Genomic DNA, 57671 nt, shown 5'->3' with positions numbered 1-57671 from the left:
CCGCCTTTTCGACGATCTGGTTGGTGATGCCGCCATAGACGCTGATCGGCGAAAAGCCGCCCGCCTGTGCACCATGAATAACCATCAATCCCATCATGACCGGATTGATGCGGTACTGGAACGCAAAACCCAGCGCCACCGGGGCCAGGATGGCGACCGCCGCAGGTCCCAGCGCACCGAAGCCGGTGATGACGGCCGCGACCAGGAACATGACCCAGGGAATCCACGCCACATGTCCGCGCACCAGTTTGACCGCGCCCTCGACCAGCCAATCGATAGTACCGTTGATCTGGGCGATGGCGAACAGGTAGGTAATGCCTACCAGTGTCAGGAAGAGGTCGCTCGGGAAGCCAGCAAATATTTCCGCCGGCTTCATAGCCATGACGAGCGAGCCGACCAGAAAGGCGCATGCGAAGGCGAGTGCGCCCATATTGATCGGCTGCATGGTGGCGATCACGAACATGCCGACCAGCAGCGCGATCGACAGAATCTGGATGTTCATAGCTTCCTCCCTCGGGAAACGCCTTCAGGCGCCCGTTCTCATTTCCATCGGTGGTAGATCAGCCTGCTTTGGTCTCGCTCCCAAGCACCAACGCAGGGTCGTCAGCGCCTCCTAGAGCCGGATGATTTCAGGTCAAGTCGACCTGAAATCTGAATCCGGTTCTAAATCAAACAGATAGAGCATGATGTCGTCCGAAAACCGCTTCACACTTTTCGGCATCATGCTCTAGGAGGCTGGCATGTAAAGGTTGCTGAACCGGTCGCGCAGAAGGTTCTTCTGCACCTTTCCCATGGTGTTGCGCGGAAGGTCCTCGGCGAAGATCACCCGTTTCGGCTGCTTGTAGCGCGCGAGGCGGTCGCGCAGCGCGTTGAGCACCGCCTTTTCGTCCATTGTGGCACCGGGCTTGAGCACCACGATGGCCGTCACCCCCTCGCCGAAATCCGGATGTGCAATGCCGATGACCGCACTCTCGGCGACGCCGTCGAGTTGATCGATCTCACCCTCGACTTCCTTCGGGTAGATGTTGTAGCCGCCGGAGATCACCAGGTCCTTGTCGCGGCCGACGATGTGGAGATAGCCCGCCTCATCGATCTTGCCGAGGTCGCCGCTGATGAAATAGCCGTCCTTGGTGAACTCCGCCGCCGTCTTTTCAGGCATCCGCCAATAACCCCGGAAAACGTTCGGGCCCTTGATCTCGATCATGCCGGTTTTGCCTGGTTCGAGCGTCTCGCCGGTGGCCGGATCGGTGACCCTCACCGACACGCCCGGGAGTGGGAAACCTACTGTCCCTGCCCTTCGCTCGCCGTCATAGGGGTTTGAGGTGTTCATGTTGGTTTCGGTCATGCCGTAGCGTTCGAGAATGGCGTGACCGGTGCGCTGCTTGAATGCGGCGTGCGTTTCAGCGAGCAACGGCGCCGAGCCGGAGATGAACAGCCTGATGTTGGCGACCGTCTCCCGGTTCAGGCCCTCATGCTGCAGCAACCGGACATAGAAGGTCGGCACGCCCATCATCAGCGTCGCCCGCGGCATCAGAGAAAGGATTTCCTCCGGATCGAACTTTGGCAGCAGAAACATCGAGGCGCCGGCGATGAGTGTGACATTGGTCGCCACGAAGAGCCCATGCGTGTGAAAAATCGGCAGCGCGTGGATCAGCCGGTCGGCTGCCGTCACCTGCCAGCATTCGCGCAGTGCTATTGCATTGGACAAAAGGTTGTCGTGCGTCAGCATTGCGCCCTTGGAACGGCCGGTGGTTCCAGATGTGTACAGGATCGCGGCGAGATCGTCAGGCGCGCGCGCCGCGTCGAGAAAATCGTCAGACTCGTCCCGGGCCAACTCCATCAGCGACCCGGCGCCGTCCGCATCGAGCGTTTCGACAATCGCGCCGTAGCCGTGCGCGATCGTCTCGACATCGGTTCGCGACTTCGAGGAGACGATGACGACCCGCGGTTCGGCGTCACCGATAAAATAGTCGAGTTCAGCCAGCGTATAGGCGGTATTCAGCGGCAGATAGATCGCCCCGCAGCGCACGCATGCGAGATAGAGCATCAGAGCCTGCGGGCTCTTGTCCACCTGGACCGCGACGCGGTCGCCCGGGCGAACGCCGAGCACATCAATTGCGCTGGCGATCTGTCCGGAGAGCCGCAGCGCATCTGCATAGGTCCAACGCTGACCATCAATGGTCTCGATGAAAATCGACTCGCCTGACTTGGCGGATGCTCGCATGGCGTCGAACAGATGATTGCTCATTGAACTCCTCCCAATCTGCTTATTAGGTTTTCTGCACTTCGGTGCGGCGTCGACGAACCGGGGCCGCGATATCGGTGTCGGTCGAAGCGGTTGCCGCCAGTTTTCTCACCTCCGGCGAAGCAGCGATCTCGCCATGCTGCGCCAAGGCTTCGTGGTTCGCCTCGATGTCGTCCAACTTGTAAAAGTAGTTGACCATCAAGCCGTGGGACTGCCGCATCGCCTTGGCGGAGCGATCGGCGAGGAAGTTCAGCCGTTCAAGGCGAGCGCCGTTGCCCAAATGAAAACGCGCCACAGGATCGACCGGCCGTCTGCCGGTGGCCCGTTCCCTAATGAAATAGCGTGCTGCGAGCGGGAGAAGCACCGCTTCAACGAGCCGTGCCTTCTGCGGATTGTCCGCCCAGTTCGGATCGTCCAGCAGCTCGAGCGTCTTGAGGGCCTGATCATCGAGGCTCGCATCGGCCGCCTTGCGCAGTCTTGCCAGCCAGCCAGCGAAACCCGGAACCGGCGACAGCGTCACGAAGGTCTTCAAGCCAGGCAGGTCGCGGCGCAAATCCTCCACCACCTGCTTGATCAGAAAATTCCCGAAAGAGATGCCACGCAGTCCGTCCTGGCAGTTGGAGATAGAATAGAAGACAGCGGTGGTGGCGTCCTGGTCCGTGATCGGCGAACGGTTTACATCGAGCACATCAGCGATGGCAGAGGGAATCGCCCTGGTCAGCGCAACCTCGACGAAGATCAGCGGATCGTCTGCGAGACGCGGGTGGAAGAACGCAAAGCATCTGCGGTCGGCTGGAGCCAGCCTCCGCCGCAGTTCCTCCCAGCCGGCGATTTCATGCACCGCCTCGTATCTGATGATCTTCTCCAGGATGTCGGCTGGCGTGGACCAGTCGATCGGACGCAGGGTCAGAAAACCGCGGTTGAACCATGAGCCGAACAGGTGGGCGAAGTCAGCATCGACAGCGCGAAACGGTTCCGTCGCATCCTTCATGGCTAACAGGCGCTCTCGCATCTCCACCAGCCTTGCCGTGCCTTTGGGGGCCAGGTTCAGTCTGCGCACCAGTTCCTGGCGACGCGGCTCGGCGGCCTGGTGCAGTTCGATGACGGCGTCCGAGCTCCTGTCGCTGCGGTAGCGCTCGATGGCTTTGTCAAGCTTGGCGATGTCTGGGCCGAACTGTTCGTGAAGCATACGCACGAAGTCTTGCTGACCGGCCGCGTCCAGTTGAGCCCAGCGCTGAAGGACCTCGGCGGCCAATGCCATGCCCGAGGCCTCGCCCCGGCTCGACAACAACATGTCGCAGAGTGTTTCGATATTCGTCACGGCTTGGACCGGTTCGCTGCGCGCCCCTGCCGCAACCAGCCTGCGGCCGCGATCGGTAATGCTTTGCACCATATCGCTAAAGAACGAGATGCCTGCCATGTCGGAGTCCCTCCTGGCAAAAATATCGAAATCGGCGCAAGCAGACCCGCCGCGCGTCCTCGACGCGTGCCGGTGCTCGGATGCGTCCACCCATTTGTGTGCGACTTGCCTTTTGTGGTATTGTTATTAGACGTCCTTGTACGCAAAGTCAACATTCTTGCATACAAGACTTATCATGCTGCATTGGAAGGCCCAAAAAATGTCGGAGAATGTCGTTCAGCGCCTACGTGACGAGATTGAAAACGGCATAATCTCGAACGACTTCGCCCCCGGTGCACGACTGGACGAGGTGCAATTGGCAACACGCTTCGGCGTCTCGAGAACGCCGGTGCGCGAGGCGCTGATGCAGTTGAACGCAATCGGGCTGGTGGAGATCCGGCCGCGCCGGGGTGCCGTGGTGATCGATCCGGGACCGCACCGCATTTTCGAAATGTTCGAGGTGATGGCGGAACTTGAAGGCTTGGCCGGTTCGTTGGCCGCGAGACGGTTCACCGATGCCGATCGCACAACGATCCTGGCCGCGCATGCAGATTGCGAGCGTTCGTCTTCGGCCGGCGACAGCGACGCCTATTATTACGATAACGAACGCTTTCACAAAGCTATCTACACTGCCAGCCACAGCGGTTTTCTGGCCGAGCAGTGCGTCGCGCTGCATCGCCGTCTGCAGCCCTACAGGCGTCTCCAACTGCGCGTGCGCAACCGCGTTGCCACGTCGTTCGCTGAGCATGGCGCAATCGTGGAAGCAATCCTCGCAGGCGACGCGGAGCAGGCGCGCACGCTCCTGCGCCAGCATGTCAGCATCCAGGGCGAGCGTTTCAGCGATCTTGTAGCGACGATGGCGAGCAGATAGTCCGTCGCAAGTCGAGCCTCTCGCCTTTCACCGCCGCCTCAATGAAGCCTAGCCGCATGCCGAGGCCAGCATGGCAGCGGGCGTGCATCTGAGCAAGCGGGCGTTCCGATTATCGGAAATCCCGTGTAGCAGCCGCCTGCTACCAGCAAAGCAAATTTTGGCGCTATCTTGATATGAATGGCGAACTTCGCCGAGGCGCTGTAGGGTTCACCGCAAAAGAAGAATTGAGCCGGTAGAAACGGCGACGCGAAGCGAATCTGGGAGGATTCATGGTCGAGATTATCTCCAAGCGTGATGGCCCGCGGCGCGAGGACGCACAAGTCAAAAGACTGATCGAGCAGAACCGCTCGACCATCGTCCGCCTTGCCGACCAGATCAGCGGTGGCGGCTATTCAGCTTCGCGAAAGCCACGCCAGCAACCCAAGGCGGAAGGCCTGATCATCTATGTCGGTGGCGGCGCGGCAGCGGTGGCCGAGGCCAAGCCGTCCATCCAAGTCACCATGAACGGCCGCGTCATTTCGAAGGATCGGAATACAGGCCGTCAACTTCATCACCTCGGCGATATCCGCGACCGCGGCGGCGACCAGGTCTTCGTGCTGGCAACAAAGCAGAATGGCTTCTTCTCGCCGGTTGACGAAATCGTTGCCGAGGCGCTTGCCGACATGGACGGATCCCGCCTCGCTGCCACCTATACCGAAGAACAGCTTGCCTTCGACATCGGCGCGAAACTCGGCATCAACTGATCAGGCTAACGCCTGGGCGTGCTTCTTCACGTCCAGCTCGCGGCAGCCTACGAACGCGACAGCATACAGAAATGGCATACCTCAAAGGTTCTGTGATGACTGAATGAAACGCGAGATAGCCCCCAATCAGATGAAGATCGATGCCCTTCCGGCGCGTAGGTCGCTGGCCACCGGCCAAATGGCTCTGAGCAACATCGACTATGACGAGCGTGCCACCATGCGCGCCTGGGAAAGTTTCCTGGCTGACGAGCCCAAATGCGCCGGCGATCCAGTCCACCCAAGCCACGTCCGCTCCCTCATTCACGATTCCTGGTATCGCAGTGCCACCGGCGGCATCAACGCTCAAGGCATTGAAGCGCCGCTGAGCAGTGATCGCGACGCAATCGAATATCTTACCCGGGCCAATGCAGAACTGCTTTCGGCGGCGCGGCGGTCGTTCGCCTCGCTTGGCCAGTTACTGGACGGGACCGGCGCGATGCTGGTTCTGGCCGACAGCGACGGCGTGCTGATCGACGCCATCGGCGACAAGAAGACGCTGCATGACGGCATGGATATCCACCTCGCCATCGGCGGCAAATGGAACGAGGATGCCGTCGGGACGAACGGCATCGGTACGGCGCTGTGGACCGGCGAGCCGACTTTCGTGCATGCGGCCGAGCATTTCTGCGCCGGCATCAAATCCTGGACCTGCGCCGGCGCGCCGATTCGCGACCCGCTGGACGGCAAGATCATCGGTGTGGTCGACCTGTCAGGCTATTCGCCGATCTTCAGGCCGCACAACACCGCGCTCGTCGCCGCGACAGCCCGGCAGATCGAAAAGGCATTGGCCGAACAGCAGCAGGAACAGCGCACGCGCCTGCTCGAAGCTTTCATTTCATCGGCTCCCGGCTACCGCCGAAAGGACGGGCTGGTAATCGTCGACCACCGCGGTCGTGCCATCTTCTGCAACAATGTGCCTGATGGCGAGGCCACTGAGATGATGGACGGCCCGATGGAGCCAGGCCGTGGCCGCTGGCTGATGAACCTTCCGTCCTCCGGCTCCGAAGCCGACCTTGCCAGGGCGCTGCCGGCCCATCTGCGATCCTGCCATATCACCCCGCTCAAGCTCGATGGCGACCTCCGCGGCGCGGCGCTGGTGTTCCCGTCCGTGCCGGCAGTCTCCAGCGCGGCGGTGGTCCACCGGGAAGTGAACAAGCATCTTCAGGATGCTGTCGCCATGATCGTCGGCGAAAGCGAAGCGCTGCATGCCGCCATCGACGTCGCCTGCCGCGTCGCCCGGTCGAGCAGCGTAACATCGCTGTTGGTCGAAGGTGAAACAGGGGTCGGGAAAGAGCTGTTTGCGCGGCTTGTCCATGCCGGCAGCCGGCGCACGGCGAACGATCCGTTCATCGCCATGAATTGCGGGGCGATCACCAGGGACCTGTTCGGCAGCGAGTTGTTCGGCCATGTCGCCGGCGCCTTTACCGGCGCCTCGCGTGAAGGCAAACCGGGGGTTTTCGAGCTCGCCCATGGCGGCGTCCTCAGTCTCGACGAGATCGGCGAATTGCCGCTCGAGATCCAGCCGTTTCTGCTGCGTGTCCTGGAAGAGCGCGTGGTCAACCGCATTGGCGACAGCCGGGGCCGCCCGGTGGATGTGCGCCTGGTCGCCTCGACCAATCGCGATCTCAAGCACGAGATTGCCGCAGGCCGATTCCGCCGCGATCTCTACTATCGAATTGGCGCGGTTTCGATCACTGTTCCACCGCTGCGCGAGCGCGGCGAGGATGTGCTACTGCTGGTCGAACATTTCAACAGGCACATCGCCACCGCAGCGGGCGAGGACGCGCTGGAATTCTCGCGCGAAGCACTCGATGCCCTGCTCGCCTACGGTTGGCCGGGCAATGTACGCGAACTGAAGAACCTCATCGGGCGGCTGCATGTCCTGGCGCGCGGCCGCGACATCGGACTTTACGACCTTCCCGAGGAGATCACCGCGTCCGGCTCTGGATCGGAAGCCTGGTCGGACAGCAGTGCATCCGCGCATGAATTGGGCGGCACGCTCGTCGATGCCGAACGCCAGGCAATGAAGAACGCCTTGGCGGCGGAAGGCGGCAACCTCAGCCGAGTCGCGCTACGGCTCGGCATCTCCCGGCCAACGCTCTACCGCAAGCTCGACCAATATGGCATCCGCCGCGGTTTCCTCTAGGATCAGAGCCACCGGCACGAAAAAGCCCGCGGCATTCGCGCCACGGGGTTGGGAAAAGTCAATCACTGAAGCGGTAGCGGGGGTTAGATCAGCTCTTCACGACAGCAGATGTCACTTTCTCGGAAACGTAGCCGAGACTGTTGCCAATGATCAGCGAAATCACCACAGCTGCCGCGACCTTGCTGATGCCGCTTGGACCCTCGCCATAGGCGGCAGCGCCAAGCAGAAAAAGTGCCGCGGTCGTTGCGTAGCCATAGACCGCTGATGGAATGGCACTCAGCAATGGCAGCTTGGCAGCGAGAATCAGCACTACGATTGAAACGCCGACGCAAATGCCGGCCGTGAGAGCCGTGACACCAATAGACGTCAGTGCTATCAATGCGCCGGCAGCGCAGATCGCTCCCCAAAGGTTTGCAAGCGCCGAATTCTTGAACCCGGCTTCCTTGCCGCCACAGTGATAGAAACTCCCCCAGCCCACAAATACCGCCCAGATCAGCAGATAGGGGTTGCCGATCGTGATCGCTGCCCACGTTGCAATGCCGCCCATAATGCCGATGACGACGGCCAATCCTGTAATAAGATCCATAATTGTCCTCCCATTTTTCCAAACCGCGAAGCAAAGAACTCGTTTCAGGACCACGCTTCGCTGACGTCCCGATACGGAAAAGCCATGGCATCAGCCGCGGCGCCCAAGAACGGGACCGGCAAGCGAACCAAACGTCAGGCCCGCTCCCGACCAGACGCTTCAGGGCACGATGACGCCGCGGCCGGTGAACCGACGGTTCTTGAAATCGTCGAGCGCGGTGTTGATGCTGGCGAGGTTGTATTCGGTGTAGTGCATCTTCACCTTGCCGTCGGCGTTGAGCTCCATCAGTTCGACAAGCTCGGTGAAATTGCCGACCAGGCTGCCGCCGATGTTGATCTCCTCGATGACGAGATGGGCGGTCGGCACATTGATATTGCCGCCATAGCCGACGACGAACAGTTGCCCGCCCTTGCGCACCATCTTCCAGCAGATGTTCTCGACACCGAGTTCACCGACGAAATCGATGACGACATGGGCGCCGCCGCCGGTGATCTGGCTGACCTCCTCGACGATGTTCGGCCCACCATCGAGGACGAAGTCGGCGCCGAGATCTTTGGCCAGCACCTGTGCTGCCGGCTCGCGATCGACGGCGATGATGCGGCAGCCCGAGATCGCGTGCAGCGATTGCAGCGCGATGTGGCCGAGCCCGCCTATGCCGAGCAGCACACAATAGCTCCCTGGTCGCAGCAGTTTGGCGGCGCGCTTGGCGGCGCGATAAGCGGTGATGCCGGCGTCGGCAAGCGGCGCCACCTCGATCGGCGTGACGTTGGTGTTCAGCTTGATCAACGAACGCTCGCTGGTGATGAAATACTCCGCGAAGCCGCCATTCATGCCGAGGCCCGGAAATTGGCCGCTATCGCAGTACATGTCCTCGCCGTGCCGGCAGTTGAGGCAGATCCCGCACGAGCGGAAGGGATGGCAGATCACGGCGTCGCCGCGCTTGACCGACTTGACGCCGCTGCCAACTTCCTCGACCCAGCCAGCATTTTCGTGACCCATGATGTAGGGCAACAGCGTGCCTTCGGGATCCATGGTCGGCTTCCACACACCCTCGATGATGTGCAGGTCGGTGCGGCAAAGGCCGGCAGCACCGACCCGCACGATCACTTCGTCGGGGGCGGTGATTGTCGGCGCCTTGACCTCTTCGATCCTGAGCTGGACATTCATTTGCGGATCGTATTCGTACAGTCTGGCAGCTTTCATCGTCGTATCCTTTCAACGTCGAGATTTATTCGGATCGCTTTCGGATTGCTTAGGCGCGGCCGAGCTTTTCAGAGCCGCCGCCGCGAGCCGGTCCGGCCGTCGGGTCCTCGTCCTCGGCGAGATGGCCAATCAGCGTTTCAGTGGTCAGGATCAGCGTGGCCACCGAAGCCGCATTGGCGAGTGCTGTGTAGGTGACACGGACCGGATCGATGATCCCTGCCTCGAACATGTTCTGGTAGCTGCCGGCAGACGCGTTGTAGCCGTAGCCGCCGTTGATGCGCGTGACTTCCGCCACGACCGCTTCGGGATCGGCGCCGGCATTGACGGCTATGCGCCAGAGCGGCCGCGACAGCACCGATCGCACCAGGCGCACGCCTTCGGCGACATCGCCGTCGACATCTGCCGCCACCTTGTCGAGCAGCGGCGCGATCTGGGCAAGCGCCGAGCCACCTCCGGCGACCACGCCCTCTTCGGATGCGGCGCGCACCGCATTCAGCGAATCCTCGATGAGCTGAATGGTTCGCTTCTGCTCGACCGGCGTGACACCGCCGGCATAGAGAATCGCGGTGCCGCCAGAAAGCTTGGCCAGGCGTTCGCGCAGCTTGTCCTGATCGATATTCGGCGGCGAAGCTTCATATTGCCGCTGCACCTGAGCGCGGCGCGATGCGATTGCCGCATGGTCGCCGCCGCCGCGGATGATCGAGGTATAGGACGAACTGGTCTTCACCCGGTCAGCCGTTCCGAGATCGTCGGCCGTGATGTCCTCCAGCCGGCCGCCGAGGTCGCGCGCGATCACTTTGCCGCCGGTGATGATCGCCAGATCCTCCATCATCGCCTTGCGCCAATGACCATATTCCGGCGGATGGACGACGAGGTATTTCCCAGGCCCCTGCTTGCCCAGCAGAGTGACCACAACTTCCGGCGACATTTCCTCGGACACGATCAGCAGCGGCCGACCGGCCTCGTCGGCAATGCGACGAGCCGCATCCAGCGCCTCAGGCTCCTTGATCTTGAGATCGGTCATCAGGATGCAGGGTCGTTCGAGGACCGCCTCCATCTTCTCCTGATCAGTCACCATATGGTGCGAGAGATAGCCGCGTTCGAAGGACATGCCCTCGACCACATCGAGCGTGGTCTCGGTGGTGACGCTGAAGTCCGTGGTGATGACGCCCTCGGCTCCCACCCGCTGGTGGGCTTCCGTCACCAGTGCGCCAAGCTTGGCATCGGTCGCCGCGATGTTGGCGACCGAGGCGAGAATGCCGTTGCCCTTAGCCGGCTTGGCCGAAGCCTTGAGCGCCGCCACCACCGCTGTCACGGCAAGGTCGATGCCCTTGCACAGATCGACGGATTTCACGCCGCGTTCATTCGCCTCCACACCGCCCTGGATGAGAGCGTTGGCGAGCACGATGGCAGTCGTGGTACCGTCGCCGGCGACCTCGTTGGTTTGCATCGACACTTCGCGAACGACCTGCGCGCCCATGTTTTCGAAACGGTCGTGCAATTCGATCTCGGAGGCGATGCTGACACCGTCACGGGTCACCATCGGCGTGCCGATCGGCCGGTCGATCATGGCGTTCATGCCTTTGGGGCCGAGCGTCGGCTCGACGGCAGCGGCCAGCCGAAAGACGCCACGGGCGAGAGCGCGGCGGGCGTCGGAATTGTGAAGCATTATTTTGGGCATGATTCCTCCTTCCGCCTTACGGGCGGGTTGTTGGTTAGGGGCCTCGTGCGAGGGAGGCCGTGTTTTCGGCTCTGCTTCAGGCGGTCGGCGCGGCTCGTGCCGGCACGCGATCCATGATGAAATCGACCAGTGTCGGTTCGCCGTCGACCACATCCAGTTCCTTGTATCTGGTCTGCTTGAGTCCGCGGCAAAGCGCGCCGCTGAACTCCATGTTGATACGCACACTGCGCAGCTCGGCGAGATGCGCACTGAGTGCATGGGCCGGTATCGATTGCCCTTCCCATGTCACGAAGACAGGCTCATCCGCCCGGCGGTCGGGAAAGCGTTCAAGCAGAGCCGACCTGTACCTCGGCTTCTGTTTGGCCGCTTCGCCGGGTTCGAACCGCGCGACGTCGTACGCCGGCAGGTCCATGCCGAGGGTTTCCCGATCTGTCAGACCGTGCTGCCGGAGGCCACGCAAGACTGCTTCCTGGCGTCGCTTGAACGCCTTCATCGCAAACGTTTCCCGCAGACCTGCGAGATCGAGGTCGCCAGCAAGTTCACCAAAGATCTCGCCGAATGCCTTGCCAGCCTCTATGCCGCGATTTACCTCCTCCGCGAACATATGGTCGTGCAGCTTCACCCGATAGGCAGGCGACCACGAAAGCTGGTCGAGCGCTTTGCAGACGCCGTCCAGCATAAGGAAAGCGAAGTTGGGCGAGCACCAGTAGGTCGGCAGGCGAAAGTCGACCTGCACGCCGCCGTCGTCGTCGACTGCGGCGAGCTCGACGAAGCCCATCTCGGTGATCGATTCGTCGAGTTCCGGATCGTTGACCTCACCAAGGCGTCGCCGGAGCTCATTCTCGCGGCTACCGGAAAAGGCGGTTGCCATCGCTCCTACTCCGCGGCGATGCTAAAAGGCGAGTTGGCAAATTCCGCCTTCCGGGCTTCGATGTCGATGTCGTAGAGGCGGGCAGCGTTGAGACCGAGAATCTTTTCCTTGATCTCGTCGGTCAGCTGCACGCCGCGCTCGGCGGCGATGTCCTCTGGAATCTGATAGGCCCAGAGCTTTTCGACCAGCCAACGCGGGGTCCAGATCGCGTAGTCGGAACCGAATAGGATCTTCTCCGGACCGATCCAGAACAGCAGCTCGGCGATCACCTCGCCGAAATAGCGCGGACGCGAATGAATAAAGGGCAGTGCCACCGCGAGCCCGGCATAGACATTGGTCTCCTGGGTCGCGATCCAGCAGAAATCATCGAGGCGCGGTAAGCCGCAATGCTCCACGATCCAGTTGAGGCCCTGGAAATCGGTAGCAGCATGATCCACGTCGTGTACGTCAAACGCATCCTTGCTGAGCGGGATTATCGTCGGACCCTTGTGGACGTGGATGTTCCTGATGCCGAGCTTGTCGCAGAGCTCGAAGCATTTGTAGGCCTCGGGGTCGTTCAGCCGCCAGCCTTTTGACGCGCCGTTCCACTCGGCGGTGTACATCTTCACGCCTTTAATGTCGTAGGTCTCTTTCATGAAATGGATGTATTCGAGCGCCTTTTCGCCATCGCGCGGATCGAACGCCCCATTCACAATGAAGCGGCCGGGATACTTCTTGGCGATCTCCGAGGTGCGCTTGATGCAGCCGAAGCCGGTCTTGTAGAAATCGCTTAGAGACGTGGTCTGGAAAATGGCGATGTCATCCGGTCCGTCGATGAACAGGTCGTTGTAGAGATTCTCGGCCGAGTACTTCTCGAACTTGCTCTTCTCCCAAAGCTGCTCCTTGGGGCTGAGCCCTGTATGATAGGCGTAGAAGCAATCGATGAACTGCTTGCCGTGAATATTCTTCTGGTTCTCCGGGCTGCCGTCCCAGAAATGGGTGTGGCCATCGACCACGAAAATATCCTTGCCTTCCGGTGTCTTAAACATTCCTACCTCCACAAAATGGGCGTTGATCGTTCGGCGCGCCGCAGCCAGGCGGCGCGCCCGATTTTCTTGGGCGCCTATTCGATGTATTCGAACATTTCGTCCATGTTGCCGAACAGGATCACGGTGTTGTCGTCGATGCGCACCATCCGCCCGTAGTGGGTGGAGCTGTTGACCTCGAAGGTTTCCGCCGTCATCTCGCGGCCGAGATATTCGCTGATCTCGTCCATCTTGAAGATCAGCTTGCCGGTGCCGTCGATCCGGATCATCGCCGGTTGGTAGGTTACGGTCACGTTCGGCTTAAGGCCCATGAATTCAGCGATGGCCCTGGCTTCCACCGAGTCGTTCATGGTGACGCCGCACTGATGCGAAATCGTCTGTTCGAAGGTGATGTCCTTCATCGCCCTGAAGATGTTGGATTGCGATGCGTCGCGTGCTGCAGTTGACATGACGGTTTCTCCCTGTGTCAGCGCTTGAGGCCAAGTTCGCGGAGTATCTGACCAATCCGTTCCTCGGATTTGGCACGGACATCCGCAAATGCGACCGGCTTGGAATGCGGCATCGACCAGATCGGCTGCAGGCCGGTGGCTGCCTTGTCGGCGAGCGCGCCGTGTTTCTCGACCCAGCCCTGGAAGAGCTTCTTGTTCGCCGCCCCGTGCTTCTCGTCGTTGGCGAGCATGTGCATGAGGTCGATCGTGTTGGCGAGGTTGCGTTCGTAGTCGGCCTCGGCTGCCGAGATCACCGCAGGCGTTATGAAGTCGTGGTTGGCGGCGGCGATCTGCATCAGGAAGCCTGAGCGGAATGCTTCCCCGACCAGCGGCTCGAAGACGATGTTGATGGCGAAATACTGTTCGAGATAGTCGGTCGCGCCCATGATGGTTTCGACCGCCTCGCGGGTACCTTGCCAGTTGTTGTCCTCGAGCCAGGCCTTCTTGCCAAGTTCGTCGTCCCAGCCGGGAAGGTCCATGCCGATCTCGGCAAGGTAGAGCGTGATGTCCTGGGCAAGCCGCAGCTTGTAGGACGAGTTGGTCAGCGTCGCGTTGTTGATCATCTGGGTGTAGCCGTAGCGCTGCGCCTGCATCAGCGAGGTGCCGAGCCCGAATTCGGAGTGCTTCCAGGCGCCGAGCTGCGTCTGCAGGATCTTGACCCAGGCCTTGTCAAAGGTCTTCGGCGCCCCCGACTTGCGGGCGTTGTTGATGACGCTCTGCACCATCGTCTCGATTTTCGACTGGCGCTGGTAGTGCGTGCGTTCCCACTCCTGATCGGGGGCGCGAAAGGCATGCCAGTTGGAGCTCTGCGCAGCAGTGTTCTGCTTGACATAAGCGCCCTTGCCGTCGGCAAATGAGATGATCCAGTCCTGGATCAAGTAACGCTCCGGGTCAGGCTGCACGTCGACCGTCATGTCTTCGTAGTGCGTGGCGCGCTGGCCCTTCGGGTCGAAATACCGGTACTTCCGGCTGTCGGAATCGGCAAAGATCGCCGCGCCGGCGGCTCCGGATCCGACTGAACTCGAGATAGCTGGCATAGTCTTCACTCCCTTGTTGCAGTTGTGGTTGCAGTTGCGTGGCCGTCCCCTCAGTGGGTCGGCGTAGCACCTGTCGATGTGGTGAACTTGTCGAAGAAGATCCGCTCAGTCTCGAACCCGTTCATGAATAGAACCGGCTGAAGCGCATCAATCATCGGTGGCGGGCCACAGGCATGGACATCGCCCTGCCCGTCGACCGCAAGTTGCTTGAGCTTGGCGTCGACACTCTGGTGTACGAAACCGCGTTCGCCTTCCCATTCGGCGTCATCAGCCGCGTGCGACAGCACGGGAATGAAAGTGACATCCGAATGCTGGCCGATCAGCTCGGCGATCCTGTCGAGATAGAACAGGTCGTTGCGGGTCCTGGCACCGTAGAAGAAATAGACCGGACGTTTCTCGCCGCTCTTCAGATGGTCGTTGAGGATCGACCAGATCGGCGACATGCCCGAGCCGGCGCCGACCAGGACTAGGGGTCCTTGCCGTTCTTCCCGACGGAAACAGGTTCCGTAGGGTCCGACGACGGTGACTTCGGCTCCAACCTTGATTCCTCCGGAATCGAGTTCTCCAGAGAACTTTCCCTCAGGGTATTTTTTGATGATGAAGCAGAGTTTTTCGGTTTGGTCCGGCGTATTTGCCATGGAGAACGAGCGCGTAATCGTCTCCCCTTTTTCCGTGGTAACCGTGATGTCGACATATTGCCCCGCCCAGAACTTTATCGGCGAGCCGAGTTCGATCTCGATGCCGCGAATGTCGTGGGTCAGGTGCTCGATCAGAGCAATCCGGCCGTTGAACGTCTTCACGGCGATCGCTTTCGCCAAAATCTCCTCGTCGTAGTTGAGAAGCTCGACTTCCAGATCGGAGTAGGCGATGCAGCGGCACAAAAGCACGTGGCCGCTCTCCTTCTCCATGTCGTTCAGCGCGAAAGTCGAGTATTTCAGCATGTCGACTTCGCCTTCGAGCAACACGCTCTTGCAGGCCGAGCATTGCCCTTCCTTGCAGCCGTGCGGCAGGGCGATGCCCTGGCGGAAAGCGGCGTTGAGTACCGTTTCGCCATTTTCGACATCAAATTCGACGCCGACCGGGCTGAGCCTGACCGTGTGGGTTTCCGACATACGGACCTCCAGTGAAAGGAAGGGGCGGGACGAACCCGCCCCCCCCTTTGGCCTGATCAGTTGCAGGGATTGATCGTGAAGCCGGCCCGGTATTCCGCCAGGTGCTTCTCACGATCCGCGGGTGACATGGCACGCAGCGCGTTGAGCGGCGACCCGAGCTTGTTGCCTCGCACGTCGTCCAGCGTCCACATCTCCTTGTCGGCGAAACGCATATGCGGCTGCGGGACCAGCGTCTTGCCGTCAGAGCGGACGAAGTTCAGGTCCTTGATGGCATCGGCCAGATCCCAGCCGTCATAGAGCGTCTCCCATTCGCGCTTGCCGCTGAAGCGGCCCATCGCGGGCGTCGGACGGCCCTGATATTCGTCGGCGAACGCCACGGTGGCAGTCCACTTGTCGAGCTCGTGGGCGAAGGTATGGAGCTGGCCGTCGATCTCGCCGACCACCATATCCTCGCGGATCAGGCAGGGAACAAGGCAGGACCAACAGCGATGCGGATAGACGTAGCCAACGTCGCTGTTGAACAGCAGCACCTTCTCGCCCTTGTGGCTGAGCTTGGCGTACCATTTCCAGAAGTCGCCGAATTCGGCGTACCAGCCTGGATATTTGTGCTCGAACCACTCGAAGTCCTTGTCGGTCTGAGCTTCGATGCGCCAGAAATTGACCGGCCAGCCGACCGCGAAGAACTGCCCGACCTTGTGGACGTAATTCTTCTTGGTGATGCGTTCCCAGGCCGCCTGGACGTCGTCGTGATGGACCTTGATGCCGTATTTCTCGAGCGGCAGCATGTAGGTGCGGTAGTAGTCTTCATAGATCCAGCGGTGCCACATTTCCGCGTAGGACTCTTTGTTCTTGTCGCGGTTGGTGGTGCCGTATTCGATGAAGGTGCCGATGGCCGCATCGACGATCGCGTGGTTCTGCCAGAAGGCATAGCGCAGGTCGCGCTCGAGCAGCAGATGATTTTCCGGCTCCTTGAGCGCCGCCATCAGCAGCGAATGGCCATTACCGATATGCCGGCTCTCGTCGGACTGCACCGACAGGAAGACGGTCGGCAGCGCATAGTCGCCGTTGCGGGCGGCTTCCGAAGGCATGGCGACAAAGAGCGTGTTGGTAAAGGCGGTTTCGGCCACCACGGTCAGGTACATGCAGGCGGCAGTCATGGTGTCGCCGGTGATGAAGCCTTCCGCGAACTGCCGGCCGATGGTCGTGGCGTAGCATTTGCCGAAGGCTTCCTCGGTGATGTCGAAGCCAGCCGGATCGATGTAGTTCTCCATGTACCATTTCTTCAGGTTCATCTGGATCGTCGAGTGCCGGAACTCGTCGATCATCTGCATGGTAAACCCGGTCCTGAGTTCCTCCCCGGGTGCTATACGGGCGACCATCGCCATCGAGCGGGCAGCGGAAATTTCCGGGAAGGGAATGATCGCCAGAAAGAGCTTCATCCACTCGACCCAGCGCGGCTCCACATTGCGGAACATGTCGCCGCGCAATGCCGCATCCAGCGCGCCGTAAACCCGGTTGTCCTTCTCTTCCTGCATCGGAAAGTACGACCGCAAAACCTGCTTCATCGGGTCGCGCGGCGTCTTGTTGATCTTGTAGTCCGTCGGAAACGTCATCGCTTCCTGGACGTAGGAAGGATTCCAGCCGAGATCGGCAATCTTCTTGGTTGCCTCGCCGACGGAAATTCCGCGTTGCGAGGTAATCTTGTTGAGCGTCAGAGACGTCATGGTTATAAGCCTCCACCAGGTTTGAGCCGCAGGTCCCTTGACCCCGGCATGGAGCGGCGCACAGCACCGCTAGTGAGAGTGCGAACGGCACGACAAAGGGTTGCGCGTTCAGGCGCGACTCATGGTCCGGCCATTCAAGTGGATCGCGGCAAAGGTGTTAGACTCCGACAGGGACCGCGGCGCCAACCGCATATGCGATGGGCGTATCGAAGCGGACGTGACCTGCTTCCTCCGTTCCTTCGTTCTTTTGGCACCGCGTCAAAAGCGCGATGGGCTTCTTATGGAAATGTACAAAGCAAGCACCGTGCCAATTTGAAAATGGCGCCCGTGCCTGACGCTAAAAACAAATCGCCGCCCTTTCGGCACACGAAGAGGACGGCAACTGTAACGTTCTTTTACAGTTGTAACGTACGCATGTAATATTTAATATCTATTCGCAATTGCGATATATCAAGTTAGCATTCGCAGCAAATTTGAAAAACACACATCATCGATTTTATTCTTCTCGTTTCTCTACTATTTGAGGGCGATGGCTCACGGACGGGCCTCGCATTGGAGAAAACCGTGGCGAACGACAAAGACAGCCGGAGGCAGCCCGAGCCAATGTCCAGCCAGGCTGATGGCGTCACCGTCGATCTTGTCAGGCTGATGCCCCGCGATCTGGTCTTTGTCATGCCCTTTATGGGCGAGAGCCAACACCGCCTCCAGAGCCACCTCCAGGACTTCATCCGGGCCGAACTTGCCGCCGGCGGCGTCACCACGGAAACGCATCCGATGATTCATCTGTTCATCGAGAACCATGCGATCCTGTTGCGCGACTTCGTGTTTTCCGGCGTTTCGCTGTCGCGGCAGTTCCGCGTCGAGGAGATCGAGCGCCTTACCAGCGATACGACATCGATGATCCGCGTCGACATCTGGGATCAACTCAAGAGCCACATCGAAACGGCCGAAAAACAGTTCCAGTCGCAGGCCGGCACATTGCCCAAATTGCTGTCGGCTTTCGAAAAACCACCCGGACCGACGGCTGGGACCGAAAAATGATGGAGGATCCGATGGGGCAAACTACCAGGCGTGACATGTTGCTCGCCCGCCGGCTCGATCTTGTCGCCAACGTCTCCGCGCTGACTGCCGAGGCGCTGCGGCTCGATCAGAAACGCGCCGGTATCGAGATGGAGGTGCTGCGCCTGGAACTTGATATCGGCAGGAGCGGCGCCAGCGCGCAACTGGTGCAGGATTTGCATGAGGCGGAGGAGAGAGCCGCGGCGGTCATGCGGGAAGGCGCGACGTGCGAGCAACGCATCGCCGCCGCGGAGGGTGAGGTCGAGGACATCGACCTCAGCCTCGCGGCGACGGTGGGTAACTGACGAAGGGAATGGTCATGAACCAGCACGCGATACAGAACCTGACCTTGTTCGACCTGCTGGCGCGAAGCTGGCGTCGCCCGTCGGCGATCGCCGACCTGCGCTTCAGCGCCGATGGCGCGGCTGTCGCATGCACCAGCGTGGACGGAACGGTCGCCATAGCCGCAGTCGCGGACCAGGAGCCGCCGGAATCGCGGATCAGGGTGAGCGGCGATCTCGGCCAGACGACGATCCGCCCGCGGGAGAAGCCACCGGCACCATTGATCGCCACCGCTGCGTTGGGGGATGGAGACGTCCCGCTCGCCAGCTACCTTTCCTTCGGCTTCCTCGTTGGAACGGCGGCTGGCGAAGCGGTGCATCTGGCCGCGGACGGCAATGTGATGGACACGCTGGTCAAGATCGACGGGCCGGTCGTCGCCGTCGACCACAACCCCCGGACGGCCATCACAGCCGTCAGCAACGGGCAGGATGTCTTCCTGGCACGCGGCCAAGGCGATGCAGTACGACTGCGACACGATGCGACACCGTCCACGGGTGCGCTTGCCTTTTCGCCAGGCGGAAGGCGCCTCGCCCATGGCCTAGGCGACGGATTGTTGATCTGGGCGGTCGACGGCGACGCTACCCCGATACGCGACGTGTCTTTTTCGGCGCGCCCGGTATCGATCCGCTGGAGTGGAGACGGCACATGGCTGGCCTGCGGGCTCGAAACAGGCGGCTTTGCCCTGGTCAGCATGACCGATGATCGCTACGGCATCGTCGAGGGATTTCCATCGCCGGTCCGGACCGTGTGCTGGAGTCTGCCGGAGAATGCGCTGTTTGCGTCGGGCGCCTTCCGGATCGCCGGCTGGTCGATGACCGCTCCGCCACTTGACGGCGACACCTCGGGCGCGCTGGAGACTGGCCGCGCCGGGCTGGTTCCGGTCGAGACAATGGCTGCGCACCCGGAGAAAAAACTGATTGCGGCCGGCTATGCCAACGGCCGTATCACCATCGCCCAGATCGGCGCGCGAGACGAACTCCTCGTCAGGCCGCTGGGCAGCGCGGTGACCGCGCTTGCCTGGTCCGGCGACGGACGCCACCTGGCGGTGGGCGCAGTCGACGGCACCGCCGCGATCATCACCTTTCCCGCACAGATGTTCAAATAGCAAAGGCAGGCCCGCATGCAAAAGGAGCACAAAATGCAAACCGAACCCACCCCCGAGGACGAGAGCAAGGACGAATTCTTCGAACGGCTCGCCAAGCTGTCTGAAGAAATGGTGGCCAAACACGGCAAGGATTTCAGTATGGGCGCATTGGTGCTTGCCGCCCGCTGGATTGCCGAAAACCGCGTCGGCCAGTTGAAGACCAACTAAACTCACGACCAGTCAATTGCGCTCGAAAGCCATAGCTCCGAAGGAGCTTTCAGGCGGATTCGCCGTACAGGTTTGCGCAGCGCTGGCCGTGCATGCCATTCCTTCAGATTGCGACTTTACTCTGGATCGATGGCCCATCCGGACGCGACTCAATCCAGCGATCGCAGATGCCGCACGGGACGCTGGCGATCGGCGGAGGTATCAGTTGCGCGGTAGTCATTTGATGGCAGTGTCCATCACGGTGCACGAGCCGGCTTGCTGGTCGGGCGCGGCGGTCGCCCCGTCAACAAGCTCACCTATGGCGGCAGCCGCTAATCGCCGGGCAGCCGTTACGCGCCCTCACCCAGCGGCGGACCGCCAAGAGGGCGGCGCTATCGGCCCAACGGCTGCCTTGATAGGGAAATCAGTTCTGTCTCGTCGGTCACGCCGGCCATGTAGTTGGCAATAATCCGAGACGCGAGCGCCTCACGCTGACCAGTCGATTGACCTTCAAGCTTGAGCTGCTCGAACGCCCGAGCCAGCAGAGCCAACTCGGGCGGATCGAAAATACCAGCTTCCTCGGCTTTTCGACGGATCGCCATGGCATCCTTCAAAGACAATCGATTGTCTTGGCAACGTTTGCCGCGACATTGTGTTCCGGGAGGTGGTTCAAGACGAGCCTGGGCGGCGCGCACCCTCGCTGGCCCTCTGCCAACAGCCACTGACGCCAGTGGCCGCTTGCCGGCCTGCGCTATGAGCGCACCACCAGAGGCACCAGACCCTCATGACGGTGGTCGAGATAACACACAACACGGTCGCCAATGCGCTCGAAGATGAGATCGACTTTCGCCTCGCCTATGGCCAGGTGGCGGATAACGATGTTGTCGATGCCGATAGGCAGCCGCGGGCGTTCCACAGTGATCTCGCGTTTCCAGCCGTCAACCCGAATGCCCAGGCAAGCCTGCAGCATCATGAAAGCGGAGCCAGCCGACCAGGCTTGCGGCAGACAGGCGACCGGGTAGGCCACCGGTGAATCGCTGGCCGCACGCGTAAAGCCGCAGAACAGCTCTGGCAGCCGCATGTTGAAACGGACCGCCGCCTCGAACATACCGCTCATCAGCTTCACGACGCTGTCGCGTTCGTGATAGCGGGCGAGCCCGGAGGCGCAGAGCGCGGTGTCGTGCGGCCAGATCGAGCCATTATGATATGACATCGGGTTGAATGGGATCTCGTCGTCGGCCAGTGTGCGAACGCCCCAACCACTATGAAGGTGAGCAGAGAGCAGTTGGCTGGCAAGTGCCTGCGCCCGTTCCGCCGACGGCAGCCCGACATAAAGCAGGTGACCGGCGTTGGACGTGCGGACCGCGCATTGCTTGCCTTCCCCGTCGATCGCCAAAGCATAGAAATCGCGGTCCGGCATCCAGAAATGCGTCTCGACCGCCTGACGGATCCTCTCTGCCAGGGCGCTCCAGCGCGCCGCCTTGGCGTCGTCGCCGCGCCGGGCGGCCAGCGCCGCCATCCCTTGATATGCGGCGAAGGCATAACCTTGCACCTCGACCAATGCGATCGGCCCTTTGGGGATGGTACCGTCGGCATGGAAGACGGCATCGGAACTGTCCTTCCAGCCTTGGTTGAACAGACCCGTGTCGGCCGCCCGGTTGTAGGTTACAAAGCCCTCCCCGTTGCGGGCTCCGACCTCTTCCATCCAGGCAGTGGCAGCGCCCAGCGAGTCCCACATACGGTCGACAAACGCCTCGTCTCCGGTGCGTTCGGCGTAGGAGGAAGCCAGATAGACATAGAGTGGCGTGGTGTCGACGCCGCCATAGTAGCGGCCGAACGGCAGCTCGCGCAGCACCGCCATCTCCCCCTTGCGGGTCTCATGCATGATCTTGCCAGGTTCGGCATCATCGAACACAGAGGTGTCGGTCGACTGATAGTGGGCAAGATAGGCCAGTACCCCACGGGCAAGCTCGGGATTGAGCCAGAGCATCTGCAAGGCGGAAATGACGCCATCGCGGCCGAAAGCCGTCGAAAACCACGGGATGCCGGCATATGGGTATGGGCCCGTCTCCAGATCCGTCGTCAGCAGCGCGATGTCGGCGCGCGTGCGTGTCAGCCAGTCATTGAACACGCGGCCGGAGCTGAACACGGTGGCGCCCTGCCGGCGCTTTGAGCGCATGGCAAAGCGGGCGCGCGCGGCGGCCGCGCGGAAGCGATCACTGGAGGGGACAGCTTCGCTGTGACCGACCTCCAGGTACAGTGCCCGGCTGTCACGCCTTGCCACGCGAATGAGGAAATCGGCGTGGTTGGGATGCAGCTGATCGGGCTTGAACGAGAATGCGATGACCGATTGACGGGCCACATTGTCGAGGCCTTCATACCGGAAGGTGACGCTCGCCGCGCCGACCAGCGCGTCATGGGCGCGACCACGGCGGCTGCGCGTGGTGCCGCGCACCTCGAACATGTCACGGAAATCGGCGTCGAAGTCGAGCCGAACCGGCAGGACCACCTCGCGCGCGGAGTAGTTGGTGAAGGTGATGCGTTCGAACATGCGGTCCTGCCAGATGAACCGCGTCCGGTCGATGTGGACGACGCCCGGCAGCGCTTCGCTGCCATTCGGCCCGATAGTGGCCAGATTGGTGAGATTGGCGGTAAACAGGATGTTGTCTTGCGACAGCGAGGCGCCGAGCAGCGACGGCATTCGGCCGCCAATGAACAGACGGAAGCGCGACAGCACACGCGTGTCGTCGCGGAAAAGCCCGTCGCCGGTGCCGCGTATGTCGCCGTAGCTGTCTGAGACGACGAAGCAGTCCTCGTGCTTCAGCGCAAATTGCCGATGCGGCTCGCGCGGCGCCATCTCGTCGATCGCCGGGAGCGCCACGGCTGGATCAAGCTTGCGGTCTTCCAGTTGACTGGTCATGTCAACCTCTCCTGTTCAGAAGCGGCCAAGTGGCTCAGGCGCCGACCCCTGCCGGCTAACGCCAGGCAGCCGAGCCATCTCCCTGCTCCGTTAGGTAGATATAGTCATTATTGCGGTGTTTTTAGCGCGCCTGTTTCGAGAGCCAAGTGCTTTCGTTATGCCCTCCGAGAGCGAACGATAGATCGCCAAGCAGTCGCTGCACATGCGCTCGACCGTGAACCGCTCTTCAAAAGTTTGTCGAACCGACGCATCTGAAAAATTGCCGCCTTGACGCGATGTGCATTAGGTCGTTTGTTGCGGGGCGGAAAGCCACGGGAGGAACCATGGAAGTCACCCTGGGGGCGGGCAGCCTCGCAGCCGTTTCCACGTTTTCACGCCGATGATGGGCGAAGGCTTTCGCGCATGAGTTCCGGAGCGATCCTCGAAGCAGCGGGATTGACTAAGGAATTTGGGGGCTTTGTCGCTGTCAACAATGTCAACCTGACGGTGGAGCGAGGATCGGTCCACGCGCTGATCGGCCCCAACGGCGCAGGCAAGACGACCCTCTTCAACCTGCTGACTAAATTCCTCCAGCCAACGCGCGGCGCGATCCGCTACCAAGGCCGCGACATCACCAGGATGCAGCCGGCCGACATCGCGCGGCTGGGCCTTGTGCGCTCCTTTCAGATATCGGCGGTGTTTCCGCACATGACGGCACTCGAGAATGTCCGCATCGCGCTGCAGCGCCGGCGCGGCGACAGTTTCGATTTCTGGCGCTCCGAAAAAGTGCTCTCCAAGTTCGATGGCGAGGCTGCGGCGCTTCTCGCCGATGTCGGCCTGACCGCGTTTTCAGACATCCGCGCCAGCGATCTGTCCTACGGCCGCAAGCGCGCGCTTGAAATCGCGACGACGCTGGCGCTGAACCCTGAAATGCTGCTTCTCGACGAGCCCATGGCCGGCATGGCGCAGGAAGACATCGAGCGCATCTCGGCGCTGATCCGGCGCATCTCCAAGAACCGCACCATTTTAATGGTTGAGCACAATCTGTCGGTCGTCGCCTCGCTGTCGAACCGCATCACTGTGCTCGCTCGCGGCAAAGTCCTCGCCGAAGGCGACTATGCTGCGGTTTCCAAGGATCCGCGCGTTATCGAAGCCTATATCGGGGCCGGACATGCCTGAAGTTGAATTTGCAAGCAGGCCGGCTGCTGGCCCCTCGACGAGACCCCTGCTTCGCGTCGATGGCCTGCAGGGCTGGTACGGCGAGAGCCATGTGCTTCACGGCGTCAGTTTCGAGGTTGGCGAAGGTGAAGTGGTGACGCTGCTCGGCCGCAATGGCGCCGGCAAGACGACGACGCTGAAGGCGATCATGGGAATTCTTTCCAGGCGCTCGGGCTCGGTCACCTATGAAGGTCGGGAAACGATCAAGCTGCCGTCGCGGTTGATCGCACAGATGGGCATCGCCTACTGCCCCGAGGAACGGGCGATCTTTTCCAGCCTCTCTGTCGAGGAGAATTTGATGCTGCCGCCGCAGGTGCGGCCCGGTGGGCTCACCGTCGAGCAGATTTTCGAGCTCTTCCCGAACCTGAAGGAACGGCTTTCGAGCCAAGGCACCAAGCTATCGGGCGGCGAACAGCAGATGCTCGCCATCGGCCGGATCTTGCGGACGGGCGCCAAGCTCTTGCTGCTCGACGAACCGACCGAAGGGCTTGCGCCGGTCATCGTGCAGCAGATCGGCCGCACCATTGCCCGGCTCAAGAACGAGGGATTCACGATCGTTCTCGTCGAACAGAATTTTCATTTCGCCGCGTTGGTCGCGGACCGTCACTACGTGGTGGAACAGGGGCGCGTGATCGACACCATCCCCAACCACGAACTCGACGCCAACATCGACAAGCTGCACGCCTATCTCGGCGTCTAGACATCATCAACGGCGCGTTGCGCCGCAATCGGAGGGAAGTAGCGATGAAAAAAATGGGATTTGTCCTGGCTTCGATGGCGAGCCTGCTGATGGCCGGCGCGGCCTACGCCACAGATGTCAAGATCGGCGTTCTGAATGACCGTTCCGGCATCTATGCAGACATCGCTGGCGAAGGCTCGGTCATCGCGGCCCAGATGGCGGTCGAAGACTTCAAGGCGACGGACAAGGGCATCAATGTGTCGATCGTCTCCGCCGACCACCAGAACAAGCCGGACGTCGGCTCGAACATCGCCCGCCAGTGGTACGACACCGAAAACGTCGATGTAATCGCCGATGTGCCAACCTCGTCGGTGGCGCTCGCCGTCAACGAGATCACCAAGGAGAAGAACAAGATCTTCCTCGCCTCGGGTCCGGCCTCGTCCGACCTCACCGGCAAAGCCTGTTCGCCCAACACCGTCCACTGGACCTACGACACCTGGGCGCTTGCCAACGGCACGGGCTCGGCCATGGTCGCACAGGGCGGCGACAGCTGGTTCTTCGTCACAGCCGACTACGCCTTCGGCCACGCGCTCGAGCGCGATACGACGGCGGTCGTCGAAGCATCGGGCGGCAAGGTTCTCGGCGCCGTCCGTCATCCTTTCCCCGGCCAGGATTTTTCGTCCTTCCTGCTGCAGGCGCAAGGGTCGGGCGCCAAGGTCGTCGGCCTCGCCAATGCCGGCGGCGACACGATCAACGCGGTCAAACAGGCGTCGGAATTTGGCATCACCCAGGGTGGCCAGGCGCTCGCCGCCCTGCTGATGTTCATCAACGACGTGCATGCGCTTGGCCTCGAAGTGGCGCAAGGCCTCGTGCTCACCAGCGCGTTCTACTGGGACAAGAACGATCAAACGCGGGAGTTCTCTGCCCGTTTCCAGGAGCGGAATGCCGGACAAAAGCCTTCGATGATCGAGGCCGGAGTCTACGCTTCTGTCCTGCATTACCTTAAGGCCGTCGAGGCCGTCGGCGACAAGGATGCGGCCAAGGTGATGGCCAAAATGAAGGAAATGCCGACCGAGGATCCGCTATTCGGCAAGGGCACCATCCGCGCCGACGGGCGCAAGCTGCACGACATGTATCTGTTCCGAGTCAAGAAGCCGGACCAATCGAAGGCTCCATGGGACTATTTCGAGACGGTGGCCACCATTCCGGCCGATAAAGCGTTCCGCCCGCTCGCCGAAGGCGGCTGTTCGCTCGTCAAGTAAGCGAGCCTCGCCAACGATGCGCCGAACAGCTCGGCGCGTTGCTTTGTCGACAAGTCAGCTGGAGCGACCATGTTCGAACTGCTTGGAATTCCGCCTCAGGTCCTGTTCGGGCAATTGCTGCTCGGGCTGATCAATGGCTCCTTCTATGCGGTTCTGAGCCTCGGGCTGGCGGTCATCTTCGGTCTCCTGAACATCATCAATTTCACGCATGGCGCCCAGTACATGCTGGGCGCCTTCGGCGCCTGGATGCTTCTCAACTATCTTGGCGTCGGTTACTGGTGGGCTGTGTTCATCGTCCCGCCGATTGTCGGCGTCACCGGCATCGTGCTTGAGCGCGTCCTGATCCGACGGCTCTATCGCCTCGACCATCTCTACGGGCTGCTTCTCACATTCGGCCTGGCGCTGATCATCGTCGGCTTCTTCCGCCAGTTTTTCGGCGTATCCGGCCTGCCGTACCCGCCGCCGCCGCTTCTGAACGGCGGGTACAATCTCGGCTTCATGTACCTGCCGAATTCGCGCGCCTGGGTGATCGTGGCTTCCCTCATCGTGTGCCTTGCGACCTGGTTCATCATCGAAAAGACCCGGCTTGGCGCCTATCTCAGGGCTGCGACCGAGAACCCGACCATGGTCGGCGCGTTCGGCATCAACGTGCCGCTGCTGGTCACGCTCACCTATGGTTTCGGCGTCGCACTCGCGGGTTTCGCCGGCGTGCTCGCCGCGCCGATATACGCAGTCAATCCGAACATGGGGGCAGACCTGATCATTGTCGTCTTCGCCGTCGTCGTCATCGGCGGCATGGGCTCGATCCTGGGCTCGATCCTCACCGGCTTCGGGCTCGGGCTGATCGAGGGGCTGACCCGCGTATTCTATCCGGAAGGCTCGGCGGTGGTGATCTTTGTCATCATGGCGCTCGTGCTGTTGGTCAAGCCCGCGGGTCTGTTTGGACGGAGTGTGTGATGACAACCGACACCAACCCGATCGCTATGACGGCCATAACGTCCGTCGGCGCTGCGGGCATGCCCCGTCATCACCTTGCGATCTTCGCCGCGCTGTTCGTCTTCCTCGTCGCCGCTCCATTTCTGCTCTATCCGATCTTTGTCATGAAGGTGCTGTGCTTCGCGCTGTTTGCCTGCGCCTTCAACCTGTTGCTCGGCTTCGGCGGTCTCCTGTCCTTCGGCCACGCAGCCTATTTCGGCATGGCGAGCTACGTCTCGGCCCATGCAGCAAAGGTATGGGGCCTGACGCCTGAGCTTGCCATTATCGCGGGCACGCTGGTGGCAGCGGTGCTCGGTCTCGCCATCGGCTCGCTCGCCATTCGCCGCCACGGCATCTATTTCGCCATGGTGACGCTGGCTTTTGCGCAGATGATCTATTTCTTCTCGCTGCAGGCGGCGTTTACCGGCGGCGAGGACGGCATCCAGGCCGTGCCGCGCGGCCATCTGTTCGGGCTGATCGACCTCCGTTCGAGCGAAGTTCTCTATTTCTTCGTGCTGGCCATCTTCTTCGCCGGCATATTGCTGATCTATCGGATCATCCATTCGCCGTTTGGCCAGGTGTTGAAGGCGATCCGCGAGAACGAGCCGCGCGCGATCTCGCTGGGCTATCGGGTCAACCGCTACAAGCTCGCCGTATTCGTGCTGTCGGCCACGCTCGCCGGCGTCGCCGGCGCAACCAAGGCCATCGTGTTCCAGTTGGCGTCGCTTACCGACGTCTACTGGACGATGTCCGGCGAAGTCGTGCTGATGACGCTGTTGGGCGGCATGGGCACGGTGTTCGGACCGATCGTCGGCGCGGCAGTCATCGTCACGATGCAGAACTACCTCGCGACATTCGGCGACTGGGTCACGATCGGCCAGGGCATCATCTTCGTTGTCGCGGTGCTGTCGTTCCGGGAAGGCATCGTTGGCGTCCTGGCAAAATGGATCCGAAAACCGCTCTGACCGGGTCGTGAAACCTAAGTTTCGGATGATCCGCGGTCGACCAAGTGGGGCCGCAGCGACACGGCACACAGCGTGGTCAGCATCCTCAACTAGGCAGATTTCTCATCGGATGCGACCACCAGCAGTTCGAACGTCACGCAGACGGGGTTAGCGTCGCGGCGAAGGCGACCTGCTGATATCACACCGTCCATGCCGACCAGCGCGAGGTCGAGCGTGCAACGACCGGAGCGGACGGCGCCCGTGACGAGAACTTCCGTCGCATAGGAGGAGACCGCCGAGCCATCGTCGAAATCCGCGCCGACCAGGCTGCCGATGCCCTGGATCGAGGCGTGGTCAAAGCCGTGCCGTCGGCAGACGGCTTCGATCGCCTGGCCGATATCTTCGTTGGGCCTTACCGTGCAGATGGCGGCGCGGCGGCCGCGGCGCTCACCGAGGAGCGGAGCCCTGATCGGCGCGAAAAGGCGAAAATTCGTCTCGGCGTCGTCGCGCACATCGAACAGCGCGCCCTCGATACCCCAGGCGGTGACCCCGACCGGCTCCGCCAGGTGCGAGTCGAGCGGCAGGAGATGGCCCATGCGGCGCACGCCGTCGGGTGTTCGCCAGATGCCATGGCAATGAAGAAAAGGCTGTTCGTCGCGCCGGCCGGCAACAAGGCCCGCATCCTCGATGACCGTTATGCCTTCCGGCGCGAATGTATCGCTGTACCACGCGGCGTGCGTGCCATCGGGAGAGGCGGCGGGGATGACGTAGCGCATTGGGTCAACCCGCGCGTTGCGCAGGCGGATATACCCGCCGCTGAACCCGGCGACCGCGAGGGCCTGCGCCACGGCGTCATTGATCGAGCGACCGGCTTCGAGCCGCAGCGTCAGCCGCTCTGCGGCGCAGGGCATCGCTGCGAAACGTTCCGAGGCGATCGGACCGGGATGGCGGATGCTGCGCATCGGAGCCATCTCAGGCGACAAGGCCGGCATGGATGAAGCCGCCATCGACGGCGAGAATCTGGCCGTTGATGTAGCTGGCCTCGTCTGAAATCAGGAAAGCCACCGCTCCCGCGATCTCGCGCGGCGTGCCGTAGCGGCGCTGCGGCACGCGATCCAACCACTGCCGGCGGACGTCCTCGGTGTGGACGGCCTGCGTCAGCGGCGTTTCGATCGGCCCGGGTGCGACGGCATTGACGCGGATGCCATCGACGCCGAGCTCATTGGCCATGACGAGCGTAAGCAGATTCTGGCCGCCCTTCGATGCGCCGTAGGCGCTGCGGCCCCTGTTGCCGCAAAGTCCAGAAACAGAGCTGATATTGACAATCGCTCCCGGCAGCTTCCGTTCGAGCCAGTAGCGCGCCGCAGCGCGCGAGACGATGAACGTTCCGGTGAGGTTCACATCGACAATGCGGCGGAAATCCTCGACGCTGGTCTCGACCGACGGCCGGTCCATCGCTATGCCGGCGCAATTCACGACTGCGGCAAGGCTGTGCGCGGCGGTGATCCGGCCGATGGCCCCGTCGACAGCCGCTTCGTCGACGACGTTGCAGACGATGCCGCGTTCCTCGCTGAGGCCGAGATCCGTGCAGGCCGAACCCAGCGCTGGGGCGGCGAGGTCGAGGAGGAAGACCTCGAAGCCGCGCTCGGTCAGCAGGCGCGCGGTCTCAAGGCCGATGCCCGATGCGCCGCCGGTGATCGCCACGGCGCGGCTTTGGTGGCTGCTGTTCATCGCCTGCTCCTCATGCCGAGAGCTTCGGCTCGGGCGGTCCCAACTCGCCGCGGCGCTCCAGCTCTTCGCGAATCAACTTCTTGGCGATCTTGCCATAGGCCGATTTGGGCATCGTCTCCCACCACACGAAGCGCTTGGGCATCTTGTAGCGGGCGAGCTTGCCTTCCAGCCAGCGCTCAATCGCGATCGTTTCGCGCACAACGCCGGCGCGTGCGACGCAAACCGCGACGCCGACCTCGCCCCAGACGGGATCGGGAATGCCGAGAACGGCGGCTTCGCTGATGTCGGGATGGAGCAGGATGTTCTCCTCGATCTCGCGCGGATAGATGTTGGAGCCGCCGGAGATATACATGTCGGACGAGCGGCCGGTGATGTAGACGAAGCCGTCCTCGGCCATGTGGCCCAGATCGCCGGTGCGGAACCAGCCGTTGCGGAACGCTGCGGCGTTGGCTTGCGGGTTGTCGTAATAGCCGGCGAAGACTGCAGGCCCGATCACGCAGATTTCGCCGGTTTCGCCGGGCGAGACGGCATTGCCGGCGTCGTCCTGGATCTCGACCTGCATGGCCGTGCGCTCGAAACCACAGGTTCCGATGCGCGCTTGCGGGCCATCCTCGACGGAATGATAGGAAGGAGGCTGCACAGTGATATTGCCCGTGACTTCCCCCAGGCCAAAATACTGGACCAGAACCGGCCCCAGTTTCTCGAGCGCCCGCTTCTGGTCGGCGCGGTACATCGGCGCACCGGCATAAATGACATAGCGCAACGAGGAATGGTCGAACCGGTCGACGCTGTCGTCCTCGACGAGCATCTTGAGGATGGTCGGCACGGTGAAGGCGTTGGTCACCCGCCATTTTTCGACCAACGCCCAGACCGTCGGCACGTCGAGCTTGTCGGTTGGCAGGAGGATAGACTTGGCGCCGTGCGCCACCTGCACGAGTTGATGGATGCCGGCCCCATGCGACAGCGGCGCCACCACGATCGAGGCGTCGTCGCGCGTCGTAGCGGGCATCAGGTCGCACAGATGATTGGTGATGACAAAGCCCATCTGGCCATGCGTGAGCACGGCGGCCTTTGGCCGGCCGGTCGTGCCGGAGGTGAAGAAGAACCAGCAGGGATCGTCGCGATCGACGGCGACGCTGGCAACGGTCCGGCCGGCAAAACGGGCGGCGACGGCGTCGTAGTCATCGCCGAATTCGGCCGCGCCGATCGACAGGACGAAGTCGATCCCGGGGGCTGTTTCCCGGCAGGCAGCAGCATGAGCCGGGAAGACCGCGCCGCAGATCAGGCCACGCGCGCCGCTCGCCTTGGCGAGGTAGGCGACTTCGTCCGGCGACTGGCGGTAGTTCGCCGGCACCCAGACGGCCCCGAGCCGGAAGCAGGCGAACATTGATTCGAACATCTGGTTGCAATTGGCCGACTGGATCAGGATACGGTCGCCCTTTGTCACGCCGAACGCGTCGCGGAGTGCAGCGGCCATCGCGTTGACGCGCGCTTCCATCTCGCGCCATGTCCACTGCCGCTCGCGCCAGACGAAGCCGATGTCGTGCGGATTGCGGCGTGCCGCCTGGGTCAAAAAATGCGAGAGGTTCATGACGCGCGTCGAGGAAGGCGTCACGCCGCCTGGGGCCAGGATCATTACTTGGCGCGCTCCAGCAACGACACGTAGACGAAAATGGCGTCAACGTCGCCGGGATCGACGCCGGCATGAGCAGGCGTGGACGCCGCTGCCGTCGCCATCAACTGCGCGGTGTTTTCCAATTCCGACTTTCTGAACGCGGAATGCGCCCGTCCATCGGTGTGAGCCTTCGTCATTGTGACAACCTCCTGGTGCGGGGCTTTAAAGCGGGGTGCACGTGCGCGCGCGAGGCGAACATCTGGGCAAGCCGTTCCTCGACGCGCCTTGCCTCCTGTATAAGATATCCGACGAGTTCGATTTGTCTTGCCGGCTGCATCCGGCTGTCGATCGCCGCGATCGACAGTGCGCCGACTGGCCGCGCGTCGGCGCTGCGAAGCACAACCCCGACCCCCCAGGAATTGGTGACGATGCGGCCGGGATTGAGCGAATAGCCGTTGGCGCGCGTCGTTTCGACGTCGCGCCGGATCTGCTCGACCGGCAGCATTGGGTAGTCGGATTTGAGCACTGCGTCATTGGCGGCCAGCACCGCTTCCACTTCCTCGTCGGGGAGTGCGGCGAGCATGGCGAGGGAGCCGGCGCCGACGCCCAGTGGGTGCTCGAATCCGGCCTGCAGCGCATGGGTCCTGACCGGGTATGTGCCTTCCTCGCGATAGAGGCAGACCGAGTATGTGTCGCGGCGAACCGAGAGGAAGCTGGCATCCTCGGTCTTTCTGGAAAGGCGCAGCAGACTTTCCATCGAGACCTGAAGCAAGCCGAAACGTCGCGAGGCGAGGCTGCCCAGCACGTAAGCCTCCTCGCCGAGATAATAGCGCCGCGTCGTCTCGTCCTGCTCGACCATTCCCGCGCGCATCAGCGCCAGCAGCAGGCGGCGCGTTGTCGGCTTGTTGAGCCCACTTTCCTCGACGATATCGGAGAGCGAAACACCGCGGTCGGCGTGCCGGCCGACCATCGAAAGAAGGCTGAGCGCCCGGTCGACGCTCTGCGAGCCGGTCTGATCGCGTTCCGGGGGCGGCGCGATGTCCATGGTCAGCGGAGCTCGCAGACGGCGCAGCTTTGGCCGCCATCGACAGGCAGGCAAACGCCGGTGACGAAGCGCGCCTCCTCGGAGGCAAGAAACACGGCCGCCGCAGCGACGTCCCACGCTGTTCCCATCCGCCCCATCGGCACCATGGCGTTGCGGACGGCCACCATCTCGTCGGCCGAACCATACTGGCCGGAAATCTGCTTGTAGATCATCGGCGTGTCGATCAGGCCCGGCATGATGCAGTTGGCGCGAATACCTTGCCGGGCATATTGCATGGCCAGCGCCACTGTGGCCTGGTTCACCGCGGCCTTGGCCGCATAATAGGCGAAATAGGGATAGCCGACGTAGCGTATCGCGGCGAGCGACGAGATATTGACGATTGCACCGCCGCCGCCCTTGAGCATATGCGGCAACACCGCCTTGGCGGTGCGGTAGACCGGTCCGATATTGAGGTCGAGGGCGGCCTGGAACGCGTCCTCATCGAGTTCAATGGGACCGCCCATATGGGTCACGCCGACATTGTTGTGCAGGACGTCGATGGCGCCGAACGCCTCCATTGCCGCCGCTGCTGCCAGTTCGACTGAGGCCAGATTGGTCACGTCGGCCGACAACGCGATCGCCTGGTTGCCTTCGTCGCGGATGATATCAGCGGTTTCAGCGGCGGCCGCCGCAGCGAGATCGACGCAGGCGACGCGCGCGCCTTCGCGCGCGAAGGCGACCGCGGCTGCCTTGCCGTTGCCCCAGCCGGGTCCGGACGACCCCGCGCCAAAGACGATTGCGGATTTTCCCCTGAGCCGGTCGACCACCATCGAATTCCTTACAAAAATCGCGGCTGTTATCGGGCGGTTGAGCCACATGCCCTGCCCGCCCGGGAACTGCCCTGCACTCAGGTCAGGCTGGCGCCAACAGCCTTTTCCAGGATGGCCCAGGCTTCGTCGCCGTATTTGCCCTTCCACTCGGAGTAGAAGCCGGCGTCCTTCAGCGTCTGCCGGAACGGGGCCGCATCCGGATGGTTGATCTTCATGCCCTTGGCGGCGAGCTCCTGCTCAAGCGTGGCATTGAGCTTGGCGACGTCCTCGCGCTCCTTCACGCCGGCCTCGTTGAGGTTCCTGGCGACGATCTCGCGTATGTCCTGCGGCATCGCCTCCCAGGCCCGCTTGTTGGCGAGGAACCAGAAGCCGTCCCACATGTGGTTGGTGACCGAGCAGAACTGCTGCACCTCGTAGAGCTTGGCCGTTGAGATGATGGCGAGCGGGTTTTCCTGCCCGTCGACAATCTTCGTCTGCAGCGCCGAATACACTTCGGCGAAGTTGATGCTGGCCGGCGCCGACTTGAAGGCGGTGAACATCGAGGTCCAGAGCGGGCTGACCGGGACGCGAATCTTGAAGCCTTCTAGGTTCGCGGGCGTCTCGATCAGGCCGACGGAACTGGTGATCTGGCGGAAGCCGTTGTCCCAGATCTTCTCCATGACGATCAGGTTCGATTTCTCGATCTCGCCGCGCACATATTTTCCGAGGTCGCCATCCATCGCCGCCCACACCGCGTCGTAGTCCGAGAAGGCAAAGCCGATGCCGCTGATCGAGGCATTGGCGACGAGCGTGGAAAGGATCAGCGGCGACAGCGTGAAGAATTCGACGCCGCCCGAGCGAACCTGGCTCAGCATGTCGGTGTCGGCGCCGAGCTGGTTGCTGGGGAATATCTGGATGGCGACGCGGCCGCCGGTCTCCTCGCGGATTTTCTCGACGGCTTCCTGCGCGCGCAGGTTCATCGGGTGGGTGAGCGGCAGGTTGTTGGCGTATTTGTAGTTGAACTCCGCCGCCTGCGCCCCGGCGTAGCGGATGGTGCTCACGAGCGGGATGGATGCGGCTGCGCCTATCATCAAGCTGCGGCGGGTGATGGTCATCGTGTTTCCTCCTGGTTGAATCCGAGTGGCTAGAGATAGGCTACCGACAGCGCCGGGACGGCGGCGATCAGCAACAGGCCGGCAAGCAACGCACCGAGGTAGGGCCAGATGGCGCTCATAGCCTCGTCGGGCGAGACGTCGCCGATCTTGCAGGCGATATAGAAGCCGATGCCGATAGGCGGCGCCATAAGCCCGATGTTCATCGCCGTCACGACGACCATCGAATAGTGCACGTCGTTGATGCCCAGCCGAGCGGCGATTGGAAACATGATCGGCGCCATCAGAACGATCGCTGGCAGGCCTTCAAGAACGCAGCCGAGAACCATGAAGACGGCGATGGTGACGAGCATGAAGGAGAACCAGCCTCCGGGCAGGTCGGTCATGTAGATGGCCAGCTGGTTGGCGAAGCCGGTTTGCGTCAGCGCCCAAGCCATTGCCGAGGCGGTGCCGAGGATAAGCAGGATGGCGCCGGACAGCGCCGCCGTCTCGACCAGCATGGCGTAGAATTTCTTCGCGCCGATGCCGCCATAAAACAACGCGCCGATGACGAGCGCATAGAGCACGGCGATTGTGGACACCTCCGTGGCGGTGGCGACGCCGCCGCCGACGGCGCCGCGGATCAGGAAGGGGAGCACCAGCGCGGGGGCGGAGACGAGCAGCGTCTTCCAGACAAGTGAGAACGGAGCGCGATGGACGCCTTCCATGTTTTCGCCCGAAGCCTTCCAACGCGCGAGCACCGCAAGGACGAGCAACAGAACCACCGCGATGACGAAGCCGCTGGTGAAAAGCGCAGCGATCGAAACGCCGGCGACCGAGCCGAGCACAATCAGCACGATCGATGGCGGCACCGTATCGGCCATCGCAGCGCCGGTTGCGAGCAACGCGATCATCTGCCTGGGCTTGTGGCCGCGCCGCTTCATTTCTGGGAAAAGTGCCGGAGCGACGGTCGCCATGTCGGAAACCTTCGAACCGGAAATGCCCGAGACGAGGAACATCGAGCCCAGCAGCACGTAAGACATGCCGGCCTTCACATGGCCGAGCAGCGACGCCATGAACTCGACGATCGCCTTGCCCATGCCTGTCACGTCGAGCACACAGCCGAGCAGAACGAAGATCGGCACCGACAGCAGGATGAGGCTCGACATCCCCTCGTCGATGCGGCCGACAAGCACGATCATCGGCACGTGCGTGCTGAAGGCGATGAAGGCGATCGTGCCGACGCCGAAACAGAAAGCGATCGGCACACCGAGCAGAAGGCAGACCGCCACCACGCCGACGAGAAAGATGACGATGTTGGCGTAGCCGAGCGTGAGGAACAATGGCGAAAGCAGCCAGCCGACCACGGCCAGTGCGGCAATGACTGCGACAGCGGCGGCCAAGTTGGCGAGCGTCGCTGCGCGGATCGCGTGGCCCACGGCGATAACCGACATCAATGCCAGCCCGGCGACAATTGCCGAGGCGCGGAAGCTCATCGGAATGTTGAGCGCCGCCGAGGTGACGTACCACTCTTCCTGTACATACTGGCTTGCCGGCACGATCAGCGCGAGCAGCACCGTCGCCACGACGAGCAAAGCGAGGGCGTCCACGAAGTTGCGGCCGCGCTCGGGGATCAGGTTGAGGAAGATGGTAAGACGCAGATGCTCGTTGCGGTCGATGGCAATCGCCGAGCCGAGCATGGCGAGCCAGAGAAAGGAGATGGAGGCGGCCTCATCGATCCAGACGATCGGCAGCGATAGCACGTAGCGCGAGATGACGCCGGCGAGCAGCAGACCGATGACGAAGACGAGCAGGATCGAGGCCACCGCCTCGACCGGCCACATCAGCCGCGACCCTGGCCGCGCATCCAGCACCTCGGCCGGCGTATCGACGATCATCGTGTTGTTGCTGGCGGCTGCCATGCTTCAAGCTCCTCCGCTCGGACCAGGCAACGACGCCTGCTCACGCCGAAATCGGGAACGAAGCGATCTCCTCCCGCTCGTTCCAGATTTTTGCATACAGGTCTATATCATGGACCAATTATTTCGCATAACCGATTTTTGCCATGCAATCGGCTTTATATCAGCGACTTGCGGCGAAAATGCGATCCATATTGTGGATCGATGTCGCTAGTCGCGTCTATTTATGGTTGCAACAAGACATGTGGCAGCGCCGAGGCAATCTCCCGATCACTCGCAATCGAGAAGCCAGTATCATCGAATTCCATGCCCGCAGTGGCTGCTTCGCACGAGACGATCACTGTCGTTTGCGCGGCACGCGCGTGTGCAAGAACGGCCGCAAGCAAGTCCCGGTCCTTGCAGACATCGAGGTCGTCGACTAGGAGCACGGCCGCTGATCGGACTAGCGCTCGTGCGGCACGGATCCGGGCGGCCTGCATTGCACCGACGTGAGGAGGCTCCAGTCGCCTGTCTGTAGGTTCATCGACTGCCAGGCCGCACAGCGAGGCCGTGGCGATTATCTCTTCTTGCGAGGTCGCTGAGGGCGCTCCCAGGGCAATATTGTCGAGCATTGTTGCCCGCACCAACGGGATCGTCGGCGACAAAACGGTGATTGCCCGGCGCCGGTCGCGTTGCGAAATCTTGTTGACGGGGATGTCATCGAGGAAAATCGCCAGGCCGCTGTTTTCCTCGAAACCTGCGATGCTGGAAAAAAGCGCGCTGCGTGCTTCAGGCGTATCACCGCCAAGCAGGATCGACGCGCCGGGCGCGGCCTCCAGCACTTTTGACGGCGTGCCGTTTCGGCAATGAAATTCGATGCGCAGCCGCCGGCCTGACGTCGAGCGCGGCAGGGGAACTGGATTCACAGGATCCGCAAGCACCGGCCTTGCCAGGATGGAGGCAATCCGGCGGCGGGACTCGACATAGGCAAGCCGATAATCGGCGGCGCGAGCGAGGTCGGAAAGCTGGCCAACCGTCAGCCCGGCGAGGAGCAATAGCGTGCTGAGATCGCCAACGAGAATCGCCGGGCGGCCCGAAAACGCATAGGCCACGAGGATGACGACGATCACGGGCATGACGAAGTCGCTGGACGCGCGCGCAGCCCCCGACCACCCTGCCCGGCGAACGAGCCACATGTTGAGCGCTTCCGACATCCGGTCGATCTTGCGTGTGGACGTTCCGCTTTTGCCGAAATGGGCAAACGCCGCCCGGGCGGCAACGATGTCGCCGAGACGGCCGGCAAGCCGTCCCCGCCTCCGCCGGCCTTCGCGGATGGCCTGGTGAAGAAACGGCAGGGCAACAAGACAGACGATCGACCAGGCAAGAACGCCGCAAAGCAGGAACGGCGCAACCCCTGGGGCAAGCCAGAAAGCGCCAAGCACGATGAGAACGACGGAAGGACCCCCAACAAAGAGGGAAGCCACGCCGTCGGCCAGCCAGGATCTGATGGCGGAGAGGTCGGTGACGAGGCGGGTCATTACCAGGCCGAGACCGGTCCGGCCGGCGCCAGGCGGCAACGCGAAGAGTTGCTCGACCAGCAGTCTGCGGACCTCGCGCACATAGTCCAGTGCAAAAGCTGCCCCCTGTCGGCGCTGCATCACCCCGAGTGCGAAGAGCGCGATGCCGAGCGAAAGGCTGGCCACGATCAGCCTGCCCTGCCCGAGCGGCTGCGGTTCCCCGGAAACCGCCGCACCGACGATGGCGACAAGAGCGAGCGACGTGGCGGCCTTGGCAAAGCCGATGGCGACAAGAACCGCAAGGGCGACCAGTCGCGTGCCGATCAGGATTCCTGGTAGAGGCATTGTGCACCTCCAGCGATCACCATCAGGCGCGGGTTCAATATCCCTGAGACTATGCTTGCCGCGGTCGCCGGATCGGTGAGTTCCTTGACGCCATAGACAGGGACGTTGGCAGCGCCTGCTTCCCGGCGCGCCAGCGGCGAGCAGGTCAGGAGTCCGCTGAGCCCGAGCACGTCGTATCCAAGCTCGCGCAGCCTTTCGCAGCCCGCCACCGCCCCCATCGCATCCGCCTGCGGCAAACAGCACGCCGCCGGCCAGTTCCCGGAATTGCGGGGACTTTGCCAGCGCGGCCGTCTCGGACTGGAATAGCCCATCCGCGACCTCCAGAACCGCGATCTCCGCCCCGGTGGCGGCAAGAGAATGCAGCAAATGCTGCGCGCCCTCGACGATGGCATCGATTGGGGCAAGATAGGTCGTGGCAAAGCCGGCATCAGTAAAATCAAGAGCGGCGCATGCTCCGGCATCCATCATCGACCAGAGATCATTGCCGGCTCCGGTTCCGGTCACCTTTGCCGCACCAACTGCAAAACCTGCCCTGGTCAGACCACGCACGAGGCTTGCAGCTGTTGTCGTCTTGCCCGAATTCATCGACGTTCCGAAGACAACGATTGTCGGCGGGGTGAGCCGCGCCGGCTGCGGCGCGACCGTAAAGTCTGCAACGTTCAGAACGCGGCCGCATGAGTTGGTGACGAGGCCGAGCGGCACGATCGCAGTCGGAGACATGGTCTTGTCGTGCCATGCCAACGCCCGCGAAGCCACTCCGCCTGCCGCCACCATATGGCACGGTCCGAGATCTGCCGGCACGATCGCCTCGAACTGATCAGGGGCGTAGCGGTTGCCGTAGGCCAGGACGACTTCGTCCGTCGCGGCAAGTGCCGCCTTGCGTCCCGAGGGCAGTTCGACCGACTTGTGGTGACCGAGCGCCTCGATCCGCGCGAGCACCAAGTCGCCTGCCTTCGGTTCGGCGGGAGGCGCAAGCAACATCCGCATGCGCTCAGTGGGAATTCGGCGGGTCGTGAAAGCCCGCTTGGCCTTCGCGATGCGTTCGCAGTCAAGAATTTTCCATTGTGGTCTCTCCGGTCACCAAGGGGCGCTGTTACGTGGGGGAGAACGCGGTCGAACCAGGATTATTCTCGGTGGAGTTGCAATTCTTTTCGCCACGATGGCGTAGACCCAAGCCGCGGGGCCTACGCACACGCCGCGCGAAGCAGCGGACGAGAAACAGGCGTGCGGTCATAGCGGACGGCAAGTTCGGCATAGACCGCATCGTTGATCAGCAACGGCCCATTGAGGCTTGCCGCCTCAAGCCGGTCGATCGACCAATCCGCCCAGTTCGCATCGTCCGTTACAGGATCGAGCCGACCAGCGTCACGCGTCGCCACGCGTCAGCGCCAGGATGGCGTCGGTGTCGAGGCCCTTGCCGGCATGGCCGCGCAATTTCGCGAAGCGGCTCGCGGGCTGCTTCTTGTCACTACGCACAATCACCACATTGCCGTCATCGGTGCGGCGGAAATCAACCTTGCTGCCCGGAACGATTCCGAGCAGGTCCCGGACCGGCTTCGGGATGGTCACCTGTCCTTTGGCTGTGACTGTGTTGGTCATCTCCGCACCTTGGTAGTACCCATTTTCGGTATTATTATGTGGACCGAATTTCAACCTCCACAAGCGGCTGCCGAAGCCGTGATTTTGTGGCTTGTTTCCCCGGGGCGCGCCTGTCGACGTCGTAATCCGCAGCCACGCACCCTATTTACGCCGCATGAATGACATTACGAACAGACGCGCGCTTCTACTCATCAATCCAAAGGCACGACGCGGGCAGGAATCTCTCGCACCGGTCGTCGAGCGGCTCGAAGCCGGAGGGCTCCGCGTCAGCGTCGAGACATTTGAGGCACTGCCCGAGATAGCACGCGACATCGTGCGCCTTCGCCATAGGGCCGATCTTGTGATCGTGTGCGGCGGCGATGGCTCGGTGTCCTCGGCGGCTGTCGCGGTCATGGAAAGCGGGCTGCCGATGGGCATCATTCCGATGGGGACGGCGAACGATCTGGCGCGTACCCTCGAAATACCGTTGGATCTTGGGAAGGCGGCCGACGTGATAGTAGAGGGCGGACGACGTCTGATCGATATCGGAACCGTCAATGGCCACGCTTTCTTCAACGTCGCGAGCATCGGCCTCAGCACCGATCTTGCCCAGGGGCTGGATCCGGCGCTGAAGAAGCGTTTCGGCAGGTTTGGCTATGCCCTGGCGGCCATGAAAGTGTTGACCAAGGCCCGCCACTTTGAAGCAAGGATTACCGAAAAAGGCGCAACGACCGAAGTCGAGACCTACCAGATAGCGGTCGGCAACGGCCGCCACTATGGCGGCGGCAACGTCGTCGAGGAGACGGCGGAGATCGATGACGGCCATCTCGACCTGTACAGCCTGGAAATGACGAATCTCTGGAAGATGGCGCTCTTGTTGCGCTCGTTCCGCTCCGGCACGCACGGCGCCTGGAGCGAGGTTCGCACAGCCAGATGCGTCGAGTTCGACATCGAGACGAAAAGGCCGATGCCGGTGAACACTGACGGTGAGATCGTCACCTCGACCCCGGCGCATTTCAAGGTCCACCCGAAGGCAATTTCGGTGTTCGCGCCTGCCGCCGCGCGCATACAGCCCCGCACAAAGGTGCTTGGTGACGCGGTCAGCGCAAACAGCGGCTAGACTGGCGATCAAGCGCGCGTCGAACAAACCCAATCGCCCGCGGTCATCTCTCGATCAGGAGTGATCTGGCAACAGCAACATAGCCTTCCGGGCATGTCTTCGATCATTGCTTGACGAACGCGCCCGTGTAGGTCTGGCCGGCAAGCCTGACGGTTCCGGCCAGGGTTCTGTCGGGCCGCATGACAAAACTGACGTCTGCGCCACTCGGCAGGCGCTCAAGCTTCAACGTAGTCCCCACAATTCTTCCAACGCCGGCGGCCTCTCCCGGATGGTTGTCGCCCAGAGTTCCCCACGCGTAGGTGACCGTCACCTTGCCATTGGAAGAAATCGTCTGAACAGCAAGTTTGGCGTCATACATCCCCTCCAATCGTCCGGCCCATAGACCCGAAAAAGCAGCATATTTTGTCGGGACGGTGTTGGCAGGGGGAGTGACCGCCACGGATTGATCAATGATTGCCGAGTCGGAAGGAACAGCGGCAGGATCCGAGGCGGTTTGGGCAGGAATGGATCCAGGTCCTAACGCAGGTTCGACAGTGGGTCGCGGCGTTTCAGGGGCCGATTGGCACGCGGTTATGGCAAGCGCCGCGAAGCCAAGCATTGCGTTGCACATTCGGCGTGCCATCATCTGGTGCCCCGGCCATCTCTGAATCTAGCGCAGGCTAACCTTATCGCGCGTTTTCACGACCTCTGTCCACCCAAGATGTCTCGTAGAACAGCAGTTCGTCGAGGACGTGCAGCGGTCGAAAGCGAACGCTTCCATTCGTCGCCAAAGTAACCGCCTTGGCGTCTGAAAATGTTTTTAATTCAATTATTTACGCTAGAATTTTGATCTATTTTCCAGGCTTTTGGCTTTCGACCACAGACGCTCTAAGCTGCTATCGATGCAGTCGCTGCCGTTTCGGCGGCAACGCCGTCCACCATGACATGACCGATGCCCCGCGAGCAGCGCTCGATCCTCGCCTCGACGCGGTACACATCACGCAATAGCGCCGGGGTGACGACCTCTTCCGGCGTGCCGCAGGCGACCATCCGGCCCTCGGCGATGACGATGCATTTGTCGGCGAAGCGCAGGGCCTGATTGAGGTCGTGAATTGCGATCAGCACCGCAATCCCGTGCTTGCGCGCAAGCCCGCGCATGAAGGTCAGCACCTCTACCTGCCGGTGCAGGTCAAGCGCGGACGTCGGCTCGTCCATCAGCAGGATTTCAGGTTCGCGAGCCAGGGTCTGGGCAATGCTTACCACCTGCCTTTGCCCGCCGCTCAATTCTCCGACGTTGCGAAAGGCAAGATCCGAGATGCTGAGCGCGGCCAGGATGCCGTCTATGAGTGCGAGGTCGCCGTCGCTGACCGACCATGCCGAGCCCTGCTTGCGGGCGAGCAGAATCGATTCATAGACGGTCAGCACCGCGTTGGCTGCCGTATCCTGCGGCATATAGCAGATGCCGTCCGGCCCCTTCACGGCTCCCTCGAGGCAGACGCGTCCCGGGCCCTTCAGAAGTCCTGCGATGCGCTTGAACAGCGTCGACTTGCCCGCTGCGTTGGGTCCGATCACGGCGACAACCTCGCCACCCCGGAAAATGGGAGTTGAAACATCCGAAAGGACGAGCCGCGCCCCGTGGAAGGCTCCGAGACCATCGAGCCTGATCGTTACCATGAGCGCCTCACATTCGAGAGGATCAGCGAGATGAAGAAGGGAATGCCGATAAGCGAGGTGACGATGCCGATCGGGAAGATCGTGCCCGGAACGAGCGACTTGCTGGCAACCGAACTCGCCGAAAGGATGAGCGCCCCCGAAAGCGCCGAGGCGGGCAGGAAGAAGCGCTGATCTTCTCCGATCAGCATGCGGGCGATGTGCGGACCGACAAGCCCGATGAAGCCGATCGTGCCGACGAAGGCGACGGGAATGGCAGCAAGGAGGCTCACCATCATCATGGTTTCAAGCCTGAGGCGTGCGACCTTGACGCCAAAGCTCGCGGCCTTGTCTTCGCCTAGCCGCAGCGCCGTCAGCGCCCAGGCGCGGCGCACGAATATCGGAAGTGTTGCGAGAAGGATGAGGCTGGTGATGATGAGCTTGGGCCAGGTGGCTTTGGTGAGGCTTCCCATCGTCCAGAACACGACCGCGGCGAGCGCCTGCTCGGAGGAAAGATACTGGACGAGCGACAGCAGCGCATTGAAGGTGAATACGAGCGCGATGCCGAGAAGCACGATGGTTTCGACCGTCACGCCGCGCTTGAGGCTCAGAAGGTGGATGACGAGCGCGGTCAGCATCGCCACCACGAAGGCGTTCAGCGGCACGATATATTCGATCGCGGCCGGGATCAGCGCGACGCCGAAGGCGAGCGCGAGGGCTGCGCCAAAGCTGGCCGCCGCCGAAATGCCGAGCGTGAACGGGCTGGCGAGCGGATTGTTGAGGATTGTCTGCATCTGCGCACCGGCGACCGACAGTGCTGCGCCGACGACTACAGCCATCAGCGCGATGGGAAGCCGGATGTCCCACAACACGACGCGCACCTGAAGCGGCACACTGCCGGGAGAAACCAGGGCGAGCACCACCTGGTCGAGGCTATAGCTTGCGGGCCCGAGCGCGAGGTCGATGCAGAGGCTCAGCAGCAGCGCCAGGGCGAGCCCCGCCAGGATCAGCTGCTTGCGCAGGACAAGGGCGCGGTAGAGCCCGCGCCCTTGCTTGGCTGACAGTGCGGCCGGTTCACTGCTCATCGGAGAGCGAGACCCAATGGCCAGGCGTGTACCCGACCGGCAGGAACTTCTCATGCAACTCCTTGAAGGTGGCCTCGGCGTCGAGATCGGCGAACAGGTCGGGATGCAGCCATTTGGCCATCTGCTGTATGGCGACGAACTGATAGGGGCTGTTGTAGAACTGGTGCCAGATGGCGTGGACCTGCCCGTTCTCCACCGCCTTGATGCCGGTTAGCGCGGGCCGCTCGGTCAGGCCCTTGAGTTTCTTCAGTGCCGCGGCTTCGTCGGCGCCGGGACCGACGCCGACCCATTTGCCGCCCGGCACATAGGCCTCCCAATTGCCGCCCGTCACAATCACCTGGTCGGGATCGCTGGCGATGATCTGTTCGGGATTGAGCGCGCCAAACGTGCCCGGGATCAGGTCGGCCGCGATATTGGCCCCGCCGGCCATGTCGACGAACTTGCCAAAATTGTCGTTGCCGAAGCTCATGCAGCAATCATCGGAATAGCCCCCGGCGCGATCGATGAACACGGTCGGGCGCGTGGGGTTCTTCTCTGCGATCACATCGGTGACGCGCGCGATCTGGGCCGCGCGGTAGGCGATGAACGCCTCGGCCCGCTGTTCTTGGCCAAGCAGCTTGCCGATCAGGCGCATGCTCGGCTCGGTGTTGGTGAAGGGTTGCTCGCGGAAATCGACATAGACCACCGGAATGCCGACGGCGGCGAGCTTCTCGATGTATTGCGCGTCCTCGGTTGCCTGCTTGGACTCGATGTTCATGATCATCACGTCCGGGTCAAGTGCGATGGCCTGCTCGATGTCGAAGGTGCCGTCCTTGAAACCGCCGAAGGTCGGTATCGCCGCCATCGACGGGAATTTTTCCAGATAAACGGCGTAATTGTCCGGATCGGCCTGGGAGAAATCCTCGCGCCAGCCAACGATGCGCTTGAAAGGGTTGTCGGTATCGAGCGCGGCGATCAGGTAGATCTGCCGGCCTTCGCCGAGGATGACCTTCTCGACCGGCGTCTTCACCTCGACCTTGCGGCCGGCAATGTCGGTGACGGTCTCGGCGCGCGCGCCTGGGGTAAGCGGCATCAAGGCCGCGAGCGCGACCGCGGCCGCAAATATCGATTTCAAAATCATTGGGCTCTCGCAATTCAGTTGCCGGCCCCGCTTATGAAACATGAGTTGTATAATCAAGAATTTTCTTTTAGAGCAATTCCAATGTAGCCACTTTGGGGAGTGCGTTTCGGGCAATGACGGCTCACGCAAACTATTCGCTGCGCGACGAGATTCGGGACTATTGGTCCGACCGCGCCGAGACATTCGACCTGCAGGTCGGCCACGAGATTTTTTCCGAGCAGGAGCGTGCCGCCTGGCACGCGCTCTTAACCACACACCTTGGACCAGGCGCCGGGCGGGCGTCTCTGGATCTCGCCTGCGGGACTGGCGTCATTTCGCATCTGATGCACTATCTGGGCTTTGTGGTGACAGGCCTCGACTGGTCGGAAGCCATGCTTGCCAAGGCGCGCGCCAAGGCACAAAAACGCGGCGCCGATATCCGCTTCATCGTGAGGGATGCAGAACGGACGCTCGAGGACAGGGCGAGCTACGATGTCATCGTCACCCGTCACCTGGTCTGGACGCTGCTGGATCCGAAGGCGGCCTTTGCCGAATGGTTCTCGCTGCTGAAGCCCGGCGGCAGGCTGCTGGTCATCGACGGCGATTTTGTCAGCCGCAACTGGGCGACGCGTATGCGGGAACTTTGGGAGAAGCTCACGGCCGGCAAGTCCCAGGTCTCGGACGATGACGGCGCCGCCATGGCCAGACGTCACCAGAACATTCTTGCCCGTGTCTATTTCTCAGGCGGCGCACGGGCGGAAGAGATAGTTCGCTTGCTGGCCGAAGCCGGGTTCGAGCAGCCGGTCGTGGACTGGAAACTGGGCGCGATCCATCGCGCCCAGGCTCGACGGATGAGTTGGCCCAAGGCGCTCGAACGCGCCACTCAACACCGCTTCGCGATCTGCGCGACAAAGCCGCAGTAAACGCCTCGGCGTTGCCGCATCGGTCGCTCCATGCCACCTTAACTGCCACCGCCGCCGTCGCTCTCCCCGCGAACGGAGCGGTGTCGCGCTCGACGACGATGTCCGACGTGCCATCAAAGTCGATCCATTATACGCGTTCGCGCCTTTTTTTCTTTTAGTCGAGGATGCGTATAAAATCGAATATACGCAATCACGTATATTGCCGATCTATACGTCTTCGCGTATATTGTTTATTGGAGGTGCTCCATGACCGAGCAAATCGCCCGAACAGAAAAACAACTCGGCGCCATTTTACGCCGCGTCCGCAAACAGGCCGGCCTTACCCAAGGCGGACTGGGTGATCGCATTCACCTGCGCCAGGGGACAGTGTCACGCCTCGAAGCCGGAGAGCCCGCGGTCCAGCTGCGGACGCTGATGGCTGCGCTCTCGGCGCTCGACTTGGAACTCGTCATCCGACCACGCACCAAGGGCAGCGCCGCCGACATCGAGGACCTGTTCTGATGGGACGCCCGCGCGCCCACGCTCCGCTCAACGTTTTCCTGAACGGCCGCCTTGTCGGCGTCATGCGGCGTGAGGCGACAGGCGCGGTCGATTTCAAATATGCCGACGAGTGGCTGGCATTCCGCGGCACCTTCCCTGTATCTCTCTCGCTGCCGCTGCGGGAGGACCGCTACATCGGCGAGCCGGTCATCAACGTCTTCGACAACTTGCTTCCGGACAGCAGCGATATCCGCAAGCGCGTTGCTGAAAGAGTCGGCGCAGCCGGTACCGATGCCTACAGCATGCTAGCCGCACTTGGCCATGACTGCGTCGGCGCACTCCAGTTCCTGCCGGACGGCGTCGATGCCGGACTCGCCGGAGAAGTCAACGGCAAGCCGGTGACCGACGCCGAGATCGCCGACATCGTCAAAAATCTCGCTTCCACTCCGCTCGGCATGGGCGAAGACGAAGATTTCCGTATCTCGATTGCCGGCGTCCAGGAGAAAACGGCGCTGCTGCGCAAAGACGGTCAATGGTTCAAACCGATCGGCACGACAGCCACCACCCATATTCTCAAACCGCAGATCGGCCGCCTGCCGAACGGCATCGACCTGTCGAACAGCGTCGAAAACGAATATCTGTGCCTCAAGCTGGTGGAGGGAATGGGCGTTCCTGTCGCCCGCGTCGAGATCGCTGATTTCGGTAAACGGCGAACGTTGATCGTCGAGCGCTTCGACCGCATCTGGACAAGAGACGGACGCTTGCTGCGCCAGCCGCAGGAGGATTGCTGTCAGGCCCTCTCCGTGCCGCCGACCAGAAAATACCAATCAGAAGGTGGGCCGGGCATGCGCGAGATCATCAACCTGCTCAAAGGCAGCGATACGCCAGACGCTGATATCCTGACATTTATGCGGGCCAGCATAATTTTCTGGCTGCTGGGTGCAACGGACGGACACGCCAAGAACTTCAGCATTTTTCTGTCGCCCGGCGGCGGCTACCGCATGACGCCCCTCTATGATGTGCTGAGCGCACAGCCAAGCCTGGATTTGCACCAAATCCCACGAAAGAAATTCAAGCTCGCAATGTCTGTCGGCAAGAGCAACCACTACGCCTTGCACGAAGTTGTACCGCGCCATTTCCTGCAGACGGCCGACCTTGCCGGCGTTGGAAAACCGGCAATGCTGTCGTTATGCGACGATCTGGCGGCAAATGCAGAACGCGCGGCCGCAGCGGTTGTCGACAAACTCCCCAAAAGCTTCCCGGACCCGCTCGTCAAATCGGTGATGACCGCCATTGCCGACAGAGTCCGCCTTCTCGCCGATGTGAAATCCTGACGCCATGCGTTGGCAGGACCGACCTTCCCCTACCAGCCTGCTTCAGCTGAAGCCTTCTGTCGCCTCACAGGAGGCACGACAGGCCGGTCGCGTCAGCTCAGATGCGCCACCGAGGATTATTTCTTCTGGTTGGCGTCCTGCAGGATCATCTCCGATGCCTTCTCCGCGATCATGACCACTGGAGAGTTGGTGTTGCCGGAAACGATCGTCGGCATGATCGAAGCATCGACGACGCGCAGGCCGGAAATGCCGTGCACCCGCAGCCGGCCGTCGACCACTGCCGTCGAGCCTGCGCCCATCTTGCAGGTGCCGACCGGGTGGAAAATCGTCGTGCCGATATCGCCGGCCTTGCGGACGAGTTCTTCGTCGCTTTCATAATGTGCGCCGGGAAGCATTTCCTCAGGCGCGAAACGGGCAATGGCGCGCGCCTTCATCAAGCGGCGGACGTGGCGGAGCGATGCCACAGCCACGGTCCTGTCTCCCTCGGAAGACAAATAGTTCGGCCGGATCTTCGGAGCCGCCTGCGGATCGGACGCCTCCATGTGGACGGTGCCGCGGCTTTCCGGTCTGAGATTGCAGACCGAAACCGTGACCGCGGGGAAGCGATGCAGCGGCTCGCCCAGCCGGTCAGTGCTCAACGGCTGGACATGGTATTCGAGATCGGGCGTCTCCAGGCGTGGGTCGCTCCTGGCGAAGATACCAAGCTGGCTCGGCGCCATCGACAGCGGTCCGCTGCGACGGATAGCGTATTCGACGCCCATAGCCGCACGGCTGAACAGATTGTGGTAGCGCTGGTTTAGCGTCGAGGCGTTGGCGACCTTGAAGACTGTGCGGATCTGCAGATGATCCTGCAAGTTCTCGCCGACGCCTTCCAGCGCGTGGCGAACCGGGATTCCTGCTGCGCCAAGCACGGCAGGTCGGCCGACGCCGGAAAGCTCGAGCAGCTTCGGCGAATTGATCGCGCCGGCGGCAAGGATCGTCTCGCCTGCCCGCGCACGATGCAGTTGGCCACCCATGCGAAAGACAACGCCGGTAACGCAAGCTCCGTCGAAATCCAGCAACTCGGTCTCGGCGCCGGTGACGACGCGCAAATTCGGCCGTCGCAGCGCGCTGCGCAGGAACGCCTTAGAGGTATTCCAGCGCACGCCTTTCCTCTGGTTGACCTCGAAATAGCCCGACCCTTCGTTGGTCCCTCCGTTGAAATCCTCGGTCCGGGGGATGCCGAGTTCCTCGGCAGCATCGCGGAAGGCATCCAGGATTGGCCACGACAGGCGCTGGCGCTCGACGCGCCATTCGCCACCGGCGCCGTGAAGGTCGTTGGCGCCACCAAAATGGTCCTCGGACTTGCGGAAATACGGAAGCACGTCATCCCAGCCCCAACCGAGATTCCCGGCTTGCCGCCAGCCATCATAGTCGGCCGCCTGGCCACGCATGTAGATCATGCCGTTGATCGACGAGCAGCCGCCCAGAAGCTTGCCGCGCGGATAGTTGAGCGCACGACCGTTCAGCCCGGGCTCCGGCTCGGTCTTCATCAGCCAATCGGTGCGCGGGTTGCCCATGCAGTAGAGATAGCCGATGGGAATGTTGACCCAGTGATAGCGATCGCTGCCGCCGGCTTCCAGAAGCAGCACGCGCATGCCTGGATTGGCCGACAGTCTGTTGGCCAGCACGCAGCCGGCTGAACCCGCGCCGACGATGATGAAGTCGTACTGTCCAAAATCGGCAGCGGTCTGTGTCAATTGGACGTCCGTTCGCTTGCCATCCTGTCCCATAGCGGACCCATGGCCTTGTTGATCTCACCATAGAGACGATAGCGCCGCTCATAGACCGGTGCGATCGCGCAATTGGGCTGGTAGCATCGGTCGGGCGCGGTCATCGCGGCGGCGCCCGCAGAGAAGTCGGCAAATAAGCCGACGCCTGTCCCGGCTGCAATCGCAGCTCCCAGCGCACCTGTCTCACGGCTGCGCGCCACGGTCACCGGCACGTCCAGCACATCTGCGAATATCTGCGGCCAAACGGCGCTGCGCGAGCCGCCACCCGAAAGAACCGCCTGGCTGACAATGGCTCCCGCTCGACGCAACGTCTCGACATGGCGCCGGTGCTCGAAGACGACGCCCTCGAACAGTGCGCGCAGCATATGAGCCCGCGTGTGCCAGCCGGCGATGCCGTAGAAACCGGCACGCGCTTTGCCATTCTGCTGCGAGCCGTAAAGGAATGGGTGGTAGATCGGCATGTCTCCCGCGGGATCGACGGAAGCAACAAGCTCGCCGCAGATCTCGAATGGCGATGCGCCTGCCGGCGGCGCATGCTCGAAGAACTCACGCACGATCCACTCGAGATTTGCGGCCGAAGTGGCGCTCGATTCGATGGCGAGGTAGCGCACCGGATCGAACGTCGACAGCATGAAGATCGACGGATCGCGGATCGGCTCCTGGGTGATAACCTGGTTGATGCTCCAGGTGCCGGCAATGATCGAGGCGGCGCCGGTGCTGGTGACGCCCGAACCGATGGCGCTGGCGACGACGTCGAACAGGCCCGCCACCACAGGCGTGCCCGCAAGAAGGCCGGTGGCAGCGGCGACATCGCGCGTGACATGGCCGGCGATGGCGGAGGCTTCCAGCACGTTCGGCAGCAGTTCCATGCAATCGTCGAGACCGTAGGCGGCCAGCAACTCAGGCTCGTAGCGTCGGCCGGGCATGTGCAAAAGCCCGCAGCCCGACATATCCGAGGTCTCGGTCGAGCGCGTGCCGGTGAGGCGGTTGACGATAAAATCCTTGCACAGGAAGACGGTGCCTATTTTGGCAAAAAGTGCCGGATCATGGCGCTTGAGCCACGCCAGCAGAGTCGGCGTCTGCGCCGCCCAGGGCCGTTGCAGGCAGTGGATATAGGTCCGGTCGCCAACGCCTGCGGCCGCCCATTCGCTGACGATGCCGACGCCGCGCGTGTCGAGCGACTGGATGCCGAGCAGCGGGTCGCCGCCGCGGTCCAGCGCATAGAGCCCGTTGCCGTGGCCGGCGCAGCCGATCACCGCGATCTCGCGGGGGTCGATGCCCGACTGGTCGAGGCACTGGCGGATGACCTCGACGGCGTTGCGCCACAATTCGCCGAGGTCCCGCTCGACATGGCCGGGCTCTGGCATGCAGGAACGGCCGTCGCGAGCGGCAAGTGCGAGTTCGCGACCGGCTGTGTCGAAGATGATGGCCTTGATGACGGTATTGCCCGCATCAAGGCCAAGAATGTATCGCTGCATTGAAGCTCCTCCCAAGCTGCAAAGATTATTCTTGCTGGTAGAGCTCCCAGGCCGCCGCGCCGTCCGCATTCTCATGGATGATCGCCATCAATCCTCTCACGACGGCACGAGGGTTGGAATGCTGGTATATGTTGCGGCCATAGACCATGCCTGCCGCGCCTTGTGCCATCAGCGCCGCCGACTTGTCGAAGACGGCGCGCAAATCCTCCCTGCCCCCACCGCGCACAAGGACAGGACAGCGTGCCGCAGCCACCACCCGGTGGAAGTCGTTCGGATCGGTCGTCGGATCCGCCTTGATGATGTCGGCGCCCATCTCGCTGGCGAGCCGGGTCAGGGTGACGATCTTTTCGGGGTCGCCGTCGACCATGTAGCCTCCGCGCTCTGAATTGGGCAGCATTGCCAGCGGCTCGATCATCAGCGGCAAGCCATATCTTTCACAGTCGGCGCGAACCCTGGCAATGTTGTGGACGCATTGCCGAAACAGGTCCGGCTCGTCGGGCGGCATGAATAGATTGACGACCACGCAGGCCGCGTCCATCTCCAGCGCGCCGATCAGCGGCTCGGCTTCGTTCTGCAGGATGGCCCACATCGAGCGATGGCGGGTTTTGTTGTATGGATTGCCCATGTCTATGCGCATGACCAATGCCGGCTTGTCCTTGCCTGGCAGGGACTGCAGCAGATCGGCCTGGCCATAATTCATCTGAATGGCGTCCGGTCCCGCGGCGACCAGTTGGGCGACGACGCCAGCCATATCCTCCAGCCCTTCCAGGAACGTCGGCTCGTTGCATACGCCATGGTCGATTGCGACGTCGAGACAGCGCGCCCCGCCGAACAGCCGGTTCATGCGGACTTTCTTGTTGATGCGCATTCGGCGCTCCTTCCTTGGTCTTTTTGCGATAGCTGGTCGAGATCGACGCCATGCTGGCGCTGCAGCAGGGCGAGGAAATCGGCGCGCTCGAATGCTTTGCGCGCAGCGTCCCAGCTCTTTTCGACAGCGAGAATATCGAGAACCGCGTCGAGAAGATCGGAAGAGAGAGCACCGGTGATGGCGATTGTCGTGCGGCGGAGCAGCAGGTCCTCCAGCTGTTCGACATATTCATTGGCGATGAGATACTGAATTTCCCGGGCCGAGTAGTCGCTGCCAGGCAAAAGCTCGTCCCGTCCCGCTGCCAAAAAAGCGGCGACGGCATCCGCCACGGTGCCGTAGCGCTCGAACAGGCTGCGCATGCGGTCAAGCGACAGGCCATGCACCGCCGCGCGCTCTGCGCACCATTTTTCGGGGGCCATGGGAAAATGCCGGCCGCCGCCGATCGGCATGTTTTCGGTGCCGACGATGCGCTGTCGGCACAATCGCTCGAGTACAATATCCGCTGCCAGTTCGCCGAACGACCGGAAGGTTGTCCATTTCCCGCCGATCATGCACAGCGTCGGCGGCACCATACCGGCGCCCTCGATGAGCTCGCAGAAATGATCGCGGGGAATGCGCCCGGTAAAACTGTCCCGGCTTATCGGTAGCGGCCTCACCCCGGTGAACTGAAAGACGATGTCGGTATCAGTGATCTCGATCCCGGGAAACACGAAGGACAGGGACTGCCTGATGTATTGCCGCTCGTCGTCCTCGCAGCGCGCCTGGTCGGGATCGTCGGCACGGATATCCGTCGAGCCGACCAGCACATTGCCGAGATAGGGGAACAGGATGCAGATCCGGCCGTCCTCGTTCTCGTAATAGATCATGTGGCCGTCGAGGGCGTCGTGAAGCTCGCGATTATCGACGATCAGATGCGATCCTTTGGTGCCACCCATAAATTTCGGCGCGACGGCTCCGATAGCCGAATTGGTCAGGTCGATCCAGCCGCCTGTGGCGTTGACGACGAGCCGCGGCTTCACGGCAACTGTTTCGCCAGACAGTCCGTCGTTAAGCGCAAGGCCCGCGTCACCGAGCGATACGCGTGCATAGTTGAGCGCTCGAGCCGATGGCTTTTCGTTCATGGTGTCGCGCAGCATCTCGGTACCCAGCCGCTCGGGGTGGCTGACCCAGGCGTCATAGTATGTCGCCGAATTGCGGATAGCAGGATTGATTGCAGGCCAGACCTTGAGTGTTTCAGCACGGCTCCTGAACTTGTGCGTCGGGACGATACGCCGTGCGGCGGTGAAGAAGTCATACATCGCCAGGCCGGTCTTGATGACCAATGCGCCGCGCCGACCCGGACGACGGCTTAGCCCAAGGAATCGGAATGCGCCATTTGCGATGCCTGAGAAAAGGTCGAAGACAGGCACTGTGGTTGGCAATGGCGCAACGCAATGCGGCGCGTTCTTCAATAGCCGATCGCGTTCGAGCAGAGATTCGCGGACCAGCTTGAACTCGCCGTTTTCAAGGTAGCGCAAGCCACCATGAACCATGCGCGAGAGGGCTGCGCTGGCGCCGCAACAATAATCGCCCTTTTCGGCGAGCAGGACATCGACGCCCTGCAAAGCGAGCTCGCGAAACACGCTGATGCCGTTGATGCCGCCGCCTATCACGAGGACGTCAACATCGGGGTTCTCGCGCAAGCCGGCGATCGTCTGGATGCGATTCATCTCAGGACGCGCTTTCGATCACGCGTCTATCGCTACGAGATGCCCGGCCACCGCCGCATCGATCGTCCCCAGTTCCGCCGCGCTCAGCAAGATCTCCCCTGCCCTGGCGTTGTCGAGCGCCTGCGTCGCGTTTCGCGCTCCACACAACGCGAAGGTGATGCCGGGTTGCGCCAGCGTCCAGGCGATGACGATCTGCGTCATGCTTGCCTGGTGGACCTCAGCGACCGGGGCCAGGGCATGTTTCAGCGCGGCTACCTTGCGCCGGTTGGCCTGAGAGAATCGAGGATTGTCCTTGCGCTGGTCGTCGCCGCTGAACTCACGCGCCGGATCGATGGCGCCCGAGAGCAGGCCGAGTGCAAGCGACGAGTAACTGAGTGCTGCAACTTGATGCTGGCGCGCGATCGGCAGCAATGTCTGCTCGATGTCGCGATCCAGCATCGAATATCTTTCCTGGATCGCGTCGAGCTGGCCAGCGGCGACATACTGCTGCAGCTCGGCAGCATTGAGATTGCTGGCGCCGATGGCGCGGATCTTGCCAGCGGATTTGAGGCGTTCGAGCGCTTCCATTGTTTCGGCAATGGGTGTCGTCGGGTCCTGCCAGTGGGTGATGTAGAGATCGATATAGTCGGTGCCGAGCCGCCGCAGGCTCTGTTCCACTTCATAAGCGATGCCGTCGGCGCCCAGATATCGGTTCACCGGCGTTCCATCCTGATCGAAGAAGTGGTTGCCCTTTTTCGAATGCCAGTTGAGGCCACATTTGCTGGCGATGACCGCGCGGTCGCGCCGGCCCTTGATGGCCTTGCCGACGATCTCTTCGCTGCGGCCAAGACCGTAAGCCGGCGCGGTGTCGATCAGCGAAACGCCGGCATCGAAGGACGCCTGGATGGCGGCGATCGATTCTGCTTCATCCGTGCCACCCCACATCCAGCCGCCGATGGCCCAGGTGCCGAGTCCCACCGCCGAAGCGACAACGCCGGACTTGCCGATTGAGCGGGTGATTTGTCGATTATTCATGCTGCATTTCCTTCGGCGAGCTCGAGGATCTTCAAGCCGGTGGTTTCATCGGTGACGAGAGTGTCGAGGTGAGAGCCGCGCATGGCACTGAGGATCGGGACCACCTTGCTGGCGCCGCTTGCGACGCCGATCGACTGCGGAATGGTCGCGAATTCCTCGAGCGTCAGCGAGACCAGTGAGCGGTTGAGGCTGTAGTCGGCGAGCTTGCCGTCGCCGTCTATGAGATGGGCAAGCAGCTCGCCCGCCGCGCCCGACCGCTCGATGGCCAGCCGGTCGGCGCTCGAGGATGGGTGCAGATCGTAGTAGCTCGAATCGTCGGCCAGGATGGAGCCGATGCCGACGACCGCAAGCGTTGCTTCGCGCGCCTTGTTGAAGACATCCGAAACCGCCCGGACGCCCATCAGCATGTCACGTTGGGCCGGGCTGTCGGCAAACAGCGGCGCGTGGATCTGATAGGCGCGGCCGCCGAGCTTGTCGGCCATCAGAGACGCGACATGATTGACGTCGGTGTAATGCTTGCCCTGGACCAGGCCGGTCGCGGGAACAACCTCGACGTCGTAGCTGCGGTTCGGCTTGAGGCCAGCGACGACGGCACTCACCCCCTTGCCCCCGGTAATGGAGATCGTGTCACCGTCCTTGATCGTCTCGAGCACCAGCCTGGCCGCGGCCTCACCGACACGCTGAAGCGCAGTCTGCGGATTGTCCGAAACGGAGGGGACGACGACGGCCCTTTGGAATCCACCGATCGCGACAAGTCTCGCCTCGATGTCGATCAGTTGCTCGACCGGCGACTTGATCTTGATCTCGACAAGCCCGAGTTGATGACCGCGTTTGATGAGGCGGTTGACGGTCGCATGCGAGATGCCGAGCTCCTTGGCGATTTCCGCCTGCGTCTTGGCTTCCATGTAATGAAGCACAAGCGCCTGATACATCTGGCGGACGATCGTGACGTCGTCCCGCGAATTGGGTGGTGACATGATGGATGCTCAACTCTCGCGCTGCTGCTCAGGACTTCCTGCGGTGCAGGAAGTGGTCGATCGATACCGCCGCGAGCAGGATGCATCCCTTGATCATGTCCTGCCAATAGACGGAAACGTCGAGCAGGATCAGCGAGCTTGTGACGACCGAGAGCAGCGCCATGCCCAGTATGGCGCCGAAGATGGTGCCCGAGCCGCCATTGAGCGATGCTCCGCCAATCACCGCCGCGGCGATGATGTTGAGCTCCATGCCAGCGCCGAAGGTCGGGGTCGCAGCGCCAAAGCGTGACATATAGATGATGCCGGCAAAGCCCGCGAGGGTGGAGCACAGAACCGTGACCCAGAATTTGACCTGCTTGGTCTTGATGCCCGAAAATTGGGCCGCCTTCTCGTTGCTGCCGGTATAAAAGACCTTGCGGAAGGCCGTGGCACGCCGAAGCAGAAAATCGAATATGGCCACGACCACAACAAAGATGACGATGACATAAGGCACATTGCCGAAGCTGCCCTGGCCGATCGCCTTGAACCCGGGCGGCAGGGTGAACAGCGACAGCGGGGTTCCCTTGGTAATGACAAGACAGAGACCGCGCACGATCACCATCGCCGCCAGCGATGTGATGAAGTGATTAAGCCCGATAACGGTCACGAAGAAGCCCATCACCGCGCCGATCAGCGCGCTGGCGCCTATGCCGATGAGGCTCGCGGTCCACGGGTCCAGACCCATCAGGAACAGAGCGCCTGACACGACCATGGAGAAGCAGACCACCGACCCGACGGAAAGGTCGATGCCGCCGACAATGAGGAGTATCGTCATGCCGACCACGACGATGCCTTCAATGGAGAAGCTCATCAGCATGGCGCGGAAATTTCCCCAGGTCAGGAAATGCGGCGAAGCGAATGTCATGGCGATGCACAGCGCCAGCATGATAGCGATCAGCCCCGCCTCGCGCATCGACCCAAGACGCAGCCAGTTGCGCCCGCCAAGCCCGGGGGCGCTGGCCTTGATTTCAGCGTCCATGAGGGTTCCTCCGGTCTGTCTAAGCGACATTCTGAACCTGCCTTGCGTTTGATCGTTGCTGCCGCAGACCCGAAGCCAGCAGCATGATTGCCTCTTCGGTCAATTCGTCAGCCCCCAGTTCGCCGACGATGGCACCTTGGTGTATGACAAGCACCCGGTCGCTCAGTCCGATCAATTCCGGAAGCTCGGATGAAATCACGATGACGCCGACGCCCCGCTCGGCGAGATCGCGAAGCAGGCGATGAATTTCCACTTTGGCGCCGACATCGACCCCGCGTGTGGGCTCGTCCAGAATGACCACCTTGGGGCCGACCGAAAGAAGCCTGGCGATGGCGACTTTCTGCTGGTTGCCGCCGCTGAGCGTCGACACCTGTGTCTCGATGCCGCCCATGCGCACACCGTGGCGCACGACCAGGTCGGTGGCTTGCTTTGCCTCGGCGCGGCGATCGAGCAGCCCAAGCGGCGTGGTCAGCTTCCGAAGGTCGAGCGCGGAGATATTGGATGCAACCGACAGGTCGAGGAACAGGCCCGACGCCTTGCGGTCCTCCGAGAGGTAGACGAGGCCTGCGCGCACCGCATCGCTGTAGGTCCTGATGCTGACCGGCTCGCCATTGAGTTCGACCGATCCCGACACTTTCGGGCGCAAGCCGCAAACAGTCTGGACCATCTCGCTGCGACCGGCGCCAATCAACCCGCCAACGCCAAGAATTTCGCCTGCTCGAAGCGTGAAACTGACGCCAGCGGAACCCTGTCGATAGGAGAGATTTTCGACCGACAGCACAGGGCGGTCGGTACGCCGTTCAGGCGAGAGCTTTTGCGGATAGAGCTGCGTGATTTCGCGCCCGACCATCTTGCGCACGACATCATTGGGAGTGACCGAAGCGATAGAATCGGTCGCTACGTATCTGCCGTCACGAAACACCGTGACGCGGTCGCACAGGCTGAAGATCTCCGCCATGCGATGGCTGATGTAGATGATTGAAATTCCGCGCGCCTTGAGATCGCGGACGATTGCGAAAAGGCGCTGCGCCTCGGTCTCGGTGAGCGCGGCCGTCGGCTCGTCGAGCATCAGCACCCGGCATTCGAGCGTCAGCGCCTTGGCGATTTCCACAAGTTGCTGGTTGGAAATAGAAAGATCGGCGACCGGCGTCTCGACCGGGATCGGTGCCAGCAGGTCCATTATCTTCTGCGCATCGGCGTAGAGCCGGCGAAAATTCATCAGCGGCGCGCGCCGATTGTTGACGGCCGCCATGAGGATATTCTCGGCCACCGTGGCATCCTGGCAGAGCGCGATTTCCTGATGGACGAGGCCTATGCCAAACCGCTGCGCGGCGGATGGCGATGTGATGGTGACGTTCTTGCCTTCGAGACGAATGGCGCCTTCGTCGGGTTGCACAATGCCGGCGATGATATTCATCAGCGTGGACTTGCCCGCACCGTTCTCGCCGCACAGCGCATGAATTTCGCCGCGCTGCAGCGTGAAATCGACCCCGGTCAGCGCTTTGATGGCGCCGAACGATTTCGAGATGTCGCGGATTTCAAGAATGGCGGCGGCAGTCACTCCGTCCCCCCTGCAGCGTTGGAAATTGATGATATGGCCCGGGTCGAGGGGGGGGGGGCGCCCCCCCCCCCCCCCCCCCCCCCAACCCACCCGCCGGGGCGGGGGGGGGGGGGGCGGAGAGGACGCCGTGCGCCAGCCCCGGGGGGGGGGGCGGACA

General features: G+C 62.1%; 53 protein-coding genes (1 of these 53 running past the window's edge). 16 read left to right on the top strand and 37 right to left on the bottom strand.

The genetic code is table 11. The features are described from left to right. From AC0L18_RS20210 to AC0L18_RS20200, 3 genes are all read right to left on the bottom strand, one after another. Positions 1-502: the 5' end (the start) of an SLC13 family permease gene (locus tag AC0L18_RS20210; protein ID WP_091589963.1), read on the bottom strand. 848 nt of this gene lie to the left of the window's left edge; 502 of the gene's 1350 nt are visible here — the first part of the coding sequence; it begins with the start codon at positions 500-502; its stop codon lies off the left edge, out of view. A 225-nt stretch (positions 503-727) separates the two neighbouring features. Then, a complete protein-coding gene (locus AC0L18_RS20205; RefSeq protein ID WP_473493886.1) occupies positions 728-2248 on the bottom strand; it encodes a malonate--CoA ligase in 1521 nt (506 codons plus the stop codon). A 22-nt stretch (positions 2249-2270) separates the two neighbouring features. Beyond that, the gene (locus tag AC0L18_RS20200) at positions 2271-3665 is read right to left on the bottom strand and encodes a malonyl-CoA decarboxylase (protein WP_473493885.1); all 1395 of its coding nucleotides are present in this window, start codon (positions 3663-3665) and stop codon (positions 2271-2273) included. 199 nt (positions 3666-3864) lie between these two features. Between AC0L18_RS20200 and AC0L18_RS20195 the strand changes: the two genes are divergently transcribed. From AC0L18_RS20195 to AC0L18_RS20185, 3 genes are all read left to right on the top strand, one after another. Continuing rightward, complete coding sequence (locus AC0L18_RS20195) at positions 3865-4515, top strand: GntR family transcriptional regulator (RefSeq protein ID WP_027156426.1); 651 nt, start codon at positions 3865-3867, stop codon at positions 4513-4515. Positions 4516-4784: 269 nt separating this feature from the next. After that, entirely contained in the window at positions 4785-5258 is a 474-nt protein-coding gene (locus AC0L18_RS20190) for a hypothetical protein (RefSeq protein WP_473493884.1), read from the top strand. 103 nt (positions 5259-5361) lie between these two features. Continuing rightward, positions 5362-7443, top strand: a complete 2082-nt coding sequence (locus AC0L18_RS20185; protein WP_473493883.1) for a sigma-54-dependent Fis family transcriptional regulator — start codon at positions 5362-5364, stop codon at positions 7441-7443. Between the two features lie 88 nt (positions 7444-7531). On the opposite strand, the gene AC0L18_RS20180 is transcribed toward AC0L18_RS20185, so the two are convergent. From AC0L18_RS20180 to AC0L18_RS20140, 9 genes are all read right to left on the bottom strand, one after another. After that, positions 7532-8011 carry a DUF1097 domain-containing protein gene (locus AC0L18_RS20180; RefSeq protein ID WP_473493882.1) on the bottom strand — a complete coding sequence of 160 codons (480 nt, stop codon included), beginning with the start codon at positions 8009-8011 and terminating at the stop codon, positions 7532-7534. A gap of 177 nt (positions 8012-8188) precedes the next feature. Next, the gene (locus AC0L18_RS20175; RefSeq protein WP_473493881.1) at positions 8189-9232 is read right to left on the bottom strand and encodes an NAD(P)-dependent alcohol dehydrogenase; all 1044 of its coding nucleotides are present in this window, start codon (positions 9230-9232) and stop codon (positions 8189-8191) included. A gap of 49 nt (positions 9233-9281) precedes the next feature. Then, entirely contained in the window at positions 9282-10913 is a 1632-nt protein-coding gene (gene groEL, locus AC0L18_RS20170; protein WP_473493880.1) for a chaperonin GroEL, read from the bottom strand. A gap of 76 nt (positions 10914-10989) precedes the next feature. Then, positions 10990-11784, bottom strand: coding sequence for an iron-sulfur cluster assembly protein (locus AC0L18_RS20165; RefSeq protein WP_473493879.1), 795 nt, complete (start codon positions 11782-11784; stop codon positions 10990-10992). 5 nt (positions 11785-11789) lie between these two features. Then, the gene (locus AC0L18_RS20160; protein ID WP_473493878.1) at positions 11790-12812 is read right to left on the bottom strand and encodes an amidohydrolase family protein; all 1023 of its coding nucleotides are present in this window, start codon (positions 12810-12812) and stop codon (positions 11790-11792) included. A gap of 74 nt (positions 12813-12886) precedes the next feature. Further along, the gene (locus AC0L18_RS20155) at positions 12887-13258 is read right to left on the bottom strand and encodes an MmoB/DmpM family protein (protein WP_023799649.1); all 372 of its coding nucleotides are present in this window, start codon (positions 13256-13258) and stop codon (positions 12887-12889) included. A 17-nt stretch (positions 13259-13275) separates the two neighbouring features. Then, entirely contained in the window at positions 13276-14334 is a 1059-nt protein-coding gene (locus tag AC0L18_RS20150) for an aromatic/alkene monooxygenase hydroxylase subunit beta (protein ID WP_023799650.1), read from the bottom strand. 50 nt (positions 14335-14384) lie between these two features. Next, entirely contained in the window at positions 14385-15446 is a 1062-nt protein-coding gene (locus AC0L18_RS20145) for a 2Fe-2S iron-sulfur cluster-binding protein (RefSeq protein ID WP_473493877.1), read from the bottom strand. 56 nt (positions 15447-15502) lie between these two features. After that, positions 15503-17170: an aromatic/alkene/methane monooxygenase hydroxylase/oxygenase subunit alpha gene (locus AC0L18_RS20140; protein ID WP_128172140.1), complete on the bottom strand. Its 1668-nt coding sequence runs from the start codon at positions 17168-17170 to the stop codon at positions 15503-15505. Positions 17171-17734: 564 nt separating this feature from the next. On the opposite strand from AC0L18_RS20140, the gene AC0L18_RS20135 reads away from it, so the two are divergent. Genes AC0L18_RS20135 through AC0L18_RS20120 form a run of 4 tightly spaced genes read left to right on the top strand, consistent with a single transcriptional unit; the run spans position 17735 to position 19883 of the window. Then, positions 17735-18211 (top strand): hypothetical protein, encoded by a 477-nt coding sequence (locus AC0L18_RS20135; protein ID WP_473493876.1) that lies wholly within the window; start codon positions 17735-17737, stop codon positions 18209-18211. Further along, entirely contained in the window at positions 18208-18534 is a 327-nt protein-coding gene (locus AC0L18_RS20130) for a hypothetical protein (protein WP_473493875.1), read from the top strand. The genes AC0L18_RS20135 and AC0L18_RS20130 overlap by 4 nt, the downstream gene beginning before the upstream one ends. 14 nt (positions 18535-18548) lie before the next feature. After that, positions 18549-19676 carry a WD40 repeat domain-containing protein gene (locus tag AC0L18_RS20125; protein WP_473493874.1) on the top strand — a complete coding sequence of 376 codons (1128 nt, stop codon included), beginning with the start codon at positions 18549-18551 and terminating at the stop codon, positions 19674-19676. A gap of 33 nt (positions 19677-19709) precedes the next feature. Beyond that, positions 19710-19883, top strand: a complete 174-nt coding sequence (locus tag AC0L18_RS20120; RefSeq protein WP_167366274.1) for a hypothetical protein — start codon at positions 19710-19712, stop codon at positions 19881-19883. A gap of 371 nt (positions 19884-20254) precedes the next feature. Here the strand turns inward: AC0L18_RS20120 and AC0L18_RS20115 are convergent, their stop codons facing one another. Beyond that, positions 20255-20464: a hypothetical protein gene (locus tag AC0L18_RS20115; RefSeq protein ID WP_473493873.1), complete on the bottom strand. Its 210-nt coding sequence runs from the start codon at positions 20462-20464 to the stop codon at positions 20255-20257. Positions 20465-20613: 149 nt separating this feature from the next. After that, positions 20614-22782 carry an amylo-alpha-1,6-glucosidase gene (locus AC0L18_RS20110; protein ID WP_473493872.1) on the bottom strand — a complete coding sequence of 723 codons (2169 nt, stop codon included), beginning with the start codon at positions 22780-22782 and terminating at the stop codon, positions 20614-20616. Between the two features lie 402 nt (positions 22783-23184). On the opposite strand from AC0L18_RS20110, the gene AC0L18_RS20105 reads away from it, so the two are divergent. From AC0L18_RS20105 to AC0L18_RS20085, 5 genes are all read left to right on the top strand, one after another. After that, positions 23185-23940, top strand: coding sequence for an ABC transporter ATP-binding protein (locus tag AC0L18_RS20105; protein WP_473493871.1), 756 nt, complete (start codon positions 23185-23187; stop codon positions 23938-23940). Then, on the top strand, positions 23933-24679 hold the full coding sequence (locus tag AC0L18_RS20100; RefSeq protein ID WP_473493870.1) for an ABC transporter ATP-binding protein: 747 nt from the start codon (positions 23933-23935) through the stop codon (positions 24677-24679). The genes AC0L18_RS20105 and AC0L18_RS20100 overlap by 8 nt, the downstream gene beginning before the upstream one ends. A gap of 53 nt (positions 24680-24732) precedes the next feature. Continuing rightward, positions 24733-25920 (top strand): ABC transporter substrate-binding protein, encoded by a 1188-nt coding sequence (locus tag AC0L18_RS20095; protein WP_473493919.1) that lies wholly within the window; start codon positions 24733-24735, stop codon positions 25918-25920. A gap of 69 nt (positions 25921-25989) precedes the next feature. Continuing rightward, on the top strand, positions 25990-26877 hold the full coding sequence (locus tag AC0L18_RS20090; protein ID WP_473493869.1) for a branched-chain amino acid ABC transporter permease: 888 nt from the start codon (positions 25990-25992) through the stop codon (positions 26875-26877). 59 nt (positions 26878-26936) lie between these two features. Then, positions 26937-27860 carry a branched-chain amino acid ABC transporter permease gene (locus tag AC0L18_RS20085; RefSeq protein ID WP_236473244.1) on the top strand — a complete coding sequence of 308 codons (924 nt, stop codon included), beginning with the start codon at positions 26937-26939 and terminating at the stop codon, positions 27858-27860. An 89-nt stretch (positions 27861-27949) separates the two neighbouring features. On the opposite strand, the gene AC0L18_RS20080 is transcribed toward AC0L18_RS20085, so the two are convergent. From AC0L18_RS20080 to AC0L18_RS20030, 11 genes are all read right to left on the bottom strand, one after another. Then, the gene (locus tag AC0L18_RS20080; protein ID WP_473493868.1) at positions 27950-28801 is read right to left on the bottom strand and encodes a DUF296 domain-containing protein; all 852 of its coding nucleotides are present in this window, start codon (positions 28799-28801) and stop codon (positions 27950-27952) included. A 10-nt stretch (positions 28802-28811) separates the two neighbouring features. Further along, positions 28812-29570 (bottom strand): SDR family NAD(P)-dependent oxidoreductase, encoded by a 759-nt coding sequence (locus tag AC0L18_RS20075; RefSeq protein ID WP_473493867.1) that lies wholly within the window; start codon positions 29568-29570, stop codon positions 28812-28814. A gap of 10 nt (positions 29571-29580) precedes the next feature. Beyond that, positions 29581-31206: an acyl-CoA synthetase gene (locus AC0L18_RS20070; RefSeq protein WP_473493866.1), complete on the bottom strand. Its 1626-nt coding sequence runs from the start codon at positions 31204-31206 to the stop codon at positions 29581-29583. After that, positions 31206-31382 carry a hypothetical protein gene (locus AC0L18_RS20065; protein WP_473493865.1) on the bottom strand — a complete coding sequence of 59 codons (177 nt, stop codon included), beginning with the start codon at positions 31380-31382 and terminating at the stop codon, positions 31206-31208. Before AC0L18_RS20065 ends, AC0L18_RS20070 begins: the two co-directional genes overlap by 1 nt. Further along, on the bottom strand, positions 31379-32224 hold the full coding sequence (locus tag AC0L18_RS20060) for an IclR family transcriptional regulator (RefSeq protein ID WP_473493918.1): 846 nt from the start codon (positions 32222-32224) through the stop codon (positions 31379-31381). Before AC0L18_RS20060 ends, AC0L18_RS20065 begins: the two co-directional genes overlap by 4 nt. Before the next feature lie 8 nt (positions 32225-32232). Continuing rightward, positions 32233-33036: an SDR family NAD(P)-dependent oxidoreductase gene (locus AC0L18_RS20055; protein ID WP_473493917.1), complete on the bottom strand. Its 804-nt coding sequence runs from the start codon at positions 33034-33036 to the stop codon at positions 32233-32235. A gap of 80 nt (positions 33037-33116) precedes the next feature. Next, on the bottom strand, positions 33117-34133 hold the full coding sequence (locus AC0L18_RS20050) for a TRAP transporter substrate-binding protein (RefSeq protein ID WP_473493864.1): 1017 nt from the start codon (positions 34131-34133) through the stop codon (positions 33117-33119). A gap of 29 nt (positions 34134-34162) precedes the next feature. Then, the gene (locus AC0L18_RS20045; RefSeq protein ID WP_473493916.1) at positions 34163-36007 is read right to left on the bottom strand and encodes a TRAP transporter large permease; all 1845 of its coding nucleotides are present in this window, start codon (positions 36005-36007) and stop codon (positions 34163-34165) included. A gap of 245 nt (positions 36008-36252) precedes the next feature. Beyond that, positions 36253-38850 carry an ABC transporter transmembrane domain-containing protein gene (locus AC0L18_RS20040; RefSeq protein ID WP_473493863.1) on the bottom strand — a complete coding sequence of 866 codons (2598 nt, stop codon included), beginning with the start codon at positions 38848-38850 and terminating at the stop codon, positions 36253-36255. A 203-nt stretch (positions 38851-39053) separates the two neighbouring features. Then, positions 39054-39248 carry a hypothetical protein gene (locus AC0L18_RS20035; protein WP_473493923.1) on the bottom strand — a complete coding sequence of 65 codons (195 nt, stop codon included), beginning with the start codon at positions 39246-39248 and terminating at the stop codon, positions 39054-39056. Then, entirely contained in the window at positions 39235-39468 is a 234-nt protein-coding gene (locus AC0L18_RS20030; RefSeq protein WP_091589924.1) for an AbrB/MazE/SpoVT family DNA-binding domain-containing protein, read from the bottom strand. Before AC0L18_RS20030 ends, AC0L18_RS20035 begins: the two co-directional genes overlap by 14 nt. Before the next feature lie 154 nt (positions 39469-39622). Between AC0L18_RS20030 and AC0L18_RS20025 the strand changes: the two genes are divergently transcribed. Then, positions 39623-40567 carry a lipid kinase gene (locus AC0L18_RS20025; RefSeq protein ID WP_091589922.1) on the top strand — a complete coding sequence of 315 codons (945 nt, stop codon included), beginning with the start codon at positions 39623-39625 and terminating at the stop codon, positions 40565-40567. A gap of 103 nt (positions 40568-40670) precedes the next feature. On the opposite strand, the gene AC0L18_RS20020 is transcribed toward AC0L18_RS20025, so the two are convergent. From AC0L18_RS20020 to AC0L18_RS20005, 4 genes are all read right to left on the bottom strand, one after another. Continuing rightward, positions 40671-40925, bottom strand: a complete 255-nt coding sequence (locus tag AC0L18_RS20020; RefSeq protein ID WP_236388104.1) for a hypothetical protein — start codon at positions 40923-40925, stop codon at positions 40671-40673. 509 nt (positions 40926-41434) lie between these two features. Next, complete coding sequence (locus tag AC0L18_RS20015; protein ID WP_287227321.1) at positions 41435-42220, bottom strand: ABC transporter ATP-binding protein; 786 nt, start codon at positions 42218-42220, stop codon at positions 41435-41437. After that, complete coding sequence (locus AC0L18_RS20010) at positions 42214-43281, bottom strand: FecCD family ABC transporter permease (protein WP_027156395.1); 1068 nt, start codon at positions 43279-43281, stop codon at positions 42214-42216. Before AC0L18_RS20010 ends, AC0L18_RS20015 begins: the two co-directional genes overlap by 7 nt. After that, on the bottom strand, positions 43271-44401 hold the full coding sequence (locus AC0L18_RS20005; RefSeq protein WP_473493862.1) for an ABC transporter substrate-binding protein: 1131 nt from the start codon (positions 44399-44401) through the stop codon (positions 43271-43273). The genes AC0L18_RS20010 and AC0L18_RS20005 overlap by 11 nt, the downstream gene beginning before the upstream one ends. Before the next feature lie 113 nt (positions 44402-44514). Here AC0L18_RS20005 and AC0L18_RS20000 point away from each other — a divergent pair, with 113 nt between their 5' ends. The 3 genes from AC0L18_RS20000 (at position 44515) to AC0L18_RS19990 (ending at position 47117) form a co-directional block, all read left to right on the top strand. Further along, positions 44515-45303 carry a class I SAM-dependent methyltransferase gene (locus tag AC0L18_RS20000; RefSeq protein ID WP_473493861.1) on the top strand — a complete coding sequence of 263 codons (789 nt, stop codon included), beginning with the start codon at positions 44515-44517 and terminating at the stop codon, positions 45301-45303. Between the two features lie 246 nt (positions 45304-45549). Then, entirely contained in the window at positions 45550-45804 is a 255-nt protein-coding gene (locus AC0L18_RS19995) for a helix-turn-helix domain-containing protein (RefSeq protein ID WP_091589911.1), read from the top strand. Further along, on the top strand, positions 45804-47117 hold the full coding sequence (locus tag AC0L18_RS19990) for a type II toxin-antitoxin system HipA family toxin (protein WP_473493860.1): 1314 nt from the start codon (positions 45804-45806) through the stop codon (positions 47115-47117). The genes AC0L18_RS19995 and AC0L18_RS19990 overlap by 1 nt, the downstream gene beginning before the upstream one ends. A 116-nt stretch (positions 47118-47233) precedes the next feature. Here the strand turns inward: AC0L18_RS19990 and AC0L18_RS19985 are convergent, their stop codons facing one another. Genes AC0L18_RS19985 through AC0L18_RS19950 form a run of 8 tightly spaced genes read right to left on the bottom strand, consistent with a single transcriptional unit; the run spans position 47234 to position 57514 of the window. Continuing rightward, positions 47234-48856 carry a GMC family oxidoreductase gene (locus AC0L18_RS19985; protein WP_473493859.1) on the bottom strand — a complete coding sequence of 541 codons (1623 nt, stop codon included), beginning with the start codon at positions 48854-48856 and terminating at the stop codon, positions 47234-47236. After that, positions 48853-50367 (bottom strand): FGGY-family carbohydrate kinase, encoded by a 1515-nt coding sequence (locus AC0L18_RS19980; protein WP_473493858.1) that lies wholly within the window; start codon positions 50365-50367, stop codon positions 48853-48855. Before AC0L18_RS19980 ends, AC0L18_RS19985 begins: the two co-directional genes overlap by 4 nt. Positions 50368-50392: 25 nt before the next feature. Continuing rightward, the gene (locus AC0L18_RS19975; RefSeq protein ID WP_473493857.1) at positions 50393-51235 is read right to left on the bottom strand and encodes a class I fructose-bisphosphate aldolase; all 843 of its coding nucleotides are present in this window, start codon (positions 51233-51235) and stop codon (positions 50393-50395) included. Then, positions 51208-52944 carry a glycerol-3-phosphate dehydrogenase/oxidase gene (locus AC0L18_RS19970; protein WP_473493856.1) on the bottom strand — a complete coding sequence of 579 codons (1737 nt, stop codon included), beginning with the start codon at positions 52942-52944 and terminating at the stop codon, positions 51208-51210. Before AC0L18_RS19970 ends, AC0L18_RS19975 begins: the two co-directional genes overlap by 28 nt. A gap of 18 nt (positions 52945-52962) precedes the next feature. Further along, positions 52963-53958, bottom strand: a complete 996-nt coding sequence (locus tag AC0L18_RS19965) for an aldo/keto reductase (protein ID WP_473493855.1) — start codon at positions 53956-53958, stop codon at positions 52963-52965. Next, positions 53955-54935 carry a sugar-binding transcriptional regulator gene (locus AC0L18_RS19960; RefSeq protein ID WP_473493854.1) on the bottom strand — a complete coding sequence of 327 codons (981 nt, stop codon included), beginning with the start codon at positions 54933-54935 and terminating at the stop codon, positions 53955-53957. Before AC0L18_RS19960 ends, AC0L18_RS19965 begins: the two co-directional genes overlap by 4 nt. 28 nt (positions 54936-54963) lie before the next feature. After that, positions 54964-55953, bottom strand: coding sequence for an ABC transporter permease (locus tag AC0L18_RS19955; protein WP_128172110.1), 990 nt, complete (start codon positions 55951-55953; stop codon positions 54964-54966). A gap of 19 nt (positions 55954-55972) precedes the next feature. Next, entirely contained in the window at positions 55973-57514 is a 1542-nt protein-coding gene (locus AC0L18_RS19950; protein ID WP_473493853.1) for a sugar ABC transporter ATP-binding protein, read from the bottom strand. Positions 57515-57671 lie beyond the last annotated feature (157 nt).

The sequence above is a fragment of the Mesorhizobium sp. WSM4819 genome (genome assembly GCF_055811215.1).
Note: the sequence above shows the minus strand (reverse complement) of the source record. Positions and strands in the feature narration are given on the sequence as shown.

Coding starts and splice junctions, on each gene's coding strand:
- AC0L18_RS20205 (WP_473493886.1), bottom strand. CDS start 2,248: ATGAGCAATCATCTGTTCGACGCCATGCGAGCATCCGCCAAGTCAGGC.
- AC0L18_RS20200 (WP_473493885.1), bottom strand. CDS start 3,665: ATGGCAGGCATCTCGTTCTTTAGCGATATGGTGCAAAGCATTACCGAT.
- AC0L18_RS20195 (WP_027156426.1), top strand. CDS start 3,865: ATGTCGGAGAATGTCGTTCAGCGCCTACGTGACGAGATTGAAAACGGC.
- AC0L18_RS20190 (WP_473493884.1), top strand. CDS start 4,785: ATGGTCGAGATTATCTCCAAGCGTGATGGCCCGCGGCGCGAGGACGCA.
- AC0L18_RS20185 (WP_473493883.1), top strand. CDS start 5,362: ATGAAACGCGAGATAGCCCCCAATCAGATGAAGATCGATGCCCTTCCG.
- AC0L18_RS20175 (WP_473493881.1), bottom strand. CDS start 9,232: ATGAAAGCTGCCAGACTGTACGAATACGATCCGCAAATGAATGTCCAG.
- groEL (WP_473493880.1), bottom strand. CDS start 10,913: ATGCCCAAAATAATGCTTCACAATTCCGACGCCCGCCGCGCTCTCGCC.
- AC0L18_RS20165 (WP_473493879.1), bottom strand. CDS start 11,784: ATGGCAACCGCCTTTTCCGGTAGCCGCGAGAATGAGCTCCGGCGACGC.
- AC0L18_RS20160 (WP_473493878.1), bottom strand. CDS start 12,812: ATGTTTAAGACACCGGAAGGCAAGGATATTTTCGTGGTCGATGGCCAC.
- AC0L18_RS20155 (WP_023799649.1), bottom strand. CDS start 13,258: ATGTCAACTGCAGCACGCGACGCATCGCAATCCAACATCTTCAGGGCG.
- AC0L18_RS20150 (WP_023799650.1), bottom strand. CDS start 14,334: ATGCCAGCTATCTCGAGTTCAGTCGGATCCGGAGCCGCCGGCGCGGCG.
- AC0L18_RS20145 (WP_473493877.1), bottom strand. CDS start 15,446: ATGTCGGAAACCCACACGGTCAGGCTCAGCCCGGTCGGCGTCGAATTT.
- AC0L18_RS20140 (WP_128172140.1), bottom strand. CDS start 17,170: ATGACGTCTCTGACGCTCAACAAGATTACCTCGCAACGCGGAATTTCC.
- AC0L18_RS20130 (WP_473493875.1), top strand. CDS start 18,208: ATGATGGAGGATCCGATGGGGCAAACTACCAGGCGTGACATGTTGCTC.
- AC0L18_RS20125 (WP_473493874.1), top strand. CDS start 18,549: ATGAACCAGCACGCGATACAGAACCTGACCTTGTTCGACCTGCTGGCG.
- AC0L18_RS20120 (WP_167366274.1), top strand. CDS start 19,710: ATGCAAACCGAACCCACCCCCGAGGACGAGAGCAAGGACGAATTCTTC.
- AC0L18_RS20115 (WP_473493873.1), bottom strand. CDS start 20,464: ATGGCGATCCGTCGAAAAGCCGAGGAAGCTGGTATTTTCGATCCGCCC.
- AC0L18_RS20110 (WP_473493872.1), bottom strand. CDS start 22,782: ATGACCAGTCAACTGGAAGACCGCAAGCTTGATCCAGCCGTGGCGCTC.
- AC0L18_RS20105 (WP_473493871.1), top strand. CDS start 23,185: ATGAGTTCCGGAGCGATCCTCGAAGCAGCGGGATTGACTAAGGAATTT.
- AC0L18_RS20100 (WP_473493870.1), top strand. CDS start 23,933: ATGCCTGAAGTTGAATTTGCAAGCAGGCCGGCTGCTGGCCCCTCGACG.
- AC0L18_RS20095 (WP_473493919.1), top strand. CDS start 24,733: ATGGGATTTGTCCTGGCTTCGATGGCGAGCCTGCTGATGGCCGGCGCG.
- AC0L18_RS20090 (WP_473493869.1), top strand. CDS start 25,990: ATGTTCGAACTGCTTGGAATTCCGCCTCAGGTCCTGTTCGGGCAATTG.
- AC0L18_RS20085 (WP_236473244.1), top strand. CDS start 26,937: ATGCCCCGTCATCACCTTGCGATCTTCGCCGCGCTGTTCGTCTTCCTC.
- AC0L18_RS20080 (WP_473493868.1), bottom strand. CDS start 28,801: ATGCGCAGCATCCGCCATCCCGGTCCGATCGCCTCGGAACGTTTCGCA.
- AC0L18_RS20075 (WP_473493867.1), bottom strand. CDS start 29,570: ATGAACAGCAGCCACCAAAGCCGCGCCGTGGCGATCACCGGCGGCGCA.
- AC0L18_RS20070 (WP_473493866.1), bottom strand. CDS start 31,206: ATGATCCTGGCCCCAGGCGGCGTGACGCCTTCCTCGACGCGCGTCATG.
- AC0L18_RS20065 (WP_473493865.1), bottom strand. CDS start 31,382: ATGACGAAGGCTCACACCGATGGACGGGCGCATTCCGCGTTCAGAAAG.
- AC0L18_RS20050 (WP_473493864.1), bottom strand. CDS start 34,133: ATGACCATCACCCGCCGCAGCTTGATGATAGGCGCAGCCGCATCCATC.
- AC0L18_RS20045 (WP_473493916.1), bottom strand. CDS start 36,007: ATGATCGTCGATACGCCGGCCGAGGTGCTGGATGCGCGGCCAGGGTCG.
- AC0L18_RS20040 (WP_473493863.1), bottom strand. CDS start 38,850: ATGTTGCTTGCGCCTCCCGCCGAACCGAAGGCAGGCGACTTGGTGCTC.
- AC0L18_RS20030 (WP_091589924.1), bottom strand. CDS start 39,468: ATGACCAACACAGTCACAGCCAAAGGACAGGTGACCATCCCGAAGCCG.
- AC0L18_RS20025 (WP_091589922.1), top strand. CDS start 39,623: ATGAATGACATTACGAACAGACGCGCGCTTCTACTCATCAATCCAAAG.
- AC0L18_RS20020 (WP_236388104.1), bottom strand. CDS start 40,925: ATGTATGACGCCAAACTTGCTGTTCAGACGATTTCTTCCAATGGCAAG.
- AC0L18_RS20015 (WP_287227321.1), bottom strand. CDS start 42,220: ATGGTAACGATCAGGCTCGATGGTCTCGGAGCCTTCCACGGGGCGCGG.
- AC0L18_RS20010 (WP_027156395.1), bottom strand. CDS start 43,281: ATGAGCAGTGAACCGGCCGCACTGTCAGCCAAGCAAGGGCGCGGGCTC.
- AC0L18_RS20005 (WP_473493862.1), bottom strand. CDS start 44,401: ATGATTTTGAAATCGATATTTGCGGCCGCGGTCGCGCTCGCGGCCTTG.
- AC0L18_RS20000 (WP_473493861.1), top strand. CDS start 44,515: ATGACGGCTCACGCAAACTATTCGCTGCGCGACGAGATTCGGGACTAT.
- AC0L18_RS19995 (WP_091589911.1), top strand. CDS start 45,550: ATGACCGAGCAAATCGCCCGAACAGAAAAACAACTCGGCGCCATTTTA.
- AC0L18_RS19990 (WP_473493860.1), top strand. CDS start 45,804: ATGGGACGCCCGCGCGCCCACGCTCCGCTCAACGTTTTCCTGAACGGC.
- AC0L18_RS19980 (WP_473493858.1), bottom strand. CDS start 50,367: ATGCAGCGATACATTCTTGGCCTTGATGCGGGCAATACCGTCATCAAG.
- AC0L18_RS19975 (WP_473493857.1), bottom strand. CDS start 51,235: ATGCGCATCAACAAGAAAGTCCGCATGAACCGGCTGTTCGGCGGGGCG.
- AC0L18_RS19970 (WP_473493856.1), bottom strand. CDS start 52,944: ATGAATCGCATCCAGACGATCGCCGGCTTGCGCGAGAACCCCGATGTT.
- AC0L18_RS19965 (WP_473493855.1), bottom strand. CDS start 53,958: ATGAATAATCGACAAATCACCCGCTCAATCGGCAAGTCCGGCGTTGTC.
- AC0L18_RS19960 (WP_473493854.1), bottom strand. CDS start 54,935: ATGTCACCACCCAATTCGCGGGACGACGTCACGATCGTCCGCCAGATG.
- AC0L18_RS19955 (WP_128172110.1), bottom strand. CDS start 55,953: ATGGACGCTGAAATCAAGGCCAGCGCCCCCGGGCTTGGCGGGCGCAAC.